Genomic DNA, 56,045 nt, shown 5'->3' with positions numbered 1-56,045 from the left:
AGCAACGCGCTCCCAGCGTCTGACGTCGAGACGACCGGGGCGCGGCGCGCACCTGACCGGCACGCCGTGGCGTGGGTCGTCGGGCTTACCGGTCCCCGGATGCTGCTCCGCCCGCGAACCCACCCCAGGGGGCCGGCTCCGGCCCCGTGCGGTAGTAGTCGTCCCGGGAGTGGAACTCCACAGGCAGCGAGCCGGGCAGCGTGACCCGGGTGTCCCCGGCGAGCAGGCCGGGGCCGGCCCGCAGCAGCAGCACGTCGCGCTCCTGGGCCGAGAGGTCGACAAGCTGGGGGCGGGTGAGCCGGAACATGGCCACCGCCCGGCGGACCTGCCGGGCCAACTCCACCACCGCGGCGGATGCTCCGCCCAGGGCCAACGCCGGCTGCTGGATGGTGCGCAACGCGTCGCAGACGATCAACAACTGCGTCGGCGCGCCCTGCTCGACGGCGGGCAACTCCAACCGGGACGGCCACTGCCAGCGGATCTGCCCGCTCATCAGGCCGTTCAGTCGAGCGGGTGGCCGTGCCCGGGGCGCGTCATCGACGACGAGCGACAGTTGCGCGCCGCTGCCCACCCAGCAGATCCGTTGGTCGGTGACGGTCACCGAGACCGGCCCGGGCAACTGCCAGCGGTGCCGCGCCTCGCTCGGCCCGAGCAGGTAGCCCGCGACAAGCAGTTGGTGCCGCCCGAGCACCCGCTCACCGGGCGCGGGGCACAGGTTGTAACGGCGATCCAGGGCCGGCCCCACGTCGTCGTCCGCAGCGTCGAACCGGTGGGGACCGATGAAGAAGGGGGACGTGTCGGGGTGCATCGTCACGACCTTCCGGTCAGCTGGCTTGTGGATGAAGCCTGTCGGACCGGAGGCCCGCTGTCATGACGCCTGTTAGGGGGTCGTCCGGTCGTGTGTCGCCTGTGACCGGTAGATGCCGATCTCCTCCGGGCGAACGAGTCCGTCCTCGATCGCCCGGGCGAGTAATGCCGCCTTTGTGGCGGCTGGCCGCCCCGCCCGGGTGTATTTGATCCGCGCACGGTCGACGTACTGCTTCACCGTGTGCTCGCTGATCTGCATCCGGCGGGCCACCGACGCCTTCGACATCGACTGGAACCAGAGCAGCAGCGCCTCACGCTCCTTGTCGGACAGCATGGGCCGGTCCGGTCGTGGGTCGCCGACCATCGCCCCGGCCAGCGCGGGCGGGACGTACGGGCGGTCGCTCGCGGCGGCCAGTACGGTCGCCACGCAGTGCTCCCGACCCTCGTGCTTGGCCAGGAAGGCCACCGCCCCGGCGTCCAGCGCGGCGAGCATGGTCTGCGGGTCGGTGTGCTCCGAATAGACCACCACCCGCCGCCCGGTGGCGCTCAACTCGGCCAGCTTGTCCAGTGCCATCCGGCCGTGCAGCCGCAGGTCGAGCAGGACGACGTCGGCGTCCGGTGCCGCCTGCAGCACCTCGTCCGGGTCGTCCCCGGTGGCCAGTACGGTCAGCCTCGGCTCGCTGGCGAGCCAGGCACGCACACCCTCGACGACCACCGGGTGATCATCGACGATCGCCACCCTGATCGGCTGGTCACCGGTCACCGCCGCCACTGGGTCTGCGCCCATCTGATGCTTCCGTCCCGTTCGTAGAGGTGCTCTACCTGCCCGTCGTCGTGCTCCCCGGAGGGTGGGCCGGTGCCGTCCGGCCCCTCCCGGTCCGGTGTGACCAGGCTGACCACCACCTCCTCCGGGCCGGAGACCACGGTCAGCCGGGCCCAGCCCCGGGCGTCGGCGAGGACGCCGGTGAGCGGCTCGGCCAGCCGACGTCGGATCTCCACCGGCAGCGGCGGCGGCGTGCCGATGGTGACCAGGTCGATCGGCAGGCCGTTGCGTTCGGCGAGGTCGGCGGCCGCCCGCAACTCGTGCAGCAGCGGGTCGGGCACGTCGTCGGACTCGGCGATCAGTCGACGCAGCCGGGCGGCGGCCAACACGCAGCGGCGCTGGACCTCCGGGTCGTCCGGGTCGACCTGGCCGGCGGCCAACTCCCCGAGCACGTGCCCGGCTGCCGAGCTGACCAGGGCGAGCCGGTCCCGGCGTTCCCGAAGGCCACGTTCGGCGGCAGCGCGCTCCGCCGCCATCGCGTGGGCGGCAGTGGAGACGGCGGCCCGCTCGCGAGCCAGGCTCACGATCGTCGCGCTGCCCACGAACACCGCCACCGGGAGTGAGAACGTGCCGTAGACGTACATCACGTAGCGGGCCACGTCGGCCGGGTCGGGGCCGTGCCCGAGCACCGTGACCAGCGCGATTGTCGCGTGGGTGCTCAGCAGCACGATCAGCCCGACGACCCGGTGACCCCACAGCGCCAGCACGAAGAACCAGCCGAGCGTGCCCCACACCCAGTTGGCCGCGGTGAACAACTGTTCCTCGCCGACCGCGGCGAACACCGCCACGTCGACGGTCAGCAGCAGCCCGGCCAGCAGCCACGGCGGCAGCGGCGAGCCGCGCAGCAGTCGCACCCCGGCGACCGCGCCGGCCACCGCGACAAGCGCCCAGCCACCGAGCACCACCGTCGGCGCGGTGAACTGCGCCCGGGCGGCCAACACCGCCGGCAGCCCGATCGCGACGTGCCAGGCCAGTGCGATGGCCACGGCGACGATCCGGGCACCCCGGTCGGACGCGTGCGCCACCGCGGCCGGCGCGGCGAGCCCCGCCGTGGACGCCGGCTCCCGGGGGACGGGCACGCCGATCCGGTCTGGTGCCTCCGTCGTGACGGTGTGGGGCGCCGAAGCGCCGAGATCAGCCGACACCGGGCCACTCCAGTCGGATCCGGGTGCCGGCCCCGACCGCCGACCGCACGTCGGCCCGCCCGCCGACAGTTGCCATCCGGCCGTGGATCGACTCGCGCAACCCGTACCGATGAGGTGGGACGGTGGCCGGGTCGAAGCCGGGGCCGTCGTCGGCGACCTCGACCACGACGCCGACCGCGTGCCGGGTCAGCCGCAGCGTGACCCGCGCGCCCGGCGCGTGCCGGACCACGTTGGACAGCGCCGCGTAGGTGCTCTCGCCGATCGCGTCGGCCACCCCGGCGGGAACCGCGCACGGCACCAGGGCCAGCTCCGCCGACAGCTCGGGCAGTCGGCCCGCCACCGCCCGCAACCGACAGTCGAGCGGCACCGGGCCGTCGCCGGCCACCGGGCCGACGTCGGTGAGCGCGACGAGGGTACGCAGGTCGGCGCCGCACCTGTCGCGAAAGGTGGCCGAGGACCCGGTCACCGCACCGAGCCCCACCATCGTGAGGGTGCCGAGCACCGTGTCGTGCAGGTCGCGGTTCTGCTGGCGTTCGGCGTCGCGGGCGGCCCGCGCGACGAGTGCCTGCCGGGTCAGCCGCTGATGCTCGGCGAACGCGCGGTCGGCGCGGCCGATGCGTCGGCGCATCACCGCCGTCATCATCGCCGTGCAGGCGGTCTGCACCAGCAGGGTGGTCGCGTGCGCCCGCGCCTCGGTGGGGTTGCCGGCCGCCTGCGCGCCCGTCGCGTACGTGACGGTGACGAGCAGCCCGGCCGGAATCGACCAGCGCGCCGGGGCGGTGGCCTGTGCGTTGATCACCGTGGTGCTGGCCAGCACGGCGATCCAACTGCCCTCGCCGGGCAGCACCCCGGGTGCGACAAGCACGGGGATGAGGAGACAGGCCAACGCGGTGACCGCGACGTCGGCGGCGACCAGCCACGCCGTGATCCCGTGGCGCATCGCGCGGTACGCATACCAGATCGACCAACCGGTGAGCGCTGCCACGCCCGGCAGCAGCACTGCCGGGTCGACCGGCGGGGCCTGCACCGACAGGGCCACCGCCGCACCGATCACACCGCAGGTCAGGCGCAGCAGTGCCGGGATCGTGGTGAAGATGAGGACGAGCGCACCACCGGCGGGATTGTCCAGCGTAGGCGGCGGCACGGCGGGAGCGGCAACGGCCGGCATCGGAGGTGTCCTTCCGACAACGACCCGGAAGGGGTCCGCGCGGCAGAGATCGACATCGGAGAATAGCATGGGTGATGCCGAGCGTAACCCAATGTGCGCACGGTGTCGCTAATGTGTCACGGTGGGCTGCGCGGTTGGAGCAGGTCCCACCGGGCCCGCTGCTCGGCGCCGCTCGACCGGTGCATGATCCACTCGGGTTCATGAAAGTCGGGGTGTCCCGGGTGGTCTGACGCCGCGACTTTCGTGAACCCGAGTCGATCACCGGGTTTGGTGCCGGGACCGCGCGGGCGGAACCGGGCGCGCCCGTCGTTCGTCCCATCCTCGGATGGAGAGGTGGTGAGCCGGATGCGCTCGGGTCGAACGGCACTGGCGGTGGCACTGCTCGGCGTGGCGCTGAGTGGCTGCGGTGGCACGGGCAGCGGTGGCACGGGCAGCGGTGGCACGGGCAGCGGTCCGGGCGGGACAAAGGATCCCGGCCCGGCCCAGATCGTCGACGCGTGGAGCTCCTGCGCCAAGGCCGCGCCGCAGGCCGGCGCGATCCTGTCGGTGCCGAACACGGGGGCGCCGACACCGGCCGGTGTCGAACCGAAGATCGGCCGCATCGACCCCGACTTCACCCCGGTCGCCGCCGTGCTCTGCGGGCGGACCATCACTCCGGGCCCCAACGGAGGACAGGAGCAGGTCGCCACCGAGCAGCGCGCCGAGCAGATCGCGCCGCTGCTCACCGCGCTACGCCTGCCCGACCAGGAATCGGACGCGGGCATCGCCTGCACACTCGACATGGTCGTCCCGCCGTGGTTGGCCCTGCTCGACGACCGGGGGCGCTGGCTGCGGCCGTACGTGCCGACGGACTCCTGCGGTAAACCACGCGCCGAGGTGCTGACGGCGCTCGCCGAGCTGCCGATGACCACCGTGGACAGCCGTACCATCGGGCAGGTCGAAGCCCCGGAGGCCGAGGCCGCCGGATGCTCGCAACGGTGGACGGACATGGTGGCGGTGGAGACCACCATCGGCCGCGCCGGGCCGCCCGCGCCGCCCACGTCGGCGGCCGTCGAGCCGCTGCGACTCTGCGTCTACCAGGTGCCCGCGACACAGCGGGGCAGCGGCAAACCGGCGGGTGATTTCGTGTACGGCGGACCGCTCCCGGCCGAGCGCCAGGCGGGCGTGCTCCGGGCGTTCGCCAACCGTCGGGCGGTGGCCGACTGTGCCACGCCGGCCTCCCGCTTCGCGGTGCTGCGGCCGCTGGACGGCACCGGCGGCCCCGACCGGTACGTGGAACTCGACGGCTGCCGACGCTTCCTGGTCGCGCCACCGAGCGGCGGAGCGCAGCTCGGCCAGGGCGACGACGCGCTGGCCGCCCTGCTGGGGCCGGTCTGAGCCGCTGACCGGGGGACCACCGCGCGGGGCGAGGTATGCGGGGCGAGGTGTGCGGGGCGAGACTTCGGGTACGGCCGAGGGGACCCGACGAGAGGACTCCCCGATGCCGAGCACCACGATGTCGATGCTGGAGACGTACCCGAAGTCGATCAACCTGGACCGCGCGAAGCTGGCGGCGACGATCGACGCCCTCAACGACTGCGCCCAGGCCTGCACCGCGTGCGCGGACGCCTGCCTCAGCGAGGACATGGTCGCCGACCTGACCAAGTGCATCCGGACAGATCTGGACTGTGCGGACATCTGCGCCACCACGGCCCGGGTGTTGTCCCGACACACCGGTTACGACGCGAACCTCAGCCGAAGCCTGCTGGAGACGTGCGCCACGGCGTGCAGGTCGTGTGGGGACGAGTGCGCCCGGCACGCCGACCAGCACGAGCACTGCCGGATCTGCGCGGACGCCTGCCGGGCCTGCGAGCGGGCCTGTCGGGACCTGCTGGCCACGATGAGCTGACCCGCCGCCCTACTTCGACAGGGCCCGCTCCAGCTCCGCCTTCGACATCGACGAGCGCCCCTTGATGCCGCGCTGCTTCGCCTCGTTGTACAGCTGCTCCTTGGTGCGACCCTGCGCGCCGCTGTGGGAGCGCTTACCGCCACGGTACGCGGACGACACGTCGTTGCGCGACGACCGGCTCGACGTGCGGGCCTCGCCCGAGCGGGCCCGTTCCTTGTTCACCGTACGAGCGGCGATCTCCTTGGCCCGCCCGGCGGAGGCGCCGCGCTCCTGCGCGCTCTCCTTGATGTGCTCGTACTGCCGTTCCCTCTTCGGGCTCGATCCTGCTGGCATCGGTGCCTCCCGCAGTCGCTGTGGACTCGGCTCGTTCTCTTCGCCACGATGCCCCGTCGCCACCAGGATCAAACAGGTGCGCTCGCCGTACCCAGGTCCCGGTCGCGCTGACGGGGTTGCTCGCGCTGACAGAGAAAATCTCTGCGCGAAGCGCTAGATATTCTTGCCGGCGTGAGCTAACGTTCCTGAGGTCAAAGACGGAGCAAGTAAAGACGCCGACGTGCCGCCCCACCCGAGGGCGAAGGAGCCGGGCCAGGAAGCTTTTGGGCCCGCTCGGTTCTGTCGCAGTTGGTTTCACGCACGAGAAGTTGCGGGTGAGGCCGAGGCTCGTTCAGGGCTTCACCCGAGGTAAGCAGGGTTCGTCGCCGTGTCGGGGCCATGAAGTCGCGTGGGGCTCGGACACCGACGGACAGCACGAGGAATGGCAGAGGAAATCAGAGGCAAGGGAGGGCACTACACCGTTGGATCGCCCGCTGCCAGCCGCAGTCGTGGGCTGGGCGCGGACACCGCAGTATCCATCGAGCGAGAGGTGGTCTCCGGTCACGCTTATGCGATCCTCGCACCCGATGCCGTCGTCGACGGCCGGTGCGGACAAGACAAGCCGACGTTCCGTCGGCAGATGGTGTTCCTGACCCACAACCCTTGGGCCCCGGTGCTTCCGAGCACCGGGGCCCTCGTGATGGAGGTTTCATGACCCAATCCGACGACATGCTCGACGACGAGGACTACCCCGCCTACACCATGGGCCGTGCCGCCGAGATCCTCGGCTGCTCACAGGACTTCCTCCGTCGGCTCGGCGACGCCAAACTGATCGACCCGCAGCGCTCCAGTGGCGGGCACCGCCGCTACTCCCGCTATCAGCTGCGCCTGGCCGCGCGAGCCCGGGAGATGTGCGACCAGGGCACCGACATCGCCTCGGCCTGCCGGATCATCATTCTCGAGGACCAACTCGAAGAGGCCCTTCGACGCAACGAGCGCTACCAGCAGGGCTGAACTCACCCCACGCGTCGGCCCCCCACGGGTGACGCCGACCGCCACACGGTCCCTCCCGCCAGGGCAGGGACCGTTCGTCGTCTACGGGGGTGGACCTCGTTGGCATCAGGAGGATCCGCCGTGCGAAACCCAGTTCGTACCCCATGGTTTCCTCCACGCGGTCGGCTCGCCCAGACGGAGGTACGTCGGTGTCGGACGCTGTGGCTCGATCATGGACGCGTCAGAGCCGTTGGACGATTTGGATCGGGTTGCCGTCCGGGTCGGCCGTCCACGCGATCAGCAGGTGGTCGAGCCACCGGTGCGGTGCGGCCAGGGCGGGGGCGCCGTTCGCCGTGAGGTCGGCGTACGCGCCGGCGGTGTCGTCGGTCCAGAGGATTATCGCCGCTCGCTGCCCCTGGGGTACGGGGTCGAGCCCGTGATCGTCTCGGGTGGAGGTCACCGAGGCGATACCGATCTTGTAGCCATCGAGCACGAGATCGATGTGGATCGGCTCACCCTCGACCGGCACCCGGAAGGTCTCGGTGAAGCCGAGGCCGGTGTAGAACTCGGCGGCGCGTGGCACGTCCTCGCTGAACAGAACCACCTGAGGGCTGCGGAACATCGACACGGCGCGACCTTATCAACGCGGGAGCCCCGCGTCGGGGCGGCACAGCGGCGCGGGACTCGGGTGGACCGCTACTGTCCCAGGATCCTGAAGACTCCGGCCACAATTCCAGAGACAATCCAGGAGCCGGCGGCCTTCAGTTTGTCCAACAGGCCCGTCGACGCTCTCGTGGCGATCACGGCCTCAGTCTCGGCGCTCTGCTGAGTGGTCACGGTGATATTGGCGACACCGGACCCGACGTTGATCGTCGTCTGGTGAACGGGCAACCCGTCGGAGACATACGAGTGGGTCGTCGTGGTTGGGGTGGACGTCGAGCGCCGATCGACGGGCCGGACAACGGCAGCCGGCATCGCGGCACTCGGCGTGGTCGCCCGTCGGGGAGTTGGAGCCGGAGCGGGCGTGGGGGCCGGGGCGACTGCGGCGCCTTTGCGGCGCCGGGGTTTGGGGGGTTTCGGGGTGGCCTGCCGCGTCGGGTCAGGGTCGTCTTCCTCCGTGGCGTCCTCGTTGGTGACCCGCGAGATGGTCGACAGCACGAACGCGTCGAACCCAGGCGCGCTCACCCGCTCCAACATGGCGAGCCAGAGCTTTGCCATCCACCGTGACCGATCAGGGGTGCGTTCGCGAGTGTTCGTCACCGGGACGAAGGGGATCCGTTGGGCGCGGTCCCCGATCATTTTTTCCATTTCCTCGCGCAGCGCCGCGCTTCGCTGGGCCAGGTCTTCGGGGTAATCGCGGGGGGTGAACTTGTCGGCACGGGTGAGCACAACGACGGCACGGTCCCACAGGTCTTTGCCGAATTGCTTCGTGAGCGCCCCGATCGCGTCGTATTCGCTGCGCTCGACCCGGGTGTCATCGAGCTTCGTGACGAACAGGACAAGGTCGATTTCGCCGGCCTCCTGCTCGATCAGCGCCAGATAGCGCTCGTCGTTGGACCGGTCCCACCCGGCGTCACCGAACCCGGGCGTGTCAATGAGGATCATCGCCGACTCGCGATACTTGGCGTCGTACCGCTCGATCTTGGCGGTCGTCGGTCGGTATTTTCCCGTCTCGGCGACCGAGGCGCCGACAACCGAGTTGATGATGCTCGACTTGCCCACGCCGGTCCGGCCCACCACCAGGATCCGGGTCGCGCGCTGCTTGGGGGGTTTTGGGCTCACCAGACTCCTGTCTGTGCAACGGGATCCCTACTGATGGTGAGGGTCCCACACCCCGTCAAGCCCGACAGGCCGATCTTGGACGCCAACCGATGCGCTGAATGCCGCACCGTCCGAGACGTCGTACCGCCCTGCTCTTGCCAGGTCGTTCATGCTTGGCGTCAGGTTCCGGCTCTCCGACCACGAGCGGGTGAGGACTTGGGCGTCGTGCAGGCCACCTATCGAGCGATGCTGCGCGACGATGTCGCTCCCGCCCTACGCGCCCTCGGCTGCACGGGGTCGGGCTCGCGGTACACCCTGCCGGACCCGGAGTCCTGGGCACTGCTGGGCTTTCAGTCCTCGCGGTTCAACACCAGAGAGCACCTGACGTTCACGGTCAACCTCTGCGCCGTACCACGGATCGTCTGGGAGTCCCGCAGGCGTGAGCAGAGCCAGCTACCCCTGAAGCCCTCGCCGGGCACCTACTACGGTGACTTCGTGTGGTCCTGGCGGCTCGGCCACCTGATGCCGGTGGACCAGGACGTCTGGTGGGACCTGAACGAGGATGTCGAGGCCACGGACGTCGCGAGCGAGGTCGTCACCGCCATCGAGGCGTACGGCCTTCCCGCTTTCCGCGAACACCTTCGAACAGGTACGGCGGGCCGGCCCCGGAGAGCCCTAGGCTGACGCGATGTCGGCCGAGCACCACGTGATTGACCTCGTCGAGAACGACCCCCAGCCTGCCCGCCTTACGGCCAGCCGGCCGTGGAACGTACGGCTGGTGGCCGCCTTCGCGGTCGGCGTCGTGCTCGGCGGTGCCGGTGTCGGCGTGTTGCGTTCCTCGCGGGTGGAGCGGCAACGCAACGCGGCAGTCTCCCTTGTGGCCTTTCCGGTATCCAGCGGCAGTTTGGGCGCGGACACCGACGTCGTCCAGATGGACGGGCAACTGGCGGTCATCAACGCCGGCCCCGCGCCCATCACGGTAAAGTCGGCCACCGGTCAACGACCTGGGGTCCAGGTCCAGGACACCGGCCAGTCTCGACTGGTACGCCCCGGCGGCACCACCTGGATCAGTGTCAAGCTGCGCATCGAGTGCGCACTCGCCTTCGGGAGCGAGCCGCTGTCGATACGGTTTTCCGTCGAGACCGCCGACCGGCAGGTCAGAGAGGTCAGCTATCCCGTGGCGGTAGCGGGAAGCGCCTGGCACCAGGGGGCCGAGCGTCCCTGCACGATCCTCGCCGATCTCGCAAGGCGCCACGGCCAGCGCTGACACCGCCGAGATCGGTCAGGAAGGCCCCGGCCGAAGATCCACGCAACTTCGGTGAAGTTGCTGTCTCCGCGACGTTCGAGGGGCCACTTTCCCTGTTCTTGCTCGGATCTTGACCGGCGCGACGCGAGGAAGCCGCACTGGGCGGCAAGACGTCGCCCCTACTGGGCGAGCGCGTCAGTCGCGGCCTGGGCGATGAACGGGTGAGCCGTGACCTCGGACAGGGCATCTTGCCAATGGCCGAGCGGGATGTGGACGTCGTGATGGTGCCGCCGAAGACTCTTGCTGCACCCCCGCCGCGGAGAAGGAGCCCGCCACCGCCGGTGCTGCCGCAGTTGCTGATGCCAGGACCCGCCCCCGCTCTAGATCGTGGGTTCCGCTGCTCGTTCACCTGCGCCAGCAGCGTCAGTGCTCAGAGAAGCTGGGGTCGTGGGCATTGACGACCCGCACCGTGCCTTCGGATGCGAGTTCGGCGAGCCTGCGGATCGTCGCGAGTCGGTCGTCTTCGTTGTGCTGGCTGGCGCGTGCGAACGCTTCGAGCGCGGGGGTCGCTTCACCGGTGAGTTGGGCACGGTGGTGGATCGCGTCCCCGACGTGCAGGATCGGCTGGGCGCCGTCCGTGCTGTCGACGAGAACCCCGGAGTGTCCTGGCGAGTGTCCCACCAGGCCGACGAGTCGGATCGACTCGGGCAATCCAGCCAGTCGATAGCTGGCGAACCCGTGCCAGTCCTCCGTGCGCGTCGGTGACGGCGCCCAGACAACACCGTGCGCCCATTGCGACGCGACAAGTCCCGCATCGCCATCAGCAACGATGGCGCGGCAGCCGTCCGACGCGTGCACACGCACCCACGGGAAGTCCGCCAAGCCGTCGACGTGGTCACGATGATGGTGGGTAAGGATCACGTCGGTGAGATTCCGCGGGTCCAGCCCAAGGGCCGAAATGCGAGACCGCAGGGTTTCGGCCGGATCGAGCACCGGTCCGGTCTGCGCCAGCCACCACTCCCCAAGACGGGCTTCCGGCACCTTGATGCCCTCGTGCCCAATACCTGTGTCGACGGCGATCAGTCGCCTCCCGTCCTCGATCAGCAGGACGCGGCAGATGAAGTGTGACGAGCCGTAGACGGCCGTGCCACCCGGGGCGTTGAGTGTTCCGCAGTCGAGTTCGTGGACACGCATGGTCGGAAGGGTAGAAGTTCGTGTCGGCTCGAAGTCAACGACAATGACTCCATGCGAACCGACGTCTTACGGATCGGCGCAGCCGCAGAACGACTCGGCGTCACCACCCACCTCCTCCGTCACTGGGAGGCCGAGGGCGTCATCGAACCGCCTCGAACCGCCGGCGGCGCACGCCTGTACGACAACCAACTGCTCGATGCCTTGGCGATCGCCATCAGGTGCCAAGAGGCAGGCATGCGCCTGGACAAGATCGCGCAACTTCTGAACGGCGACCGGCGCCAGCGCATCGAACTGATTTCCGATCAACGCGACGCCATAAACCGCCAGCGAGACCGGCTGACGCGCACGGCATCGTTCCTCGACCACGTTCTCGAGTGCTCCCACCCTGTGGTCCGCGACTGCCCTGCGTGCCACGACTTCCTGACAACAACGACATGATCCACAACAGTTGACCGAGCTGACCTGCCCCTCGAAGCGGTGATCAAGATCGGTCAGCGCGACTGTTGCCGCTGGTAGATGTGGTGCGCCCGGCAGGATTCGAACCTGCGGCCTTGGGATTAGAAGTTGAATCGAATACGGGTTAGCCCGTGATCGTGAGTTGCAAGGGGTGGCTATCTGTCCAGGTAGACACCCCTTTGCATGCCGATCTGTGCTCGGCGGTGTTGGAGTGTCCGAGCGCGTCCGGGCTCACATTGGGCTCACGTCAGAGTGTGCTTGGGGCGAGGTGAAGAGCCTGCCCGGCGCACAGGCACTTCTTCCTTCCCAACGGTTCGGGTGGGGCTATTCGTGGTGCTCGCGCACTTCGGTTGTTACGTGACAGCCTGGACGGACGTAGCAAGCGTCAGCGCTGTGGCTTGCGATGGCTGACATCAAGACCGCAACCCGCAGGAACTGCGCGAATAAGGCCAACCAGTATTGGCTACTCTATGTCCCCATATCGTAGGGAACTCTTTGCTCTTAGATTCACCTCAGTCGTAGTCAGGCCTAGGCCCAATGCCGCGTAGCGTACGTTGATCATGTGGGTGTGTGGGGCTGGAGTCGGTAGATATGAATGGTGGCTGGCCTGTCGTGGCGATCACGCACCAACAGGCCGTCGACAGGCTGATGGCCACCGGCGTGTCACGGGCGGACGCGGAATATGTCGTCGGCTGGTACGCCGCTCCCAGCGATGCCTCCACGACGGTCGTCGACACCGTCGAGCAGGTGACCGGTCGCCCGGCGCGCACGTTCGCACAGTGGGCGGCCGAGCACGCAGAACGCTTCCACGCGCCCCAGGTTATGCCCGGCTAGGCCCAATGCCAGGGGGATGAGCGTTGTCACTGGTCATGCTGAGGGTTTCGGAATGACGGTGATGGCGTATTCGACTTTGGTGGATGCTGGTTGTTGAGCGTGCTCGACCGGCACCCACAGATCGATCCTGAAGCCCGGCTGCACGGTGGTCACAGCCGGGTCCGTGGACCCCGGTCACGCAGGCGTCGTCGTATCTCACTGACCAAGGCCCCGTGCGCGGAGCGCCGTCGGCTGAGAGTGTGGCCGGGAAGGTTGAGCTCGACGGGGGAGGGCCGATGACGAAGCATGCTGTCCGGGCGGCGCGGATGTTCGACGGCGAGCGGCTCGTGGACGGCGGGGTGCTGATCCTGCTGGACGACGAGCGCATCGCCGACGTGCGCCGAGGTTGGGCCGAGGCGCCGGTGCGCGAGGAGCCGGACGGCACTGTGCTATCCGGCCTGGTCGACGCGCACGTGCACCTGTGCGCCGATGCCGGACCCGACGCACTCGGCCGGCTCGCCGAGCGTTCCGAGACGGACCTCGACGCGGTCGTCGAGGCGTCGCTGCGCACGCACCTGGCGGCCGGCGTCACGACCGTACGGGACCTGGGAGACTGGCGCGGCGCCGTGCTCCGGTGGCGGGAATGGGCGGTACGGAATGACCTGCCGACGGTGGTGGGGTCGGGTGCGCCGATCACCAGCGTCGGGGACACTGCTGGTCCATGGGGGCGAGGCGAGCGGCGTCGACGGGATCCGCGAGGCCGTGCGGTTGCGGGCGGCGGGTGGCGCCGACCTGGTGAAGGTCATGGCCAGCGGCGGGGTGTTCACCCCCCGGCACCGACGTCACCCGCCCGCAGTTCACCGACCAGGAGCTGACCGTCGCGGTGAAGCGGGCGCAGGAGCTGGGCCTGCCGGTGACCGCGCACGCACACGCGCACGCGCTGAATGCGGTCGAGCAGGCGCTGCGCGTCGGTGTCGACGGCATCGAGCACTGCACGTGCGTGACCGCGGCCGGTGCCCACGTCTCCGGCGAGATCGCGGACCGCCTGGCCGCGTCCGGGGTGGCGGTCTGTGCGACGCTCGGGACCGACCCGGCCGTGGTCACGCCGCCGGAGGTGGTGGCGATGGCAGCCCGGGCGGGGCTCAGTGAGGCCGCGCTGCGCGAGGGCGCCGCCACCCTGCACCGGGCCGGGGACCGCCTGGTGGCCGGGTCGGACGCGGGCCTCGGCCCGGCGAAGCCGCACGGGATCCTGCCGGAGACGCTCGTCGAGTACGTCGCGTGCGGCATCCCCGCCACCGCCGCCCTTGCCGCAGCCACCTCGGTCGGCGCCGAGGTGTGTGGCCTGGGGCGGCGCAAGGGCCGCGTCGGCCCCGGATTCGACGCCGACCTGCTGGTCGTGGACGGTGACCCGACGACCGACATCACGGTACTGCGCCGCCCGCTCGCCGTGTACCGCGCCGGCAACCCGGTGAGCAGATGATCGGTCCCACCCGAATCATCACTCGATCGGCGGGACGGGGACCGGAAGGGCTTCCGATCCGAAACAGGTTTTGTCCGTGCCCTCAATGCCATGGATAACTTCCTATGAGAGTCCGTCAGTTGGTGCGGCCCTTCGCTAGCGATCGGTTCGCCCTCTCCGATTGAAGATCGACAATCAGGTGTCTGTACCGCGACCTGGAGCTGCGATGTCTCGCCCGGAGCGACCCATCGACCCTTCCCCGGGCCTTCGCCGAGGAACGGCCACAAGCCTCTGGCGTGGAGACAAGGAGCCCTGATCCCACCCTCGCGTCAGGACGGTCGCAGCGGCCCCACCGTCGGCGACGGCTCCTCGCGGCTGATCTGAACGGTATTGGGCCTGATGCTAGTGAGGTCCGACCTGTGAATAGTAAGTGCTTCGCGGCTTTCATAATAAAGAAGAGCAATTTCAAGACATAGGCACTTGTGTTAGTCTCCTTGGGTTCGTCGCTCCCGGTATCGCTAATTCGGAATTCCCATCGGCCTGGTCTGGTATTACCTCCGGGTCGGTGTTCGGGTTGGGGAAATGTCGTCCTGAATGGTGCATAGGGAAGGAGAGAACCTCGATGTATCGGACCCGCCCGCTGCTCGGCCGTCTGTTCTCCGGCGTTCTCGCCCTCGGGATCGTCACGACGCTGGCCGTACCCCAGGCGGTCGCGGACCCGCCGAACGGCGGCGAATCCCTCCGCCTGCTGGCGAAGGCCGCGCCGGATGAGTGCTTCGCCGGTATCGGAGTTCCCTACCCGCCCGGTCCGCCGTGCGCCGAGGGCCAGCCCAAGGTGAACCAGGCGTACGTCTGGGGGCTGGCCCAGACCGGCCGGCGGCTCTGGTTCGGCACCGGCGCGAACGTCCTCTGCCTCAAGCCGGAGGGCTACAACGTCCGAGAGCCGATCCTCAACGACGACTACGCCTGCGAGTACGGCGACAGTCAACCGGCACAGCAGAACCCGCAACTGCCCGCCACCCTCGGGGATCACCGTCCACCGCAGGTGTTCACGTACGACCTGTCAACCGACGATCTGCGCGAACGCACCGCCGACATCGTCGGCGCGTCGGAGGCGGACGCCGATCTGCTGCGGTCCACGGCCGGACTCCGCGCCGCCGCCGCACACCACGGCGTCGTGCTGCTGGGCGGACCCAGTGTTGTCGACGGGGTGAACCTCTTCGCGTTCGACTCGTTCAGCGGGCGGTACCTCGGTTCGGCCAATCTCACGGCGTACCAGAACATCCGCCACTTCACGGTCGCGGCCGGCGAGCTCTATGCCGGCGTGGGTCTGGGCGTCAATGGCGGCGAGTCGGGCCAGGTACTGCGCTGGACCGGCAACCGGGCGGCCCCGTTCACCTTCGTCGAGGTCGGTGACCTGCCGACCCAGGTCGCCGACATCACCGCGCACCACGGCCGGATCTACGTCACGACCTGGCCGAAGGCCATCGTCGACGGCTCCGCCGCCGCTCCGGTCGTGGACACCAGTGGTCTTGCCAGCGTGTGGATGAGCCCGCCGCTGGCCACCGGAGCGCCCGGTCTGACCGTGGACGACGCGCACGGCTGGACCCAGGTGTGGACGGTCGGGGAGTACGAACCCGACCCGGTGGTGGCCCAGGCGTACGCGCTCGGCGGCCTCGCCTCCTTCGACGGTCACCTGTACTGGGGCACGATGCACGTGCCGTTGCAGGCCACCGCCCTGCACCTGGCTACGTACCCGCCGCGAAGCCCGGCGCAGGTCCAGGCGACCGTGCAGAACACGCAGCGGGCGCTGGGCGTCTTCCGGGGCCGGGCGTTCGGCACCGCCTTCGAGCAGGTCGAGACGTTGTACGGCGAATCCGAACTGCCTGCTTTCGATCCGACCGCGAACGGTGGTACCGGAGCCTGGGCGTCCACGCCGACCGGCCAGACCCCGAGGTACGGCGAATCCGGCTTCGGTGACCCGTTCAACCTGTACGCCTGGAAGATGGCGGTCGCCGGTGACCGGCTCTACATCGGCACCATGGACTTCGCCTACATCTCGCTCGACGGGGAGATGCCCACCCCCGATCCGGGCAGCGCCGAGGCGACACCGCCCACCTTCGGGGCAGACCTCTGGGCGTTCGACTCCGCCGACGAGGCCGCCCGACCGGTCGACACCACCGGTCTCGGCAACCCACTCAACCAGGGGGTCCGCACGATGATCCCGTACGGCTCGACCCTCTACGTCGGCACGGCGAACCCGATGAATCTTCGTGCCGACCCGACCCCGGGAGTGCCGAAGGGTGGCTGGGAACTGATCGAACTGACCCGCCCCTGACGACTCGCCGGCGTGGACTGACCCACCGCCGGCTGTCGAACACGACCGGGGCGGTGATCGTCACCGTATCGGGAGCGTCGTGGACGGCTCCACCAACAGCGGCCGTGATCTCTTGCAGCGTCATCGGAAGCACGGGATGAACCTATCGTGGCGGGCAGAGGTCGCGCCCGATCCATTGGTCGGTGTTGCTGACATCAGCCTGGTCTTTTGTGGTGCGCCCGGCAGGATTCGAACCTGCGGCCTTGGGATTAGAAGTCCCCTGCTCTATCCGCTGAGCTACGGGCGCGTGTGGCGTGGATGTCGCGCCCAGAGGGTACCGCCGCCCTGCTGCCCGGTGGCGAAAAGGGTGCCCGCGTCCACGTCGCCGAGCAGGGTCTCACGTCGACCCCACGGCCGGCATCTGGGTTCCCACGGACCGGCGTGGCCTCGGACCGTACCTTTGGCTGGTGCTGCTGGATCCCGACGCCGAGAACGACGTCGCCTACGAGCTGTGCCAGGTCGTCGGTCGCGCCATCCTGCCGTACCGGTCGGACGACGACTTCGGCACCGCGTTCTTCTTCCAGGGCGGCGACGACCCGGTGGGGGAGTCGCTGCTGACGGCGGCCGACCTGGTCGGCGCGTCGGGTGGTGAGCTGGGGCTGCGGGCGAGCGTCACCGAGCCGGCGGGGGTCGCGCCGGCCGCCGTCTCCGTGGGCGAGATCGTGCCCGGCTGGGCGCAGTTTCCGGGCGACGGGGTCGCGGTGTTGCCGACCGCCGGCCTGCACCGGTACGCCGGCGACGGCGGCTGGCGGTGGCGGGTCCAGCCGGTACCGGCGGGGATCGCCGCCGGGCCCGAGGTGGTCGCCCGCCTCACCGCCGACGCCGGTTCCGCTTTCGTGCTGGCCCATGGGGTACGCGAAGACGGGTCGCGCCCGCTGGAGGTCGCGGTCGAGCGGGTGGTCCGCGACGGGGACGCCGTGCGGATCACCACCGAACTGCCGCCGGGGTACGTCGGCGCGCCGATCTTCGTCGTCCAGCCCGACGCGACTGGGGAGCTGTCGCCGTACTGCCTGGGCCTGGTCCTACCCGGCGTCGGCGAGCACCCGGTAGCGACCTTCGACCGGATCCGAGCCGTCCTTCCGGCGACGCCCGGCGACGTCTGAGCGCGCCCGGCGACGCCCTCCGGGATGGTCAGCCGCCGGCTGTCGCCGCACCCGCCGTGTCGGTCGCGGAACGTCGGCTCTCCGGTAGGCCAGCCTCGACAACTGTCGAGCCGCCGCCGGTCGAGGCCCCGGCAACCGTTGGCACGTCGGCTGGTGCGACTTCGGGCGGAACCCCTTCGGTGGTGGCAGCCCGTGCGGCCGGCACCGCGCCTGCCGGGGCTGTGCCGGCCGGCGCGGAATCGGCGCTGAGGGTATCGACCGCCGCGGGATCGGCGCTGGCCGGGGCGGTGGGGCCGGCGGCGAGGAACGCCTCGGCCCAGCGGCCGACCTCGTCGAAGACCTTCTTGCGTACGGCGGGGCCGGAGAGCGTGAGGTCGTGCATCCCACCGTCGAAGCGAGCCAGGGTGACGTGGCGGCCCAGGCGGGGTGCGTAACGGACCATGTGCTCGACGTCCAGCACGGCGTCGGCCAGGGTCGCGTTGTCGTGCCACCTGGTGCCCCGGAAGGAGCGGGTCGAGCAGGCCAACAGCACCGGCACCTGGATGTCCAGACCGGCGCGTAGCCGGCGTTGACCGGTGCGGATCGCGTTCAGCCAGCCGGCCCGAACGGGGAACCCGGCCAGCGGCTTCCACGCCAGGTCGTACGTCCACTCGCCGCGGTGGTCGGAGTGGAGGCTCTCGCCGTACACCGTGCGCAGCCCGAGCGGCAGGATGCGGTGCGGCGCCCTGCGGCCCAGCCGGGAGACGGCGGCCGCGAGGGGTCGGCGCACCGCCCAGGGGGCGTTCAGGTCGAAGAACGGGCTGTTGAGCACGAGACCGTCGACGGTGCCGGTGTCGCGGCGGGCGTCCGCCCAGAGCGAGATGATCAGGCCGCCGGTGGAGTGGCCCATCGTCAGGAGGGTGTCGTGCCCGTCGTCCTGACGAATGATCGCGGCGGCGGCGTCCAGCTCGGGGAAGTAGTCGCTGATGTCGCGGCAGAAGTTCGGGGTCTGACCCGGAAGCAGGCTGCGACCATATTTGCGTAGGTCGAGCGCGTAGAAATCCCAGCCGCGCTCGGCGAAGAAGTCGGCCAGGTGGGTCTGGAAGAAGTAGTCGACGAACCCGTGCACGTAGAGCACGGCCCGCCCGGTGGGACGCGCGGCCCGCCGCCGGACCAGGGTCGCGACGACGGGACCTTCGCCGTCGGTGCCCAGGTCGATCGTCTGCCGCTCGTACGGCGGCCCCAACACGTCCGGTTCCACGAACGCGACGCTACGCCGGCAACCTACCCAGCGGTAGCCCATGGTCTTGGTCCTCGTCCTCGGCCCCTGGTCCGGGGTCCTCGGTCCGCCCCGCCAGTCCTGGCCCCGCCCCTGCCCTGCCCCTGCCCTGCCCCTGCCCTGCCCCTGCCCTGCCCCTGCCCCGCTCTTGTCCCGCGATCTTGCACTTTCTGTCGCGGCATAAGGTGCAGTAGCCCGCATGTCGGGGACAGAAAGTGCAAGATCGCGAGGGCTGAGCCAGGTCGGGCCAGGCCGGTCGGGCCAGGCCGGTCGGTCCAGGCCGGTCGGTCCAGGCCGGTCGGGCCAGGCCAGTCAGGTCAGGCCAGTCGGGTCGGACCGGGCCAGGTCGGACCGGGCCAGGTCGGACCGGGCCAGGTCGGGGTAGGCGGCGCGGGCGCGTGGGTCAGGCTGTTTCCGCGTCCGCTCGTGCGGGGTCCTGGTCGTCGGTGGGGTCCAGGTCGGCCTGGGGCTGCGGGATGTCGCGCAGGTGCTTGTTGTGCCGGGGCTCCTGGCGGGTCTTGGCGTCGTTGAGCCGGCGGCGCAGGTCGTCGCGGACGTCGTTGAGCGCGGCGTGCAGGTCCTCCTCCGCGGAGGTGGTGACGATCTTCTGCCGGCCAGCGATCCAGCATTCGAGGGTGACCTTCTGGCCACGCGCTTCGCGATCCTTCACCGACACCTCCAGCTCGGTGGCGTCGGCGTGGAAACCGGCCAGCCGGGCGTCGAGGGTGGCGAACTGCTCGGCGATCCAGTTGCGGTCGCCCTGCGAGAACCCGGCGCCCACCCGCAGGCACTCGGCGACGGTGGCCGGGTTCGCCGCGGCGCTCATCGGCGGGCCTCGGAAGCGATCGCGGAGCCGATTCTGGTGATCATCATGACGCTGACCTCTCGTCGACGTGGAGCTGTCGGTGGTGCGTTGATCAAGTACATACCCAATCTGGTCGGCCTCGGAAACCGCCGACGCCCAGCCGGGCGGGTCGGCCGTACCACATCGAGGCGTGATCAGGGCGTTGTCCACAGGTGGGTTCGTTGTCCACAGGTTCGGGGGTGGGTGCTGGCGGTGCTCACGCGCAGCGCCGAGGCTCGGTGTCGAGTCGACTCGCGTTGGCAGGCCCCGATCCCCTGGAGGGACGATGTTCGACACGTACGTAACAATTGTCGGCAATGTGCTGACTTCACCCGAGTGGCGGCGCACCACCCAGAGCAACACGCTGGTGGCCAACTTCAAGGTCGCCTCCACCGCCCGCCGACTCGACCGGGACAGCGGCCGGTGGGTCGACGGCAACTCGCTCCGCGTTCGCGTCAACTGCTGGCGCAAGCTCGCCGAAGGCGTGGCGGCCTCCGTGATGGTGGGTGATCCGGTGGTGGTCTGCGGTCGGCTCTACACCCGCGACTGGACCGACGACGCCGGCAACCACCGCACCCTCTACGAGCTGGAGGCGGTCGCCGTCGGCCACGACCTGTCCCGGGGGCGGGCCCGTTTCCTGCGCAACCGGCCGAGCATGACGACCAGCACCGTGGAGGACGCGGAGGCCGAGAGCCGGGTGCACGGCGAGCCCACCGAGCCGGTGCCGGCGGGGGACGAACCCGTGCTGCCCGACGACCGGCCGCTCGACGACGACTTCGAGCTGCCCGACTACGGCGCACTGCGTACCAGCCCGTTCATCGAGGAGCCGGTTGGCGACGCTGTCTCCCCGGCCGGCGGGGTTCCCCTTTCCGGCGGAGTCTCCCCGGCCGGCGGAGTCTCCCCGGCCGGCGGAGTCTCCCCGGCCGGCGGAGCCTCCATGGCCAGTGGGGTTTCCCCGGCGAGTGGGCAGATCGGGCAGGCCATTGTTCCGCCGGATCTCGACGACGAGTTGGCGCTCTCGCCCGAGGCGACCGACGACAGCACCGACCGCGACCTGGACGACGAGTTGGGGCCCGCGCCGGACGAGGGGCAGCCGGAGCCGACGCAGTCCGGTCGGGGACGGCGCGGTCGGGGCCGGGTTCCGCAGCCAGCCTGACCGATCGGTTCGGCGATCGCGCCGGTTCGGCGATCGCGCCGGTTCGGCGATCGCGCCGGTTCGGCGATCGCTGATCGGGCGGCGGCCGAGCGGTACGAGGTCCTGTGCTGGTCGCCGGTGCTGAGGCGGCACGGCACAGGTGGCCTGGCACGACGGGGGTGGGGTGGCGTCGCGACCAGCGTCGTCACCCCGCGTGCCAGCAGCGGCGGAGTCGGGGGACAGTGGTGGCTGCGGCCTTCCATGAGGCCCTGACTGCCGGAGCACCGTGGGTCGGCCTGGTTCCCGGGACGCTCGTCTAGGCTGGCCGGCCGGGGGGGTGGTGCGGGTGCGACGGACAACGCCGGTGGCGAATGCGGTGGGCTTGCTGGCCGGGTACGCGCTGGACCGGCTGCTCGGTGATCCGCGCCGCTGGCATCCGGTGGCTGGCTTCGGGCAGGCCGCTGGTGCGTTGGAGCGCCGCCTCTACCGGCCGGACCGGACGGCGGGAGCGACGTTCACCGCGCTGGCCGTGGGCGGGCCGGTGCTGCTCGGGGCGGTCGCCGCAGCGGCTACCCGGCACCGGCCGGTGACCCGGGCGGTGCTGGTGGCCGCCGGCACGTGGACCGTGCTGGGCGGTCGTACGCTGCGCCACGAAGCCACAGTCATGGGCCGTACGCTGCGTGCCGGTGACCTGCCCTCCGCCCGCCGACGCCTCGGCCACCTCTGCGGGCGGGACCCGTCGACGTTGGGCGAGCTGGAGTTGGCCCGCGCCACCGTCGAGTCGGTCGCCGAGAACACCTCCGACGCGGTCGTCGCCCCGCTGGTCTGGGGCGCGATAGCCGGCCTGCCCGGCCTGCTGGGCTACCGGGCGGCGAACACCCTGGACGCCATGGTCGGCCACCGGTCGGCGCGGTACGCCCGGTTCGGCACGCCGGCCGCGCGGCTGGACGACCTGCTCAACCTGGTGCCGTCGAGGGTGACCGGGCTGCTCACCATCGCCGTCGCGCCGGTCGCCAACGGGGATCGGCACCGGGCCTGGCGGGTGTGGCGGCGTGACCGCAACGACCATCCGAGCCCCAACGCTGGCCAGTGCGAGGCGGCGATGGCCGGCGCGCTCGGCGTCCGCCTCGGCGGCCGCAACGTCTACTACGGGCGCTCCGAGGTACGGCCGTTCCTCGGCGACGGCCCCCGCCCGGAGGCACGGCACCTCAAGCGGGCCGCCCGGATCTCCGGCGCGGTCGGGCTGGCCGCGGTCGGGCTGGCCGCCGCCTACCCGGTGACCCTGGGCCGCTTGGTCGGTGCCCTTGGTCGCCGTGGGCTCGGTGCCGTGGGTCGCCGTGGGCTCGGTGCCGTGGGTCGCCGTGGGCTCGGTGCTGTTGGTCGCGGTGGGTCTGCTGCCGTGGATCGTGGGGCCGGCGCTGTTGGGCGTCGTGGGTCTGCTGCCGTGGATCGTGGGGCCGGCGCTGTTGGGCGTCGTGGGTCCGCTGCCGTGGATCGTGGGCTCGGCGCAGGTGAACGGGTGCGGCGGGGGAACGGGCGGTGAGCGGCGGGCTGCTGGTCGCCGGCACGACCTCCGACGCCGGCAAGAGCGTGCTCACCGCTGGCATCTGCCGCTGGCTGCACCGACAGGGCGTGAAGGTGGCGCCGTACAAGGCGCAGAACATGTCGAACAACTCGGCGGTGGTCGTCGGGCCGGACGGGCGTGGCGGCGAGATCGGGCGGGCGCAGGCCATGCAGGCCGCTGCCTGCGGGCTCGCACCCGACCTGCGGTTCAACCCGGTGCTCCTCAAGCCGGGCAGTGACCTGGCCAGTCAGGTGGTCCTGCTCGGCGAAGCGGTCGACACGATCACCGCGGGCACGTTCCGGCACCTGCGACCCCGGCTCGCCGAGACCGCGTACGCGGCGCTCGCCGAGTTGCGTGACACGTACGACGTGGTGATCTGCGAGGGCGCCGGCAGCCCGGCGGAGATCAACCTGCGGGCCGGCGACTACGTCAACATGGGGCTGGCCCGGCACGCCAACCTGCCCACCATCGTGGTCGGCGACATCGACCGGGGTGGCGTCTTCGCCTCGATGTTCGGCACCGTGGCCCTGCTCGACCCGGCCGACCAGGCGCTGATCGCCGGCTTCGTGATCAACAAGTTCCGGGGTGACCTCGGGTTGCTCCAGCCGGGGCTGGACATGCTGCGTCACGTCACGGGTCGTCCCACGTACGGGGTGCTGCCCTGGGCACTGGACCTGTGGCTCGACGCGGAGGACTCCCTCGCCTACGGCCGGGTGCTCGGCCGCCCCGCCGCCCCGCACGGCACCGAGTGGTTGGACGTGGCCGTCGTCCGCCTGCCCCGGATCAGCAACGCCACAGATGTGGAGGCGCTGGCCACCGAGCCGGGCGTTCGCGTACGCCTCACCATCGAACCGGCCGAGTTGGCCGCCGCCGACCTGGTCGTCCTGCCCGGCTCCAAGTCCACAGTCGCCGACCTCGCCTGGCTGCGCGAGACGGGCCTCGCCGACGCGGTGGCCACCCACGTGGCGGCCGGTAAACCACTGCTCGGCCTCTGCGGCGGTTTCCAGATGCTCGGCCGCGCCATCCACGACACGGTGGAGAGCCGGCGGGGCAGCGTACCGGGGCTCGGCCTGCTGCCCATCGAGATCACCTTCGATCCCCGCAAGACCGTCCGGCAGTCGGTGGGCACCGCCCACGGTGGCGTCGCGGTGCGCGGCTACGAGATCCACCACGGGTACGTCTCGCAGGCCGACCCCGGTCTGAGCCCGCTGTTGACCGGCGACGACGGTGCGAGCGAGGGAGCCGTGCTCGGCGCGGTGCACGGCACGCACTGGCACGGGGCGTTCGAGTCCGACGGGTTCCGCCGGTGGTTTCTGACCGAGGCGGCTCGTCTGGCCGGCCGCACCGGGTTCCGGGTCGCGCCGACGACCAGCTTCGCCGCCGCTCGGGAACGTTCCCTCGACCTGCTCGGCGACCTGGTCGAGGAACACCTGGACACCGACGCCCTCTGGCGTCTCATCGAAGCCGGCCCACCCGCCGGCCTGCCGTTCATCCCACCCGGCCCCCCACCGTCCTGACCCTCGTGGCCGGTCCAGCGCCGCGCCCGGCCCACCTTCCTAGCCGGGCACCGTCCCATGCGGAGCGTGCGGGCAGGGCAGCGAGGCGTCTTCTTGAGCCGCCCGCGTGTCGGGGACCCGCCGGGGATCACTACCTCCCGCATGATCGTGCTCGATCCTTGTTGTAGTGGCCTCGTCCGCGCAAGGAGGGGCCTATTTCCTGGATCGAGCGCGATCTTGAGGCGGGCGGCCCCCGGCCGCCCGCCCGGCCGGGCCGGGTGGCGGCGGGGTGGCGGCGGCGGGGTGGCGGCGGGGCGGGGTGGGATCAGGGGCGGATGTCGGCGGGGTTGTCGGTTGTGGGGAGGCCGGCGGCCAGCCAGGCGTCGACGCCGCCGATCATGTCGGTGGCCCGGCGCAGACCGAGGGTTTGCAGGCTGGCCGCGGCGAGGCTGGAACTGTAGCCCTGCCGGCACACCAGCACGATCTCCCGGTCGTACCCGGTGGCTTCCGGGATCCGCCAGGCGCTGGCCGGATCGAGCCGCCATTCCAGCACGGTCCGGTCGATGACGACCGCGCCTGGCAGGTCGCCCTGTTCACGGCGCTGCAGGTCGGTACGGGTATCGACAAGCAGCGCGCCGCCGCGGACCGCCTCGACGGTCTGCTGCGGAGTCAGTCGGTGCAGCCCGGCGCGGGCCTGTTCGAGGAGGGCGTCGATGCCGGGGCTCATCACGTCTCGGAGCACCACCCGATCATGCCGATTCGGCAGCACGACGGGCGGCGAACGGGCTGCCCGTCACCCGTCACCGCCCCAATTCCCTCGGACGTGACGGTGCCGGCCGGGGCGGTCAGCCGGACGGGTCAGCGTGGCCCACGTTGACCGCGGTAGCCGGGCGATCGACTCGGTTCTGCTGATGTCGCGGTGTCCCGCTGGCAGGGATAGCGCGACATCAATGATCTGGAGTCGATCACGCCTGGACTGCGGTCGGCGGCATACTTTGGTCATGCCCGTGGCGGTCGTCGAGGCGTACGCCGAACTGGCTCGTCGGGTGTTCGCGGGCCCGGCGCGGTTGGGGCGGACCCGGCTGGTGGCGGTCGACGGGCCTAGCGGCGCGGGTAAGAGCCGGTTCGCCGCGCACCTCGCGGATGCCCTGGCGGCGCTGCTCGACGGTGACCGGCCCCCGGTGGTGCACACCGACGACCTGCTCGACGGTTGGGACGACCAGCTCAGCTTCTGGGCACGCCTCGACGAGTGGGTGCTCACCCCGCTGCGGGAGGGGAAGCCCGGCTCCTATCGGCGCTACAGTTGGGTGCGGCGACGCTTCCTGGCCCGGCCGGTGCCGGTGCCGGTGATGCCGGTGCTGGTGGTGGAGGGGGTCAGCGCCGCCCGCGCGGTCGTCCGGCCGGAGTTGACCCTGGGGGTGTTCGTCACCGCGCCCGCGTCGTTGCGGCTGGCCCGCGCGGTCGCGCGGGACGGGCCGGAGATCCTGCCCGAGCTGCGTCGCTGGCACGCCGGGGAACGGGCGCACTTCGCCGCCGACGACACGGCCGCCCGCGTGGACCTGCTGGTCGATGGCGCACCCACGCTGCCGTACGACGCGGACCGGTACTACGTGCGCATCCGCTGAGCGTGCCCGGGCAGTGGACGAGCGTCACCGGCTCCGGCACGATGCGTGCAGGGAGCGACGCGAGCAAGCATGACGACGCGAGCAGCACGACGCGAGCAAGTAAGACGCGAGCAGCACGACGCGAGCAAGTACGACGCGAGCAAGTAAGAGGCGAGAAGAACGACGCGAGCAGCACGACGCGGGAACGACGACGCCAGAAGCACGACGCGACAGCGCTCAGGGCGCGCGGCGAACGGGGGACTCATCATGTCGGCATCGGACGCGCCCGCGCGGCGCCGGATCACGCTCACCGGCATCAGCTCGCGGGCCTGGGAGCATCCGGCCGACCGGGGTGCGCTTGTCGCGCTGCGGGAGCTGCGCGGTTTCGACGACGTGGTGCGGTCGTTCTTCGGGATGTGGAACGAGCGCGGGTTCCGGCTGTCCGTGCTGGCCTCCGGCATCCGCGTCGACCACCGGCAGTATCCGGCGGTGTGGCAGCGCTACACCGAGGCCGGGGCGGCGCTCGACGTGGCCGACCTGCCCGAGCTGTACGTGACCCAGTCGCCGTGGCTGGGCGCCGAGGCGGTCGGGCTGGAGCGGCCGTTCATCGTGTTGAACTCGGCCTGCGTACAGCAGCTCGACGAGGACGAGCTGCGCTGCCTGCTCGGCCACGAGTTGGGGCACGTGGGCAGTGGGCACGCGGTCTACAAGACCATGCTCATGATCCTCACCCGGTGGGCGGCCAACCTGAGCTGGTTGCCGGTCGGCGCGATCGCGCTGCGGGCCATCATCGCGGCGATGCTGGAGTGGTGGCGCAAGGCGGAGCTGTCCGCCGACCGGGCCGGTCTGCTCGCCGGGCAGGACCCGGCCGCCGCGTTGCGGCTGCTGATGAAGCTCGCCGGCGGGGGTGACCTGTCGCAGATCGACACGACCGCGTTCCTGGAGCAGGCCGCCGAGTACGTCGGCGGCGGCGACCTGCGCGACAGCCTGCACAAGATCCGGATGACGGCGTGGAGCACCCACCCCACTCCGGTGGCGCGGGCGGCGCAACTGCGCCAGTGGGTCGACTCCGGGGCGTACGGGCAGGTGCTGGCCGGGGACTATCCGCGCCGGGACGACGACAGCTCGACAAGCATCTCGGAGGAGATCAAGGCGGCTGCCGACTCGTACCGGGAGGAGTTCAGCCGCTCCACGGACCCGCTGGTCGGGTTGCTGCGCCGCCTCGGCGACGGCGCGAGCGACGTCGGCGAGTGGGTCGGCGGCACCGCCGGTCGGGCCCGCTCCTGGATGGATGCCGCCACCGAGGCCGCCGGCCGCGCACAGCGTGCCGGCCGGTCCGCCCCCGGTGCTCGGGCGGGCGCCGGCCCGGCGGGCGGCGGTGACGGTACGGGCTCCGCCGGCACGCCCCGGTAAGGCCGGCATACGATGCCGGTCATGACCTCACCGATCATGTCCGAGTCCGAGGTGCGGGCCGCAGTCGAGCGGGAGATGCCCGGCGTTCGGGCCGACCTGGAACGCCTCGTCCGCATCCCCGGCATCGCCTTCGATGGCTTCGACCACTCGCACGTGGAACGCTCCGCCGAGGCGGTCGCCGAGTTGCTGCGCGGGTGCGGCCTGGACGTCGACATCGTGCGTTCCGGCGGCCAGCCGGCGGTCATCGGCCGTCGGGCGGCCCCGCCCGGTGCGCCCACCGTGCTGCTCTACGCCCACCACGACGTCCAGCCGGTCGGCGACCTGTCGCTCTGGGAGTCCGATCCGTTCGAGCCGGTGGAACGCGACGGTCGGCTCTACGCCCGGGGTGCGGCCGACGACAAGGCCGGCGTCATGGCGCACGTCGCGGCGCTGCGGGCGTACGGGGACGCACTGCCGGTGGGCGTGGTGCTCTTCATCGAGGGTGAGGAGGAGTACGGCTCCGACTCGCTGGAGCAGCTGCTGATCGAGCACCGCGACGAGATCACCTCGGACGTCATCGTGATCGCCGACTCCGGCAACTGGGACATCGGCGTACCGGCGTTGACCACCTCGCTGCGGGGCATCGTCAACTGCTTCGTTGAGGTGCGCACGCTGGACCACGCGGTGCACAGCGGCATGTTCGGCGGTGCCGTGCCGGACGCGCTCACCGCGCTGGTCCGACTGCTGGCGACGCTGCACGACGACGCCGGCGACGTGGCGGTGGCCGGGCTGGTCGGCCGGGAGGGCGCCACCGTCGACTACCCGGAGGACCGGGTCCGCGCCGAGGCCGGGCTGGCCGACGGCGTGCGGTTCATCGGCACCGGCCGGATCACCGACCGACTCTGGACCAAGCCGGCGCTGGCGGTCCTCGGCATCGACGCCCCGGCCACCGGTGAGGCGCCGAACGCGCTGGTCCCGGCCGCGAAGGCGAAGCTGAGCATCCGGCTCGCCCCGGGCGACGACCCCAAGCGGGCGTACGCGGCGGTGCGCGCCCACCTGGAGCAGCACGCGCCGTGGGGTGCCCAGGTGACGGTCAGCTTCGAGCACGACGGCTTTCCGTGCGTCATCGACGCGTCCGGGCCGATGTTCGACGCCGCCCGCTCGGCCTTCCGGGCCGCGTGGGACGGCACCGACCCGGTGGACATCGGCGTCGGCGGCTCGATTCCGTTCATCGCCACCTTCCAGGAGATGTTCCCGAAGGCGGCGATCCTGGTGACCGGGGTGGAGGACCCGCACGCCCGCGCCCACGGCCCGAACGAGAGTCTGCACCTGGGAGAGTTCGCCAAGGTCTGCCTCGCCGAGGCGCTGCTGCTGGGCAAGGTGGCCGCGGCGGGGCGCTGAGGAATCTCGACGGCGATTTCGACCCTGATCTGCGAGTTTACGGCGTGTCGGATCGTTCGTTGTTATAGCCTTTCGAACATGAGTACGAACGAGGTGATGGCCCGGTTGGGGGCCGCTGTCAGCGCACTGGGAGATGTCGACGTCTCCGCGTGGTCCGACGACACGCTCAACGAGCAGCTCGGTGAGCTCTCCGCCGCTCTGGTCGCCCTCGACTCGGTGCTCTCCCGGGTCGCCGGCGAGGTCCGTGCCCGGGGGATGCGCATCGAGGAGCCCGTCAGCGCCTGAGGCCTGTTCTCATGAGACAGGCCCTGATCCGTCGTCCGCTCAAGCGGGCGGCACTCTGCCGACACCGCCCGGGCACGGCAATGCCCGGGCGGTGTCGGAGGGGACTGGCAGGATGGGCGGCGTGCGGTTCCTCGACCTGGCAGCCACGTCCGCGGCCGTCGGCGCCACCAGCGGCCGGCGGGCAAAAGTGGAGCTGCTCGCTGACGCGCTGCGCCGGCTCGATCCGACCGAGGTCGAGCCCGGCGCCGGCTACCTTGCTGGTGAGCTGCGCCAACGACAGACCGGGGTGGGCTATGCGAGCCTCCGGGACCTGCCGCCACCGGCCGCCGAGCCGACGCTGACCGTGGCCGCCGTCGACGCGGCCATCGAGCAGATCGCCGCGGTGCACGGCACGGGCTCGCAGACTCGGCGTCGGGCGTTGCTCGGTGCCCTCTACGCGGCGGCGACCACCGACGAGCAGCGTCTGCTCACCGGTCTGTTCAGCGGCGAGCTACGGCAGGGTGCCCAGGCCGGGCTGCTCGCCGACGCGGTGGCGCGGGCCGCCGACGTGCCGGTGGCGACGGTCCGGCGGGCGCTGTTGCTCGCCGGTGACCTGCGCGCCGTGGCGGTCGCGGCGCTGGCCGGAGGAGCGGCCGAGTTGGCCGGGTTCGGGCTGCAGGTTGGCCGGCCGCTGGCGCCGATGCTCGCGCAGAGCGCACCCTCGGTCGACGAGGCACTCGCCGCGACGGGCACGCCAGCGGTGGTCGATGTGAAACTCGACGGCATCCGCATCCAGGTGCACCGCTCCGGCGCCGACATCGCCGTCTTCACCCGCAGCCTCGACGAGATCACCGGGCGGGTGCCCGAGGTGGTCGCCGCGGTCCGTGCCCTGCCCGGCCGCGAGCTGGTGCTCGACGGCGAGGCGATCGGCCTCGACGAGACGGGGCGTCCACTGCCGTTCCAGCAGACGTCGAGCCGGGCCGCCCGACGCACCACCCCGAGCAGCACCGGGCGCACACCTGTCGCTCCGGCGGTGCTCGCGGCGGCCGCCAGCGCGGGCGCGACGGTGCTCACTCCGTACTTCTTCGATCTGCTGCACCTCGACGGCCAGGATCTGATCGACCGGCCCGGTCGGGAGCGGTGGGCCGCCCTGGCCGGTGCGGTGGACGCGTCGCTGCTGGTCGGGCGCATGGAGGTCGACGGCCCGGAGCAGGCCGCCACCGCGTTCGCCGCCGCGCTCGACGCGGGGCAGGAGGGCGTGGTGGTCAAGGCACCGGACGCCCCCTACGACGCCGGCCGGCGCGGTGCCGCCTGGGTCAAGGTCAAGCCCCGGCACACCCTCGACCTGGTGGTGCTCGCCGTCGAGTGGGGCAGTGGCCGGCGCAAGGGCTGGCTGTCCAACCTGCACCTGGGTGCGCGCGACCCGCGGACGGGTGGCTTCGTCATGCTCGGCAAGACGTTCAAGGGGCTCACCGACGAGCTGCTGCGCTGGCAGACCGAGCGGTTCCTCGACCTCGCCGTGGAGCGCGGCGACTGGGTGGTGCGGGTCCGCCCCGAGCAGGTGGTGGAGATCGCCTTCGACGGGGTGCAGACCAGCTCGCGTTATCCCGGGGGGATGGCGCTGCGGTTCGCCCGGGTGGTGCGCTATCGCGACGACAAGTCCGCCGCCGAGGCGGACACCATCGACGCGGTCCGCGCCATCCACGCCGGCCGGGTCACCGGCTGACGGCTGGTTCACCAGCTGACGGCTGGTTCACCGGCTGACGCCTGGCTCACCGGCTGGCGGCGCGGCCAGCGCCGGTCACCTGCCGGACAACGACCGGGCGTAGTTGACCTGGTTGTTGACGTGCTGCACCTGGCCCTGGTCGCTGACCGGGATCCGGGCCACGTACTGCTGATGGCCGTTGGTGACGGTGACCTGCACGGTGCCGTGGTGCCGGGTCTCCTTGACCAGCAGGAAGAGCAGGCTGAAGAAGGCCAGGCAGAAGAAGCCGACGATCGCGCAGACCAGCGCCCAGGTCGCCACCTTCTCCTCGCGTTGCCAGTAGTCGGCCACGTGCCAGGTGGCACCGGCCAACGGCAGCACCCCGGCGGGCGTGCGGATGACCGGCGGGCACACCGCGATCTCGGCGATCTGCACCGCGACCACCTCCGGCCCGGCGGGACCGGCCGGTGCCGGGTGCGCCGACACCGGTGGGTACGGCCCGGACACCGGCCACGCCCCGCCGGGCGGCGTCGAGTGCGGCGCGGGCGGGCCGGAGAGTGGCGGCGCCGAGAACGATGCCGGCGGCGAGAACGATGCTGGTGGCGTCGAGAACGGCGGTGCCGGAGGCGCCGAGAACGACGCCGTCTGCGCCGGGAACGGTGCCGGTGACGCCGAGAACGGCGATGCTGGTGACGCCGGGAACGGCGGTGCCGGAGGCGGTGTGGCCTGCGGCGGCGCGCTCGGGAAGGGTGCCGTCGGCGGGGTGATCGGCAGCGCGCCGGTGGCGGAGGTGGCGCTCCACGGATCGATCGGCGGTTGCGGCTGGGTCGGCGGCTCGGGCACCGCGGCCGTGGGATCCGAACTCACCGAGACCTCCAACGCGGGATCGACACGTGGCGCAGGCTACCGGCTGCCCTGTCGTCCCGCATGCCCCGGAGAGTCTGTTTGGGACACACGCCCCAAGTCAGGCGGACGCGCTCGGCGTCGGCTCGGCCGCCCGGTCCAGCGGAGCCGGGGTGACGCCGATCCCGGCGGCGCGGCGGGCCTCCCGGCGCGCCACCCAGCCGTAGCCGAACAGGGACATCACCGCGAAGAGCCACCACTGCACGACGTAGCCGAAGTTCTGCCAGTTGTTGGCGTGCCCGACAGGCACCGCCTTGAACACCGGGTCGGCCGCCGGGGTCTGCTCGTCGAGCAGCAGGTAGGCGCCGTAGACCGGGTAGGGCAACTCGCCGGCCAGCCGCGACACACCGATCCGCCGGATCTCCAGCCGCCCGTCACGCCGGGCCACCGCGCCGGCACCACTCTCGGTCTCGTGCACCCGACCGACCACCGTCACGTCGCCGGTCGGCACGGCGGGCACCGACGGCTGGGCGGTCGCCCCACCCGGAGCCGGCGGGATCCAGCCCCGGTCCACGAGCAGCGCCGTGCCGTCCGCGAGCACCAGCGGGGTGAGCACCTCGAAGCCGACCCGGCTGTCCACCGTCCGGCCACGGACCAGCACCGTGTTCGTCGGGTCGTACCGGCCGGTGACGGTGACCCGGGTCCAGACCTTGTCCTCGGCGGGGGCGGGGCCGACCGTGCCCGCGCCGCCGGTGGGGGCACGCAGCGCGTCGGCCAGCGGCGTCGGGGCCATCCGCTGACCCGCGTCGATCCGCTCGTTGACCTCGGTACGACCCCGGTAGCGGTCCAGCTGCCAGTTGCCGAGGAACACCATGACGGCGGCGGCGACCAGGGTCAGCGCGAGAGCGCCCAGCCAGCGTGGGCTCAGCAGGAACCGGTACACAGCACGAGGCTACTCGTATGACCGGCGCCACTGACCTGGACCGGGGCGGGAGCGGGCCCGGGGTGTGCCGCCGGCCCCGGTTGGCGGTGCTCGCGCCTCCGGCCGGGCGGGTATCGTCACGCCGACGGATCGGCCCCGGTCGTCCCCGTCGCGTACCCGCCGCCGCTCGCGAGGAGTCGATGATGACCGTCGTGCCGCGCCTGGTGCTCAGCGCGCCGTCCTCCGGGCACGGGAAGAACGCGCTGGCGATCGGGCTGCTCGCCGCCCTGGCCGAGCGTGGGGTCGACGTCGCCGGGTTCAAGCTCGGGCCGGACCACGTCGACGCCGCCTACCTCGGCCTCGCCTCCGGTCGGCCCGGCCGGGTGATCGATCCCCGGCTGGTCGGCACCGACCGGCTCGCCCCGCTGGTGGCGCACGGCGCGGCCGGTGCCGGGCTCGCCGTGGTGCAGGGCAGCATGGGGCTGTACGACTCGGTCGGTGGCCGCCCCGAGCAGGAGTCGACGGCCGCCGCGGCCGCCGCGCTGCGCAGCCCGGTGGTGCTCGTTGTCGACGTGGCCGCGATGGGTCAGTCGGTGGCGGCCCTGGTGCACGGTTTCCGCTCGTACGACGAGCAGTTGTGGCTTGGCGGGGTGATCCTCAACCGGGTGGCGTCCTCGCGGCACGAGGGCATGCTGCGCGAGGCGTTGGACGACGTGGGCGTGCCGGTCTACGGCGCGCTGCGTCGACAGGACCTGCCGGCGGTGCTGCCGTCGCGGCGGCACGGGGTGGCGCCGGTGGTCGACGGGTCCGCCGACGCCGTCCGAGCGGTTCGCCGGCTGGGCGAGGCCGTCGCCGCCACGGTGGATCTGGAACGGCTCCTCGGGTTGGCCCGCTCGGCCCCGCCGCTGCCGGCACCGGCCTGGTCTGCCGAGGAGGCCCTCGGCGGGTTCACCGCCCCGGCGGAGCGCCCGCTGGTGGCGTTGGCCGGTGGGCCGGGCGGCAGTTTCAGTCACGCGGAGACCGCCGAGCTGCTGCGGGCCGCCGGTGCCGAGGTCGTCACCGTCGATCCGCTGCTCGACGAGGCGCTGCCGGTGGGCACCCGCGCGCTTGTCGTCGGCGGTGCGTTGCCCGAGGCGTACGCCGAGCAGTTGTCGGCCAACCGGCGGCTCTGCATCGCGGTGGCCGAGTTGGCGCGGACCGGGCGTCCGGTGATCGCCGAGGGCACCGGGTTGCTCTGGCTGGCCCGAGAGTTGGACGGCCTGCCGATGTGCGGGGTCCTCGACGCGGTAGGTGTCAGCCGGGACGGCCTGGTGGCCGGCTACCGGGAGGCGACCGCGCAGACCGACAGCGTCGTGGCCGTCAGCGGCACGGTGCTGGTCGGGCACAAGGCACACCGTGCGGTGCTCACCCCTCGCGCCGGTCAGCGCGCGGCGTGGAGCTGGGAGGGCGGCACGCCGGAGGGGTTCGTCTGGCGCAACGTGCACGCCTCGCAGCTCACCCTGCACTGGGCCGGTCATCCGGTCACGGCTGCCCGGCTGGTCGCCGCGGCGGCGGCCGACCCGACGGCCGAGGTGGTGACCGCGCAGCCCGGCGGCGTGCCGGCGTGATCGCTCGGCTGGCGGCGCGCCACCGGCGCCGGGTCAGCCGACGATCGCGTCCGATGGCGGGGTGAACTGGCGGGTCGGTGTGCCCTTCAGGCCGTCGCGGAGGGTCTCCGCGACCGCCTTGATCGGGATCTGGGACTGCCCGTCACCCACGGCGTTGAACGGGTTGTCCGGGTCGGAGATGAAGCTCGCCGCGGCCAGTTCCGGGGTGTAGCCGACGAACCAGGCGGACCGGGTGCTGTCGGTGGTACCGGTCTTGCCGGCCACCGGCCGTCCGACCGTGCCCCGCACGCTGTCGGCGGTGGACCAGCCGCCGCAGCTGCCGCGCGCCGGGGTGTCCCCGGTCGGGCAGCGGGCGGCGTCGGTGGCCGCCCGAGCGGCGTCCGCGCTGACCACCTGCCGGCAGCGGGGCTTGGCCACCTCACGGTGCAGGCCGCTCGGCGTGGCGTACGTGGCGGGTGTGCCGTCCCGGTTCATGATTGCCTGCACCGGGATCGCCTCGCAGTAGCGCCCGTCGGCCGCGATGGCGGCGTAGGCGTTCGCCATCTCCAGCGGGGTGGCGTCGGAGACGCCGAGCGTGAACGCGCCCCACTTCTTCGCCTTGGTCGGGGACGCCTGTTCCCGGTCGACGTCGGTGCGCCACCGCAGCCCGAGCTGTTCGGCCAGCCGGACCGCCCGGTCCGCGCCGACCTGCTCCTCCAACCACACGAAGTACGTGTTGACGGATTTGCCGAAGCCGGACCACATGGTCTGTTGCCCGGTCATGGCGCCGCTGGCGTTGGATGGCGCCCAACCGTCGTAGACGGCCGACTTGTAGCGGTGGGGGGCGTTGAACGAGGTGGAGAGCGTCATCCCCGAGTCCAACGCGGCAAGCATCGGGAACATCTTGAACGTCGACCCGGCCTGGTAGCCCGCCAGGCTGCCGCCGCCGAGCAGCGGCGCCACCGTGTTCGGGTAGTTGGCCTTCACCTTCGGCCCGGCCTCGGGGTTGGAACTCTGCGGGTTCTCGCTCAGGTCCAGCGAGTACGTCCGGTTCACCGCCATCGCCTTCACCCGGCCGGTGCCCGGCTCGGAGACCACGATCCCGTTGGCGAACGGGCTGCCGGTGGCCTCCTTGCTGCCGACGTTCTTCTCCGCCGCCGCCTGGATCTTCGGGTCGAGGCTGAGCACGATCCGGTAGCCGCCCCGGCGCAGCTTGTCCATCCGTTGCAGCGGGTCCGCGCCGAAGGCGGGTTGGGCACTCCACCAGTTCTTCAGGTAGTCGCAGGCGAAGCCCCAACTGTTGTACTTCTCCGCGACCGCGACACAGTCGTGCGGTGGGTTCGTGAGCTTCAGCCGGATCGGCTCGGCCTTGGCGGCGGCGGCCGAGTCGGGGGAGAGGTAACCGAGCTGGCTCATCCGGTCCAGCACGTAGTCACGCCGGCCGGTGGCCTCCTTCTGGTCGGAGTCGGCCGGGTCGTACTCCGAGGGGGACTTGACCAGCCCGGCGAGGGTGGCGGCCTCGACCGGGGTGAGGTCCTTCGGGGTCTTGGAGAAGAAGATCTCGCTTGCCGCGTAGATGCCGTACGCCCGGTGCCCGAAGTACGCGGAGTTGAGGTAGCGCTCCAGGATCTGCTCCTTGCTCAGCTCCTTCTCCAGGTCCAGCGCCATCCGCATCTCCTTGACCTTGCGCAGGCTGGTCTGCTGGGTGGCTTCCTGGACCTCCTTGGGCGTGGTCGCGCTGTCCCGCAGGGCCATCCGGACGTACTGCATGGTCAGGGTCGACGCACCCTGGGAGCCGCCGGAGCGGGCGTTGGACACGAAGGCGCGGGCCACGCCCTTCGGGTCGACGCCGTGGTGCTGGTAGAAGCGGGAGTCCTCGGCGGCGACGATCGCCTGCTGGATGTTCGGCGACATGTCCGACAGCTTGGTGTACTGCCGGTACTCCTCGTAGAACATGGTCAGCACGGTCTTGCCGTCCGGGCCGTAGACGTAGGAGGTTTCGGCGGGCAGGGCCTTGGTCAGCAGCCTGGTCTTCTGCTCCACGGCGTGCGCGGTGGCCTTCGCGCCGAGCCCGCTGAGGGCGACCAGCGGATACGCGGCGGCGGCGATCACGATTCCGGCGATCAGTCCGGCGCGAAGGAGAGGGACGAGTCGACCAGCGGCAGCAAGGGGTCGGTTACTCACATGACTAAGTTATGACATTTCCGATTCGTACCTGAGAAGAACTCTTAAACCGGCGAGTGGTGACGCGGCTTACGCCGGGATCGACTGTCCCACCGGCCGCCTTCCCGGCAGGATCGCGGACATGCCCGTGCCGATCGCCGCCTCCGAGCCCGACCTCGCGCACCACGGCGACGCGGAGGTCGGCGACGGGCTGATCGACCTCGCTGTCAACGTCCGGCAGGCACCGCCTCCCGCCTGGTTGGCCGGCCCGATCGCCGCCACCCTGACCGACCTGGCCCGCTATCCGGACCCGCTACCAGCCCGGGCGGCCGTCGCCGCCCGACACCGCCGTCACCCGAACGAGGTGCTGCTCACCGCCGGCGCGGCCGAGGGCTTCGTGCTGATCGCCCAGGCGCTGCGCGGCGTGCGCCGGCCCGTGGTGGTGCACCCCCAGTTCACCGAGCCGGAGGCGGCGCTACGGGCCGCCGGGCACCCGGTCGAGCGGGTGCTGCTGGACGCCGCCGACGACTTCCGACTCGACCCGTCCCGGGTGCCCGCCGACGCCGACCTGGTGATGATCGGTAACCCCACGAACCCGACCTCGGTGCTGCACCCCGCGCGGACGGTGGCCGCGCTGGCCCGCCCCGGCCGGGTGCTGGTGGTCGACGAGGCGTTCGCCGACACCACGATCACCCCCGGGCACCACGGCGAACCGGAGTCCCTGGCCGAGCGACGTGACCTGCCCGGTCTGCTCGTGCTGCGCAGCCTCACCAAGACGTGGGGCCTGGCCGGCCTCCGGATCGGCTACCTGCTCGGCGCCGCGGACCTGCTGGCCCGGCTGGCCGCCGTACAGCCGCTCTGGGCCGTCTCCACACCCGCGCTGGCCGCCGCGTCGGCCTGCGCCACCGACGTCGCGGTCCAGGCCGAGCGCGCCATCGCCGCCGACCTCGCCGCCGACCGCGACCACCTGGTCGCCCGCCTCGCCGACCTGCCCGGTGTACGCGTCGTCGGCCGTCCCGCCAGCGCGTTCGTCCTGCTGCACCTGCCGGGCGCGACAGCGATCCGGGCCGCCCTGCGTGAGCGCGGCTGGGCGGTGCGCCGGGGCGACACCTTCCCCGGCCTCGGCCCGGACTGGTTGCGGGTGGCGGTACGCGACCGCACCACCACAGACGCGTTCATCGAGGCGCTGCGCGAGACCATGGAGGCATGATGCTGGAGACCACGATCGCGGCGATCCACCCGGCCGACGAGGCGGCCATGGTCGCCGCCCGTGAGCTGCACGGCCGGCTGACCAAGCCGGCGGGCTCGCTGGGCGCGTTGGAAGAGCTGTCGGTACGCCTCGCCGGCCTCGCCGGGGCCTGCCCACCACCGTTGCCCGAGCCGGCCGCCGTGGCGATCTTCGCGGGCGACCACGGGGTGCACGCCCAGGGGGTGAGCCCCTGGCCGCAGGAGGTCACCGCGCAGATGATCGGCAACTTCCTGGCCGGCGGCGCGGTGGTCAACGCGTTCGCCCGGCAGGCCGGCGCGTCGGTCACCGTGGTCGACGTCGGGGTGGCCACACCGCTGCCCGTCGACCCGGCTGCTGCTCTCTCCCCGGCCGCCCTGGACCCGGCTGCTCTCTCCCCGGCCGCTGTCGATCCGGCGGTGCTCGACCCCGCGGTGCTCGACCCCGCGGTGCCCCGGCTGGTTGCCGCGTCGGTCCGTCGGGGCACCCGCGACTTCACGGTGACCGCCGCGCTGACCCGCGACGAGGCGCTGGCAGCGGTACAGACCGGCATCCGGATCGCCGACGAGCTGATCGACGCCGGAGCCGGCATCCTGCTCACCGGTGACATGGGCATCGGCAACACCACCCCGGCCGCCGCGCTGATCGCCGCGTTCACCGGTGCCGACCCGCTCGACGCCACCGGTCGGGGCACCGGCATCGACGACCCGACCTACGCGCACAAGGTCGCCGTGGTGCGCGCCGCGCTGACCCGGCACACACCCGACCCGGCCGACCCGCTGGGGGTGCTGGCCGCCGTCGGTGGCCTGGAGCACGCCGCGCTGGCCGGGCTGATCCTGGGTGCCGCGGCCCGCCGCACGCCGGTGCTGCTGGACGGCGTGATCGCGGTGTCGGCCGCGCTCGCCGCCGCGGCGTTCGCCCCGGACGCGGTCTGCGCCATGGTCGCCGGGCACCGTTCGGCCGAGCCGGGTGCCACGGTGGCGCTGCGGCACCTCGGCCTCGACCCGCTCATCGACCTGGGGCTGCGCCTCGGCGAGGGCACCGGCGCGCTGTTGGCGCTGCCCGTGGTCAGCGGCGCGGTGCGGGTGCTGCACGAGGTGGCCACGTTCGATGCCGCCGGGGTGGCCGAGAAGTGACCACGCGCGGCGAGCGAACCCTCCGCCTCGGAGGTGTGGCGTGACCTCTAATCCGTACCCCCTCGGTTTGCGGCTCGGTGGGCGGCGGGTGGTCGTGGTGGGCGGCGGCGCGGTCGCCACCCGCCGGGTGCCCGCGCTGCTGGACGCCGGCGCGGACGTCCTGCTGGTGGCACCGGAGCTGACCCCGGCGCTGAGCGCCCAGGTCGACGCGGGTCGGCTGCACTGGGTGCCGCGCCGGTTCGCCGTCGAGGACCTGGATGGTGCCTGGCTGGTCCACGTGGCGATCGACGACCCCATCGCGGCGGCCTCGGTGAGCGCCCTGGCCGCCGAGCGGCGGATCTTCTGCGTCCGGGCCGACGACCGGACGGCCGCCACCGCCTGGACCCCGGCGGTGACCCGGCACGGCCCGGTCACCGTCGCGGTGCTCGGTGGCGGCGACCCCCGCCGGGCGATGACCGTCCGCGACGCGATCCGCGACCTCCTCGCGGTCCGCCTGGCACCGGAGAGGCTCGCCCCGACGCAGAGCGGGTCCGACGCTGCTGCCGGTGCTGCCGGTGCTGCCGGTGCTGCCGCTGCTGCCGGTGCTGCCGGTGGGACCGGGGCTGCCGGGCGGCAGGTTGGGCGGGTGGCGCTGGTGGGGGCGGGGCCGGGGGACCCGGAGTTGATCACCGTGAAGGGTTGGCGGCTGCTCACCGAGGCGGACGTGGTGGTCGCCGACCGGTTGGTGCCCGGCCTGCTCCTCGACGAGCTGCGCCCGGACGTCGAGCTGGTGGACGCCTCGAAGATCCCCTACGGGCCGTCCCGGGCCCAGGAGGAGATCAACCAGATTCTGGTCGACCGTGCTCTGACCGGCGCGTTCGTGGTGCGGCTCAAGGGCGGCGACCCGTACGTCTTCGGGCGGGGCGGTGAGGAGTTGCTGGCCTGCGCGAAGGCCGGTGTGCCGGTGACCGTGGTGCCCGGGGTGACCAGCTCGATCGCCGCTCCCTCCGCGGCCGGGATTCCGGTCACCCATCGGGGGGTGGCGCACGAGTTCACAGTGGTCTCCGGGCACGTGGCACCCGACTCACCGGCCTCGCTGGTGCGCTGGGACGCTCTGGCCGGCCTGCGCGGCACCCTGGTGATCCTGATGGGGCTGAAGAACCTCGCCGCCATCAGCGAGACCCTGATCGCCCACGGTCGGCCGCCGCAGACGCCGGCCGCCGTGGTACAGGAGGGTACGACGGGTGCCCAGCGGGTGCTGCGATCCACGCTCGGCGCGGTGGCCGCCGACGCGCTCGCCGCCGATGTGCGCCCGCCGGCCGTCGTCGTGCTGGGAGACGTGGTGGGGGCACTCGACGGGTGACCGGCGGGCCGACTTCGGCGCTACTCCCGCGAGGCGCTTGATCGACACGGCTTTCAGGAGACCGGGGTGTCCGCGCGCCTGGGATAGCCCGCCTTCCTGAAATCCGAGTCGATCATCGCCTCGCGGGTGCCGGCTTGACCGGAGATGGCGGGTACGGACCGGGCGAGCGGGGTGTCGGTGGTTGTCGACACAATGTCGCGCATGCTCACCGTGAAGGACCCGCACGAGACGTGGCGAACGGACCTGCTCACACCCGTCGCGCTGCGGTGCGCCGGCCCCGGCCTGACCACCACCATCGAGGATCTCCCGTCGCCATGGCGCGACGCTCCGGTCCGGACACTGAGGTGCACGGACGCGGACGGCTCCTGGGCCGTCCTGGTCACGGTGGTCCGTGGCTACCCGCAACAGCATCGCGACTCGCTCGTCGGCAACGAGTTCGGCCGTGACCCGCACACCGCCTACGACCTGGACTCGCCGGGAAACCTGGTGTACGAGCTGCAGGTGACCGAGGACGACGGGGCCGACGAGCACGAGCTGCTGGAGTTCCGGCTCTTCGGCGACCCGCAGGCGGTCGGGGCGGAGGTGCTGCGCTGGGCGGGAAAGAAGGCAGCGTACTCGGTCAGCCCGTCGGTGGAGCGGGCCGCGACACGGCAGCGCCGGGCCCGTCGACAGTTCGACAACCGCCAGGCCAGTGCGGCATCGCCGCAGGTCCGGATCGACGCGGTGGCGGACGAGGCCGCCGCCGACCTCGACGCCATCGACACGTCCGCGTTGTGCTGGCACTTCCCGCGCGGAAACACCGGCGCCTACCTGCGGTCGGCGGTGGTCGCACTGGCCGGCTACGGCGAGCAACGGCCACACCTGCGGGGCCGGTGGCTCACCGCACGGGTCGAGGGCGAGGAGCTGGTCATCGGCATCGACGACCTGATCCCGGCCAACCAGCGGCACCGCTGGGACAACGCCCGCTGGCTGTGGGACCGGCGACAGGCGACCACTCCGGCCGGGCTTCGCTGGCAGGTCGACCGGGTCGAGCAGGCCGCCCCGGCGGTCGCGGCCGTCCATCGTGGCGCGCTGGCCGAGGCGCTGGCCGACGCCGGGGTGCAGACGGATCCGGAGCTCGACGCGTTGCTGACCGGTGTGCCGTACCGGCTCTCCGACGCCGAACTCACCCCGACCTGGGTGGCGACCCTGTACCGCGGCCTCGCCGACCTCGCGCCCTGGCGGCTGGACGCGGCTTACCGGGGGTGGCGCGACGGCCGGCAGGCACTGGGGTTGCCGGTCCGGGATCCGGTTGTCCTGTTCGGCCTCGGCGGCGTCGGCGCGGTCCGCAAACCGAAGCTCGCGCTCGACCACACCGGCGACGCCCCGCTGCTGTGCCTGGTCCACACCGGCAGCAGCGCGGTGCTGCCGTACGCGCACTGGACGGTGCCCACCGACCTCGGTGCCCTCCTGTACGGGTGGCAACCGAGCCTGCCGTACCCGCACTGACCGACGGGGCCGGAGCGTAAGCGCTCCGGCCCCGTCACACGTGCGGTCGAACTACTGCTTGAGCATGTTGTCCAGCAGCAGGGCGCAGCGGATCAGACCGAGGTGGCTGTACGCCTGCGGGTGGTTGCCCAGCCCACGCTCGGCCAGCGGGTCGTACTGCTCGGGGAGCAGCCCGGTCGGCCCGGCGGTGAGCACCATCTGCGCGAACAGCTCCTCGGCGTCGGTGCGGCGGCCGGTGCGCAGGTACGCCTCGATCAGCCACGCCGTGCAGATGTGGAAGCCGCCCTCACGGCCGGGCAGGCCGTCGTCCCAGTGGTAGCGGTAGACGACCGGGCCGCTGCGCAGGTCCGCCTCGATGCGCAGGACTGTGGACAGGAAGCGCGGGTCGTTACCCGGGAGCAGGCCGGAGAGCCCGATCCAGAGTGACGAGGCGTCCATGTCCTCGTCCCCGTACGCGACGCTGTACGCCTCGACGTCGGAGTGCCAGCCCTGCTCCAGCACGTTGGCGCCGATCCGGTCGCGCAGGTCCTTCCACTCCGGCCGGTCCTGGCCGCCGTGCTCGCGCATGACGTGCAGCGCCCGGTCGACTGTCATCCAGCACATCACCTTGGAGAAGACGTGGTGCCGTGGTGGCAGCCGCGCCTCCCAGATGCCGTGGTCGGGTTCGTGCCAACGGCGACGGACCGCCTCGACCATGTTCTCCAGGACCCGCCACTCGTCCTCGCGGACCGAGCCGCGCGCGTCGGCGACGGCCGCGATCAGGTCGGCGATCGGGCCGAAGACGTCCAGTTGGAGTTGGTGGTTGGCGAGGTTGCCGACCCGGACCGGCCGGGAGCCGGCGTAGCCGGGCAGCGTGTCGATGACCGCCTCGGCGCCCAGCTCGTACCCGTCGATGGTGTAGAGCGGGTGCAGTCGCTCCGGGTGGCCGCCGGTGCGCTCGATGCAGCCGTCCACCCAGCGCAGCAGCGCCTCGGCCTCCTCGACGGAGCCCAGGTCGACTAGTGCGCGGGCGGTCAGCGCGGCGTCGCGCAGCCAGCAGTAGCGGTAGTCCCAGTTGCGGACGCCGCCCAGCTCCTCGGGGAGCGAGGTGGTCGCCGCGGCCAGGATCGAGCCGGTTGCCTCGTGGCAGAGCCCGCGCAGGGTGAGGGCGCTGCGCGCGACCAGGTCACGGGCGGTGGACGGCAGCCGCAGCGAGGCCACCCAGTCCTTCCACGGCTGCTCGGCCGCGGCCTGCCGTTCGTGGATCGGCACCCGGTGGTGCTCCAGGCTGTGCGTGCCGAAGCGCAGCTCCAGCACGACCTGCCCACCGGCGGCGGAGAGGTCGACGACCGCCTTGGCGGTCTCGTACCCACCGTCGTTGCCGACCTCCCACTCCACGCCTGGGGCGTAGAGCGCGACCGGCTCGTTGGAACCGAGCACCAGCAGGCCGTCACCGAGTGGCTGCAACTGCACGGCTACCTGACCGAACTCGGGCCTCGGCGCGAACTCCACCCGGGCCTTGCCACTGCCGGTGAGCACCCGGACCAGTGTCGAGTCGCCGGTGATGACCGCGGGGCTGTCGTCAGGTGTGGTCTCCCGGGCCGGCTTGTCCAGCCAGTCGGTGACGGTGAGCCCGGACCACCGGGTCTCCACGGTCATCGTGCCGGAGCGGTAGCGCTGGCCCAGCGGGATGCCGCCGCGTTCCGGGGCGACACTGAAGTGACCGGCCGGGCTGCCACCCACCAGGTCGGCGAAGATCGCCGCCGAGTCGGGCTTGGGGTGGCAGAGCCAGCTCACCTTGGCCTCGGGGGTGAGCAGAGCGACGGTACGACCGTTGGCCAGCATGGAGTGCCGCTCGATCGGCACGGCCCGCTCGCCGAACAGCCAGTGCCGCCGGGTCTCCAGCAGCAGCGCCAACGCCCGCGCGGCCTCCAGCGGTTCGGCAACCCGGTAGCTGGCCTTGGTGTCCCCGGGGCCGATCTTGATGCCGAGGTCGGGACCGTGCAGGTGGCCGAACGCGTTCTCGTCGGTGATGTCGTCGCCGATGAACAGCACCGCGCTGGAGGCGAGCTGGGTCCGTAGTTGGTCGAGCGCGGTGCCCTTGTGGGTGGCCACGACGGAGAGCTCGATGACCTCCTTGCCCTGGGTCACCGTGACGCCGTCGAAGGTGGCCGGGCCGTTGCGGACCGCCTCGATGGCCGCTGCGGCGACCTCCGGGTCGACCCCCCGGGTGTGCACGGCGACGCTTGCCGGCTTGCGCTCCAGCCGGATGCCCGGGTGCGCGGAGGCGATGTCGCGCAGCGCGTTGCGTACCTGCTGGCGCACCGCGACCAGCTCGGGGGAGAGCCGCTCGACGAAGCCGATGTCGAACTCGGAGCCGTGGCTGCCGACGAGGTGCACCTCGCTGGGCAGCCGGGACAGCGCGGCCAGGTCGCGCAGTGCCCGGCCGGAGACGACCGCCACGGTCGTCTGCGGCAGCGCGGCGAGCGCGCGGACCGCGGCCACCGACTCGGGCAGTGGTACGGCTGTGCTGGGGTCCTCCACGATCGGCGCCAGTGTGCCGTCGTAGTCGCAGGCGACGAGGAGTTGGGGGACCCGGGCGATCCGGCCGATGGCGGAGCGCAGCTCGGGGTCCATCACCCCGGTGGCCGTGGCCGCTCCATCGTTGACTGTCGTGTTCACTCGGCCTCCGCCTCGGGAACTCCGAGTTCGGAGAGGAAAGACTTGGCCCAGTGGCCCACGTCGTGGGTACGCAGGTGACGTTGCATTGTCCGCATCCGGCGGCGTGCCTCGGTTTTCTCCACGTGCACTGCCCGGAGCAGGGCGTCCTTGACCGCGTCCGGGTCGTGCGGGTTACACAGGAAAGCCTGGCGCAGCTCCGTTGCGGCGCCGGCGAACTCACTGAGCACGAGCGCGCCACCCTGGTCGGCGCGCGACGCCACGTACTCCTTCGCGACCAGGTTCATGCCGTCTCGTAACGGTGTCACCATCATCACGTCGGCAGCAACGTACATTGCCGCCAGCTCACTGCGACTGTACGACTGATGCAGGTAATGCACTGCCGGCACGCCGACCCTGCCGAATTCGCCATTAATCCGGCCAACCTCGCGCTCGACCTTGACCCGAAGTGCCTGGTAGTGCTCGACGCGCTCGCGGCTGGGTGTGGCCACCTGCACCATAACCGCGTCGGGAACTGTCAACTTTCCGTCAGCAAGCAATTCGCGGAAGGCCTTGAGGCGCAACTCGATGCCCTTGGTGTAATCGAGCCGGTCCACGCCCAGGATGATCGTCTTCGGGTCGCCCAACTCGGCGCGGATCTGCTTGGCCCGGGCCTGGACCGCCGGGTCGGCGGCCATCCGCTCCATCTCCTGGGTGTCGATCGAGATGGGGAAGGCGCCCGCCTTCACCTGCCGACCGTCGACCTGGATCATCTGCCCCTCGTAGCGCAGCCCGAGCAGGTGCCGGGCCAGCCGGACGAAGTTCTGCGCGGCCAGCCGTTGCTGGAAACCGACCAGGTCGGCGCCGAGCAGGCCGCGCAGGATCTCGGTGCGGAACGGCATCTGCATGAACAGCTCGATCGGCGGGAACGGGATGTGCAGGAAGAACCCGATCCGCAGGTCCGGGCGCAGCTCACGGAGCATCGCCGGGACCAACTGAAGCTGGTAGTCCTGCACCCAGACCGTCGCGCCCTCGGCCGCGACGTCCGCCGCGGCCTCCGCGAACCGGGCGTTGACCAGGCGGTACGCCTCCCGCCAGCGGCGCTTGTAGGCCGGCGTCTCGACCGCGTCGTGATAGAGCGGCCAGATCGTCGCGTTGGACTGGCCCTCGTAGTAGCGCTCCAACTCCTCGGCGCTGAGCGGGACCGGGTGCAGCCGGATCCCCTCCAGGTCGAACGGCTCGGGGGCAGCCCCGGTGCCACCGGCCCAGCCGACCCAGGTGCCCTGGTGTTCGGCGAGCACCGGGTGCAGTGCGGTGACCAGCCCGCCAGGGCTGCGTCGCCACTGCCGGCCCTCGGGTGTGCTCACCTCGTCGACCGGCAGACGGTTCGCCACTACGACAAAGGAGCTACGGACGGTCACGATCGGCCACCTCCGGGTACTGACGGGTCCACCGCGAATGAGCGTACTGAGCGTAGCTGCGGCGTCTTGTGCCTCGTGCCGGAGTCTCCTACCCGCCCCGTACGCGCCGAAATCCCCAGGGTGATCTTGTCGACAGCCCGTCGATCAGAGGTCGATGATCGGCCACTCCTTGGGCAGCACCTCGCCGAGCAACTCCCGCCGATCCGTCATGATCGGCACGAGGGGGTGGGCGGCGGCGTCCATCGCCAGCTGGGCCAGGTCCGTGTGCCCGGCCATTCGGCGTGACCATCCGCCGAGAAACGAGCACATGTTCGGCTCGACCGGGGTTACGCGGATGTGCGGCAACGCGGCGAGCACTTCGAGCATTTCCCACTGGCCGGGAGTGGCCTCCTGGTGCGCACGGACGAGGCAGAGCGCCGGCACCAGCACGTGCACGCCATAGTCGGCGGCCTCCGCGATGCGGTGACCGACATCCCGTTCCGACGACGAATAGGCCAGCAGGGCTGTCGCGTCCAGCGCCAAGCCGTAGCCCGTCACCGGGTGGCTCTCGCACGTGCCGCCAAGACCTCTGCCTGGAGCCGGGCCGCCTGTTCGCGTAGTTCGGGGGTGATGCTCGCCCGCAACTGCTCCATCTCGGCGTGTACCCGCGCTATGCCCTCGTCGGTGATCTCGAAACCGGCCCGCCGGAGGATCTCCCGCGTCTTCTCCCCGGCCACCCTCCGTCGCAGAGACTCAGCGACATAGGCGGAGGCGTTCGGCTCCTCGGCCAGTCTTTCCGCAAGATCGTCGGGCAGGCTGATGGTGATCTTCTTGGTCATACCGAAACCGTAATTTGCCTTACCGGCTCCGGCAAGGAGGCGCGCCCGCGTACTCCTGGGGCGGGGTGATGTGGGCGAAGCGCGGCGTACCTGTCAGGATTGACGATGGCGTGCGCGTGGCCGGCTCCCGGCCGGCGGCGGCGTGCGGATCGCACAGCCCGCGCCGCGCCGCCGATCAGGCGACAGCAAATCGACGGAGGTAGCCCGCACCGTGGCCCAGTACATCTACGTCCTGGAAAAGGCACGCAAGGCGCACGGCGACAAGGTCGTGCTCGACAACGTGACGTTGAGCTTCCTGCCGGGAGCCAAGATCGGTGTGCTCGGTCCGAACGGCGCCGGTAAGTCCAGCCTCCTCAAGATCATGGCAGGGCTGGACAAGCCGAGCAACGGCGAGGCCCGACTCATGCCCGGCTACACCGTCGGCATGCTCGCCCAGGAGCCCCCGCTCAACGACGCCAAGACCGTGCTCGGCAACGTCGAGGAGGCGGTCGCCGAGACCAAGGCCAAGCTGGAGCGATTCAACAAGATCGCCGAGCAGATGGCGACCGACTACTCCGACGAGCTGATGGAGGAGATGGGCAAGCTCCAGGAGGAGCTGGACCACCTCGACGCCTGGGACGTCGACTCCAAGCTCGAACTGGCCATGGACGCCCTGCGCTGCCCGCCGCCGGACGCCGACGTGACCCAGCTCTCCGGTGGTGAGCGCCGCCGGGTCGCGCTGTGCAAGCTCCTGCTGGAGGCACCCGACCTGCTGCTGCTCGACGAGCCCACCAACCACCTGGACGCGGAGAGCGTCTCCTGGCTGGAGCAGCACCTGGCCAAGTACGCCGGCACCGTCATGGCGATCACCCACGACCGGTACTTCCTCGACAACGTGGCCGGCTGGATCCTGGAGCTGGACCGTGGCCGGGCCATCGGCTACGAGGGCAACTACTCCACCTACCTGGAGAAGAAGGCCGCCCGGCTGGCCGTCGAGGGTCGCCGCGACGCCAAGATGAAGAAGCGCCTCACCGAGGAGTTGGAGTGGGTCCGCTCCAACGCCAAGGCCCGGCAGACCAAGTCCAAGGCCCGTCTGGACCGGTACGACGAGATGGCCAACGAGGCGGAGAAGACGCGCAAGCTCGACTTCGAGGAGATCCAGATCCCGCCGGGCCCGCGGCTGGGCAGCACGGTGATCGAGGCGGTCGACCTCAGCAAGGGCTTCGGCGACCGGCTGTTGATCGACAACCTGTCGTTCTCGCTGCCGCGTAACGGCATCGTCGGCATCATCGGCCCCAACGGCGTCGGCAAGACCACGCTGTTCAAGACCATCGTCGGGCTGGAGCAGCCGACCGGCGGCCAGGTCCGGGTCGGCGAGACGGTCTCGCTGTCGTACGTCGACCAGAACCGCGAGGGCCTCAACGGCGACAAGACCGTCTGGGAGGTCGTCTCCGACGGGCTGGACTACCTGATGGTGGGCAAGGTCGAGATGCCGTCGCGGGCGTACATCGCCGCGTTCGGCTTCAAGGGACCGGACCAGCAGAAGCCGACGAAGGTCCTCTCCGGCGGTGAGCGCAACCGGCTCAACCTGGCGCTGACCCTGAAGATCGGCGGCAACGTCATCCTGCTCGACGAGCCGACGAACGACCTGGACGTGGAGACGCTGTCCAGCCTGGAGAACGCGCTGCTGGAGTTCCCCGGCTGCGCCGTGGTCATCTCGCACGACCGGATGTTCCTGGACCGGGTCGCCACGCACATCCTGGCCTGGGAGGGCGACGACCAGGACCCGTCCCGGTGGTTCTGGTTCGAGGGCAACTTCGAGGCGTACGAGAAGAACAAGATCGATCGCCTCGGCGCGGAGGCTGCCCGGCCGCACCGGGTGACCTACCGCAAGCTGACCCGCGACTGACCGGCCGAGAAGGTGTCTGACCGGTTCGTCTACCACTGCACACTGCGCTGGTCCGACCTGGACGCGTACGGCCACATCAACAACTCGCGCTTCCTCACCCTGTACGAGGAGGCGCGGGTGGCGTTGATGTTCGCCGGTGGTCGGGCGTGGGGGGTCGGCTCGTTCGCCAACGGGGTGGTGATCCGCCGCCACGAGGTCGACTACCTGCGTCCGGTCGACTACGCGCTGGGTCGGGCCACCGCGGAGGCCGCGCCCACGGTGCGGATCGAGCTGTGGGTGGAGGAGATCCGGCACGCCTGGTTCACCGTCGCCTACGAGCTGTACGACGGCGAGGTGCTGGCCAGTCGGGCCCGCTCGGTGCTGGTGCCGTTCGACCTGACCCGCCAGGTGCCCCGGCGGATCACCGCGGAGGAACGGGACTTCCTGCGCACGTACGCACCGCAGGGCGGCCTGGAATGAGCCGGCCGGGCACGGCCGAGCCGGGACGGACGGCGACGCACGGTGTGGCCGGTGTGGCGGACGCCGGTGCCTTCCTGGCCCGGCTGGTCCGGCTGGAACCGACCGCACCGGTCCGGCTGCGGCCGGCCGGTGTGCCCGGTCGGGTCGCCCTCTGGGCCCGTCTGCCGTGGCAGGTCCTGGTGGTCCGGACGGTGGCCGGCGGGCCGGCCGACGGCAGCGCCGGGGACGTGACGGTGGCCGCCGCGGAGTTGCTCGCCGAGCTGGAACGCGGTGGCACCGCCCTGCCGGTACGCCGGGACGCGCAGTGGCGGTGGCCGCTGCCCCCGGCGGGTAGCCGGGCGGTGGAGGCGCTGCCCGTCGTCGAGGTGCGGCGGATCGCGGACGCGGCGGCGGGCACCCTGCGCACGGCCACCGAACAGGGCGTGGCGGGCCGTGCGGTGGGCCAGCGGGCGCTGCGGGACGCGCTGCTCGACCACGTGGCGGTGCTCGTCACGCCGGACGGGCCGCCCGCCCGGCCGGTCGAGGTGTCGCAGCGGCTGGTGCAGGGGGTGGTCCGGATGGGCTTCCTCGGTGCCGCCGGCCGCCCGGGCGTCGGCCGCGACGAAGCCGCCGTCGAGGTCCGGGTGGCCGGACGGTGGGTCGGCCTGGCGGGACCATACGGAGCGGCATGGTTGCAGACGGCCACGGATCTTGCGGTGACGCCCCTCACACCTCGTCCGAACGGATGACCCCAGCTCATTCTTCTGGGCAGGGGCGGTCGTTGGGGGGGTGCTACAAGTCGGCTGTCCGGGTACCGTCCATGCTCGGATCCAACGCACCGTAGGCGACTGGATCCGCTGGGGAGTGAGGTGCGACGAGCGATGCCGTGGTGGTCATGGCGCCCCGGTCCCGCCGACGGCGGCGAACCGGAAACCCGAAGCGGGATCACAGTGGAGAGCGCGGTCCGAGTCGGGCCGCCCAGCCCTCGCCAGCCGGGCGACGACTGCCCGGCCAGCGAGCGACCAGTGCTGAGCGAGATGCTGGCCACCGTCGAGCCGGTGAGTCTGCGCCGCGTCTGCGACGCACTCGACCTGCTCGACGTGCGCTATCTGGCCGATGGCGACGGCAACCTGCTGGCCATGTGGGAGCGGCACGCCGTGCTGGTCACCCTCGAAGGGCCGGAGGACGAGATCCTGGTCATGCGGGCACGCCCGCACGCCACGGTCCCGCCGGACTGGGCCGACCGGGCCTATCGGGTGGTCAACGAGTGGAACCACACCCGCCGGTTCTGCAAGGCGTACATCGGCGACCCGACCGAGCGCGGGCAACTACCGATCTACGCCGAGCTCCAGGTGCCGCTCGGTGCCGGCACCCACGACGCGCTGTTGGTCGAGATGCTCGACTGCGGCGCGGCGGTCGCCACCAGCTTCGTGGACTGGCTGCACGACGAGGGCGCGCTGCTCTGACGCCGCGGGTGGTGCGGCCGGGTCAGACGCCGTCGGCCGGGTCGTCCATGACGTTGACCATGAAGTACGCGGCCCGCTCCAGGTAGTCCCAGAGTGTCGCGGCGATCTCCGGTTCGAGGTCGAGCTGGTCCACGGCGCGGCGCATGTTGCGGAGCCAGGCGTCCCGCTCGGCGGCGCCGATCCGGAAGGGCGCGTGCCGCATCCGCAGCCGCGGGTGGCCACGCTGGGCGGAGTAGGTGTTCGGCCCACCCCAGTACTGCATCAGGAACAGGGTCATCCGCTCCGCGGCCGGCCCCAGGTCGTCCTCCGGGTACATCGGTCGCAGCAGGGGATCGGTGGCGATGCCGGCGTAGAACTCGTCGACCAGCCTGCGGAAGGTGGGCTCGCCGCCGACCGCTTCGAAGAGGGTCGTCGAAGCACCGGGACGCTCGGATTCGCCTGCGGGGTTCACCGTTCCATCCTGCCAGGTGCGTCGTGCGCCAGCCCGACCCGCTCGGCGTGCGTCGGATCACGCCGGGCCGATGCGTCCCGCTGGCGGGCGCTCAGCCCGCGCGCGGGGGCGGACGGGCGTGCCCCGGGCGCTCAGCCCGCGCAGGGCGGACGGGTGTGCCCCGGGTCAGGTGACCGCGTGCCGGCGGTGTCCCTCGCCACTACGCGGCTCGGGAGGGCCCGAGCCCGCGCCGCCGGTGTCGTCCGGATCGTCGGGCGGCGCGGCATTGGCCGCCGTGGCTGCCGCGATCGCGTCGTCGATCGTCTGCCGGTCCGGCCACGACAGCGCGGCCACCGCCATCAGCACCACGCCGACCGCGCTCCACACCCCGACCACGAAGGGGATGTTGTCGAAGCGATCGGCGATCAGCCCGGTGGCCAGCACCGCGAAACCCTGGATGACCTGGACGCCGGTCGCCATCACCCCGAAGGCGCGGGCTCGGAAGCCGTTGGGCAGCGCCTGGACGAAGAGCCCGTTGGCCATCGGCAGCATGCCGGCGACCGCGAAACCACAGAGAGCGGCCAGCAGTGCCACCGCCAGCGGTGGCGGATCGAACAACGTCGGCACCAGCATCAGTGGGGCGAGCACCGCGAGCGGGCGCATCAGCTTCAGCCGGCGGGCCGGCCCGAACAGGCGGCTCACCAGCAACCCGCCGAGGATGAAGCCGACCGGGCCGGCCACCATGATCACCGCCTGGGCCGTGCTCGCGCTCATGCCGCCGCCGCCCTCCTCGTTGGCCCAGCCGACGGCCAGCCCCTCGGGGAGGATCGAGAAGAGCATCGCGCTGAACACCAGCACCGCGATCGCCCGCAGCACAGGTGTGCCGAACACGATGGCGAAACCCTGGCGGGTCTCCTGCAGCAGGTGGCTGCGGTGTGCCGGGTTCGGCACCGCCGGGCGGTCGCGCACGCCGAAGCGGACCAGCAGCGCCGAGACGCCGAACGTGACCGCGTTGAACAGGAGCGCGACCTGCGGGTCGATCGAGGCGACGGCGGCGCCGAGCACGTACCCGACGATCTGGGCCGCCTGCCCCACGCTGGCGTTCAGCGACAGCCCGAGCACCAGCCGGTCTCCGGCGAGCATCTGCGGCATCAACGCCGACTTGGCCGCCTGGCTTGGCGGGTTGGCCAGCGTGGCGGCGAAGATGAGCACCAGCACCGCCTGGTACGGCAACAGCGGGATGGCGATGAGCAGCATCAGCGCCATCCGGATGAGGTCACACGCCACCATCACCCGCCGGTACGGGTACCGCTCCGCGAGTGCGGCGAGCACCGGACCACCGAGCAACCAGGGCAGGAAACTGACCGCGAAGGCAACCGCGGAGAGCCCCACCGAATGGGTCGTCTGGTAGACGAGCAGGGTGACGGCGGCCTTCGCGACGTAATCACCGACCCAGGAGAGAGCGCCCGCCGTGAAAACGGCGCGGAACTCCTGCTGGGCGAACACTTCGCGAAAAGTGGCGGGGCCTTCCGCGGAAGGTCGCTCGTCGGGCACCGTCGCCTCCATCGGCCTCCGAATCGGCCGCTCGTGGCAGCCCGGTCGGAAGCGCTCGTCAGATCTACGGATCAGCGAGGTTGTGATCACGCTTTGGCGGGAACGCGTTCTCCGGATTCTGCCCGATCGTCTGACAACTATCTAGGCCGAACGGGTCATTCGTCGCTTCCCCGACTGAACGAACGGACGATACCTGAGGGGCCGGCTGGCTCGCGACCCCTGAATCCGAGGACGGTGCCGGGTGGGTCAGGTGGCACCGCCCTGACCAGTCTCACCGTCGGGCAACGGCCGGGGCGGCAGCCCGGGATACATGCGGGCCGCCGCGATCTGCGCGGTGATCCCCGAGTTCTCCAGTGCCTCCGCCAGCCGCCGACGCAACTCCCGGCCCACCGCGAACTGCCCGTCCGCGGTCGTCTTCACCACCGTCCGGATGACCGCACCGTCGACAGTCACCTGCTCGACACCCAGCACCTCCGGCGCCTCGACGATCTCCGGCGACAGCTCCGGGTCCACCGCGATCGAGGCGGCGGCGGTGCGCAGGACGGCGGTCGCCTCCTCGGTGCTGTTGAACCCGATCGGCAGGTCCACCACCACGAGGGCCCAGCCCTGGCTCTTGTTGCCCACCCGGATGATCTCGCCGTTGCGGATGTACCAGAGCACCCCGCGACCGTCGCGCACGGTGGTGACCCGGAGCCCGACCGACTCGACCACGCCCATCGCCTCGCCCAGGTCGACGTTGTCGCCCACGCCGTACTGATCCTCGATCAGCATGAACAGACCGGCGATCAGGTCCTTGACCAGGCTCTGCGCGCCGAAGCCCAGCGCGACGCCGGCGATCCCCGCGCTGGCCAGCAGCGGAGCCAGGTCGAAGCTGAACTCGCGCAGGATCATCAGCAGTGCGATGCCGAAGACGAACGCGGTGGTCAGGCTGCGCAACACCGAGCCGATCGCCTCGGCCCGCTGCCGTCGTCGCTCGGGCACGAACTCGGTCGGGTCGACCGCGGCGCTGGGCACCCGCTCACGCAGCGGCCGCAGCATGGTCGGCACCGCACCGTCGGTCGTCGTACGGACCAAGCGGTTGAGCGTGCGGTGCACCGCCCAGCGGGCCACCATCGCCAGCGCCACGATCAGCAGCACCCGCAGCGGCTTGAGCAGGATCCAGTAACTGCCCTCGGCGAACCAGGCCGACCTGGTCATTCGGTACAGGAATTCGCAGGAGGAACTGCCCTGGCAGTTCACCGACCCGACGGTGGACAGGGCAAGGGGCGTCACGCTGGCGGCACTCACCCTGTCTTCGTACCGCAAGGAGCCGGAGGGTCCGCGTCCGACCCACCGGCTGGGGTGACCGCCCGACCGGACGCTGGCGAGCAGTGACGATCGCTTCGTTGTAACCCGGGGGGTGTCTCCGCCTCCGGGCACCACGATGCCCCTGACGGGCGGCTGGGGAGTCGAGGCTCAGAATCAGTCGAAGTGACCCGCGTCCCGGGGTCGGCTGGTGGCGAGGGCCCGCTTCACCCAGCCCAGAAAACGGGCGTACATCTCGACGGGGTCCGGTGCGGTCCAGTACAGCTCGGTCAGGTCCCGGCCCGCCTCGGTCAGGCAATCCGCCATGTCGACCCCGAGCAACCTCGGCGCGGCGGAGTATTCGGCCACCAGTTCGGCTTTGGCCCTCTCGCACGGCCAGGGGTGCACGCAGTTGGCGCAGAACCAGAAGGGCCGGACCGGACCGTGTCTTTGGCGGCTCACCGCTGAACCCCCCGATACCTGACCGGCGACCAGCGGCTCAGCCGGCGCAATGGAGGGTGCTGGTTGTTGAGGACCGAGTTCACCGACCCGAAGACCACCCCCGGTGCCCGGGTCGCCTGCTCCAGGTCGCCCATGATCCGTGCGATGGCGGCCAAGCGACTGCGCGCGTCGAACAACTGCCGCCGGGACAGCCGAAGTGTTGTCTCCAGGTCGCGCACCCGTTCGTGAAGGTGCTCAAGCTCGGCTTCTGGTTCCACTGCAACCTCCGGGGATCGGGTCCGGTTGAGCAACCTAGGGCTCGCTCACCGCCAGCGACCGCTCAGTTTGTGGGTTTGCCCACAAACCTTACGAGATGCAGAGTACGCATCGATGAGGAAGGCCACAAGAGGTTCGCCCACAAACCTGCAAGGATGGAGGCATGGAACCGCGACGCACTGCCGTCCAAGCGCCCATCCAGCTCCGGATCGCTGACGACATTCGGATGCAGATCGAGCGCGGGGAGATAGCGCCGGGTGACTCCCTGCCAACATTGGCGGAGATCTGTGAGCAGTGGTCATGCGGCATGAACTCAGCCCGTGGCGCTATGAACCTGTTGAAGGCGCAAGGCTTGGTCGATGCCGGACGGGGCAAGGCTCCCCGGGTGCGCGTTCCGGTACGGAAGGTCGTTCGGTCATCGGACCGGCACCAGGTTGAGAAGGATCTCGCCATCCGGCCTGAATCCGAGCGAGCCGTCATCGGCGAAGCCGAGACGAACCTCAACATGTCGATCGCAGAGCAGAAGTTCAGCGCTCACTATGACGTGATCGATGCAAGTCCGGAGTTGGCGGAGATCTTCAAGGTCCCGAGTGGCGAGCCGCTGCTGCGGCGACGGTACGAGGCGCATGACAGTCAGACGGGACACCTCCTGTCCTACAGCGTGTCCCACCTTCCGGTGGCGCTGGTCCGCGACAACCCAGCGATCTTGGACGACAACAACGAGCCCTGGCCGGGAGGCACGCAACACCAGCTTCTGACCGTGGGTGTCGAGATAACCCGGATGGTTGATGAGGTAACCGCAAGGATGCCGACGACGGTAGAAGCGCAGGCATGGGGACTGGCTGAGGGCATCCCGCTTCTGTTCTGCCGTCGCATCTCCTACGACCTGGACGGGCGCGTTGTGGAGATCTCCGATGCCGACTATCCGGCAGACCGAACCGAGTTTCGCTTCGGCACGGAACTCAAGCCCTGGCCGAAGAAGCGCCAAGCCGGCAGCGGAACCGACAGGGGAAACTAGGGGAGACCGGAATGTCGAACGCTTCAAGCCAGGCAGATCAAGAGTTCTTGCAACGCGCCATCGAGATATCGAGGCGCGCGCTCGAAGACGAGGGTAAGACGCCGTTCGGATCGATAGTAGTGCTGGCCGGCGAGATCGTCGGCGAGGGAACGAGCAGTGTCGTCGAGCTTCGCGACCCTACCGCCCACGCCGAGGTTATGGCCTTGCGGGACGCGGGATCCCGGACGGGAACGCACCTATTCACCGGTGGAACGATGTATGCCAGCAGCGAACCTTGCCCCATGTGCCTTGTAGCTTGTTACTGGGCAAGGCTTGATCGAGTGATCTTCGGCGCGACAAGCCACGACGTCGCCACTTATGGGTTCGAGGATCTGCAGCTATATCGCGAGTTGACCTATCCGGCTCCCCGACGCTCTATCCGGGAAGAGGTAATACCGGGCCAGATGCGAGAGCAAGCGGTTTCGGTATTGCGTTCTTGGGCGGACAAGCTGCCTACGCCAGTAGATCCCAAATACTGACGCACTCCAGATAGTGCCGGATGGGCTGCCCATGGTCGTCGTGTTGCCTGGACGGCGATATGGATTCTTGGGGTCGGTTGGAGGGGAAGCTCTCGATCCTTGCCCAGGATCGCGGCCATGACGTGACTGATACTCAGCACCGAAGGTAGCTCGGCTGCCGCCGAGGCACCGGCGATCCGCTCCAGTATGGAGACCCGGTCGAGTGAACGGACCCCGCGCTCGACCTGTGACAGCCAAGCCTCGGATTGCCCAATCATCTCGGCGAACTCACGTTGAGGAAGTCCGCGCTTCTGCCGACGTGTGGCTATAGGTCGACCTGCTCATTGCTGCGGTCAGCCATCAACTTGACTCGACACCCTTACTGGGTCCAACTTTCAAGAACTCAACCCGTACGTCCTGCGTATACAGCTCGCGCTCTTTGAGGAATCGAATCACGTGAGGCTGCCGCTCGTGCGCATCGAATGCCTCTCGGTCCGCGTAGCACTCGTAGAAGACCCGAGCGAGCGGTTCCCCCTCGACAGAGTGCGTGGCGTAGATCAGAGTCCCGGGCTCGTGGGCACGGATTCCGGCCCCGGTTTCAGCTACAAGAGCGTCAAACGCCTGTGCGCTCTGGTCGTCTTTCAGATCGAATCGCACCACTAGTGCGAACACGCAACCAACCCCCTGGTTAGAGCTGAGAGTTACGACTCATGTACGCAACTCAAGCCGTACTCATGTGCGGCACCCGTATTCTATTGCGGATTTCCTTCCGGTGGTAGGCGGTGCCTGGCGGGGTATCTGGGCAAGTAGTGTGTCTAGTCCCACCTGATGCTTGACGGATCCGTCCCAGGACATGCTTGACGTTTGGCCTAGGGCCTGTGTCGAAGTCGGTTACAGCCACTCGTTGATCGCGGCGATGTGAACGGTGGCTTCGTAGCGGACGGCGAGTTTGTCGAAGCGGGTG

The 56,045-nt window shown here is 71.0% G+C and carries 54 protein-coding genes, 1 tRNA gene and 3 pseudogenes (1 of these 58 running past the window's edge); 31 read left to right on the top strand and 27 right to left on the bottom strand.

Annotation, left to right across the window (positions count from 1 at the left end; genetic code table 11):
* Positions 1-23, top strand: the end of a protein-coding gene (locus tag ACGFIQ_RS10520) for a lysophospholipid acyltransferase family protein (RefSeq protein WP_393242338.1). Its footprint begins 730 nt before the window's first position; 23 of the gene's 753 nt are visible here — the last part of the coding sequence; its start codon lies off the left edge, out of view; it ends in the stop codon at positions 21-23.
* A 62-nt stretch (positions 24-85) separates the two neighbouring features.
* On the opposite strand, the gene ACGFIQ_RS10515 is transcribed toward ACGFIQ_RS10520, so the two are convergent.
* The 4 genes from ACGFIQ_RS10515 to ACGFIQ_RS10500 form a co-directional block, all read right to left on the bottom strand.
* On the bottom strand, positions 86-808 hold the full coding sequence (locus ACGFIQ_RS10515; protein WP_393242335.1) for a hypothetical protein: 723 nt from the start codon (positions 806-808) through the stop codon (positions 86-88).
* Between the two features lie 72 nt (positions 809-880).
* Positions 881-1,594 (bottom strand): response regulator, encoded by a 714-nt coding sequence (locus ACGFIQ_RS10510; RefSeq protein ID WP_393242332.1) that lies wholly within the window; start codon positions 1,592-1,594, stop codon positions 881-883.
* Positions 1,567-2,775, bottom strand: a complete 1,209-nt coding sequence (locus ACGFIQ_RS10505; RefSeq protein ID WP_393242329.1) for a hypothetical protein — start codon at positions 2,773-2,775, stop codon at positions 1,567-1,569. Before ACGFIQ_RS10505 ends, ACGFIQ_RS10510 begins: the two co-directional genes overlap by 28 nt.
* Positions 2,765-3,943, bottom strand: a complete 1,179-nt coding sequence (locus ACGFIQ_RS10500) for a sensor histidine kinase (RefSeq protein WP_393242327.1) — start codon at positions 3,941-3,943, stop codon at positions 2,765-2,767. Before ACGFIQ_RS10500 ends, ACGFIQ_RS10505 begins: the two co-directional genes overlap by 11 nt.
* Positions 3,944-4,279: 336 nt before the next feature.
* Between ACGFIQ_RS10500 and ACGFIQ_RS10495 the strand changes: the two genes are divergently transcribed.
* Together ACGFIQ_RS10495 and ACGFIQ_RS10490 are read left to right on the top strand one after the other, a co-directional pair.
* Entirely contained in the window at positions 4,280-5,320 is a 1,041-nt protein-coding gene (locus ACGFIQ_RS10495; RefSeq protein ID WP_393242324.1) for a hypothetical protein, read from the top strand.
* 103 nt (positions 5,321-5,423) lie between these two features.
* The gene (locus ACGFIQ_RS10490) at positions 5,424-5,831 is read left to right on the top strand and encodes a four-helix bundle copper-binding protein (protein ID WP_357525350.1); all 408 of its coding nucleotides are present in this window, start codon (positions 5,424-5,426) and stop codon (positions 5,829-5,831) included.
* 9 nt (positions 5,832-5,840) lie between these two features.
* Here the strand turns inward: ACGFIQ_RS10490 and ACGFIQ_RS10485 are convergent, their stop codons facing one another.
* Positions 5,841-6,164 carry a plasmid stabilization protein gene (locus tag ACGFIQ_RS10485; RefSeq protein ID WP_393242321.1) on the bottom strand — a complete coding sequence of 108 codons (324 nt, stop codon included), beginning with the start codon at positions 6,162-6,164 and terminating at the stop codon, positions 5,841-5,843.
* A 690-nt stretch (positions 6,165-6,854) separates the two neighbouring features.
* On the opposite strand from ACGFIQ_RS10485, the gene ACGFIQ_RS10480 reads away from it, so the two are divergent.
* Positions 6,855-7,157 carry a MerR family transcriptional regulator gene (locus tag ACGFIQ_RS10480; protein WP_357067091.1) on the top strand — a complete coding sequence of 101 codons (303 nt, stop codon included), beginning with the start codon at positions 6,855-6,857 and terminating at the stop codon, positions 7,155-7,157.
* A gap of 220 nt (positions 7,158-7,377) precedes the next feature.
* Here ACGFIQ_RS10480 and ACGFIQ_RS10475 read toward each other — a convergent pair whose 3' ends face one another.
* Together ACGFIQ_RS10475 and ACGFIQ_RS10470 are read right to left on the bottom strand one after the other, a co-directional pair.
* Positions 7,378-7,758 (bottom strand): VOC family protein, encoded by a 381-nt coding sequence (locus tag ACGFIQ_RS10475; protein WP_393243168.1) that lies wholly within the window; start codon positions 7,756-7,758, stop codon positions 7,378-7,380.
* Positions 7,759-7,832: 74 nt separating this feature from the next.
* Positions 7,833-8,918 carry a GTPase gene (locus ACGFIQ_RS10470; protein WP_393242318.1) on the bottom strand — a complete coding sequence of 362 codons (1,086 nt, stop codon included), beginning with the start codon at positions 8,916-8,918 and terminating at the stop codon, positions 7,833-7,835.
* Positions 8,919-9,122: 204 nt separating this feature from the next.
* Here ACGFIQ_RS10470 and ACGFIQ_RS10465 point away from each other — a divergent pair, with 204 nt between their 5' ends.
* Positions 9,123-9,581 (top strand): DUF4304 domain-containing protein, encoded by a 459-nt coding sequence (locus ACGFIQ_RS10465; RefSeq protein ID WP_393243166.1) that lies wholly within the window; start codon positions 9,123-9,125, stop codon positions 9,579-9,581.
* A 4-nt stretch (positions 9,582-9,585) separates the two neighbouring features.
* Positions 9,586-10,164 (top strand): hypothetical protein, encoded by a 579-nt coding sequence (locus ACGFIQ_RS10460; protein WP_393242315.1) that lies wholly within the window; start codon positions 9,586-9,588, stop codon positions 10,162-10,164.
* A 402-nt stretch (positions 10,165-10,566) separates the two neighbouring features.
* Here the strand turns inward: ACGFIQ_RS10460 and ACGFIQ_RS10455 are convergent, their stop codons facing one another.
* Entirely contained in the window at positions 10,567-11,337 is a 771-nt protein-coding gene (locus ACGFIQ_RS10455) for an MBL fold metallo-hydrolase (RefSeq protein ID WP_393242312.1), read from the bottom strand.
* 51 nt (positions 11,338-11,388) lie between these two features.
* Here ACGFIQ_RS10455 and ACGFIQ_RS10450 point away from each other — a divergent pair, with 51 nt between their 5' ends.
* From ACGFIQ_RS10450 to ACGFIQ_RS10430, 5 genes are all read left to right on the top strand, one after another.
* Positions 11,389-11,775 (top strand): MerR family transcriptional regulator, encoded by a 387-nt coding sequence (locus tag ACGFIQ_RS10450; protein WP_393242309.1) that lies wholly within the window; start codon positions 11,389-11,391, stop codon positions 11,773-11,775.
* Between the two features lie 630 nt (positions 11,776-12,405).
* The gene (locus ACGFIQ_RS10445; protein ID WP_393243216.1) at positions 12,406-12,627 is read left to right on the top strand and encodes a hypothetical protein; all 222 of its coding nucleotides are present in this window, start codon (positions 12,406-12,408) and stop codon (positions 12,625-12,627) included.
* 275 nt (positions 12,628-12,902) lie between these two features.
* Complete coding sequence (locus tag ACGFIQ_RS10440; RefSeq protein WP_393242306.1) at positions 12,903-13,481, top strand: amidohydrolase family protein; 579 nt, start codon at positions 12,903-12,905, stop codon at positions 13,479-13,481.
* Between the two features lie 8 nt (positions 13,482-13,489).
* Complete coding sequence (locus ACGFIQ_RS10435; protein WP_393242303.1) at positions 13,490-14,086, top strand: amidohydrolase family protein; 597 nt, start codon at positions 13,490-13,492, stop codon at positions 14,084-14,086.
* 601 nt (positions 14,087-14,687) lie between these two features.
* Positions 14,688-16,403 (top strand): hypothetical protein, encoded by a 1,716-nt coding sequence (locus tag ACGFIQ_RS10430; protein WP_393242300.1) that lies wholly within the window; start codon positions 14,688-14,690, stop codon positions 16,401-16,403.
* A gap of 210 nt (positions 16,404-16,613) precedes the next feature.
* Here the strand turns inward: ACGFIQ_RS10430 and ACGFIQ_RS10425 are convergent.
* Positions 16,614-16,689 (bottom strand) — tRNA-Arg (locus ACGFIQ_RS10425).
* Between the two features lie 160 nt (positions 16,690-16,849).
* Here ACGFIQ_RS10425 and ACGFIQ_RS10420 point away from each other — a divergent pair.
* The gene (locus ACGFIQ_RS10420; RefSeq protein WP_393242297.1) at positions 16,850-17,545 is read left to right on the top strand and encodes a hypothetical protein; all 696 of its coding nucleotides are present in this window, start codon (positions 16,850-16,852) and stop codon (positions 17,543-17,545) included.
* A gap of 214 nt (positions 17,546-17,759) precedes the next feature.
* Here ACGFIQ_RS10420 and ACGFIQ_RS10415 read toward each other — a convergent pair.
* Both ACGFIQ_RS10415 and ACGFIQ_RS10410 read right to left on the bottom strand, forming a co-directional pair.
* Positions 17,760-18,785 (bottom strand): annotated as a pseudogene (locus ACGFIQ_RS10415) (alpha/beta hydrolase); the annotation flags it as partial.
* A 421-nt stretch (positions 18,786-19,206) separates the two neighbouring features.
* The gene (locus ACGFIQ_RS10410; RefSeq protein WP_393242294.1) at positions 19,207-19,629 is read right to left on the bottom strand and encodes an HPF/RaiA family ribosome-associated protein; all 423 of its coding nucleotides are present in this window, start codon (positions 19,627-19,629) and stop codon (positions 19,207-19,209) included.
* A gap of 304 nt (positions 19,630-19,933) precedes the next feature.
* On the opposite strand from ACGFIQ_RS10410, the gene ACGFIQ_RS10405 reads away from it, so the two are divergent.
* From ACGFIQ_RS10405 to ACGFIQ_RS10395, 3 genes and pseudogenes are all read left to right on the top strand, one after another.
* Positions 19,934-20,803 (top strand): single-stranded DNA-binding protein, encoded by an 870-nt coding sequence (locus ACGFIQ_RS10405; protein ID WP_393242291.1) that lies wholly within the window; start codon positions 19,934-19,936, stop codon positions 20,801-20,803.
* Positions 20,804-21,146: 343 nt separating this feature from the next.
* Positions 21,147-22,127: pseudogene (locus tag ACGFIQ_RS10400) on the top strand (cobalamin biosynthesis protein); the annotation flags it as partial.
* Between the two features lie 194 nt (positions 22,128-22,321).
* Entirely contained in the window at positions 22,322-23,863 is a 1,542-nt protein-coding gene (locus ACGFIQ_RS10395) for a cobyric acid synthase (RefSeq protein ID WP_393242288.1), read from the top strand.
* Positions 23,864-24,167: 304 nt separating this feature from the next.
* Here ACGFIQ_RS10395 and ACGFIQ_RS10390 read toward each other — a convergent pair whose 3' ends face one another.
* Positions 24,168-24,569: a rhodanese-like domain-containing protein gene (locus ACGFIQ_RS10390; protein WP_393243164.1), complete on the bottom strand. Its 402-nt coding sequence runs from the start codon at positions 24,567-24,569 to the stop codon at positions 24,168-24,170.
* 274 nt (positions 24,570-24,843) lie between these two features.
* Between ACGFIQ_RS10390 and ACGFIQ_RS10385 the strand changes: the two genes are divergently transcribed.
* The 5 genes from ACGFIQ_RS10385 to ACGFIQ_RS10365 all read left to right on the top strand — a co-directional run bounded on the left by ACGFIQ_RS10385 (position 24,844) and on the right by ACGFIQ_RS10365 (position 30,229).
* Complete coding sequence (locus ACGFIQ_RS10385; protein WP_393242285.1) at positions 24,844-25,467, top strand: uridine kinase; 624 nt, start codon at positions 24,844-24,846, stop codon at positions 25,465-25,467.
* A gap of 246 nt (positions 25,468-25,713) precedes the next feature.
* A complete protein-coding gene (locus ACGFIQ_RS10380; protein WP_393242282.1) occupies positions 25,714-26,859 on the top strand; it encodes a M48 family metallopeptidase in 1,146 nt (381 codons plus the stop codon).
* A 36-nt stretch (positions 26,860-26,895) separates the two neighbouring features.
* A complete protein-coding gene (locus ACGFIQ_RS10375; protein ID WP_393243162.1) occupies positions 26,896-28,239 on the top strand; it encodes a dipeptidase in 1,344 nt (447 codons plus the stop codon).
* A gap of 78 nt (positions 28,240-28,317) precedes the next feature.
* Positions 28,318-28,524, top strand: coding sequence for a hypothetical protein (locus tag ACGFIQ_RS10370; RefSeq protein WP_357067117.1), 207 nt, complete (start codon positions 28,318-28,320; stop codon positions 28,522-28,524).
* 112 nt (positions 28,525-28,636) lie between these two features.
* A complete protein-coding gene (locus tag ACGFIQ_RS10365) occupies positions 28,637-30,229 on the top strand; it encodes an ATP-dependent DNA ligase (protein WP_393242278.1) in 1,593 nt (530 codons plus the stop codon).
* 75 nt (positions 30,230-30,304) lie between these two features.
* Here ACGFIQ_RS10365 and ACGFIQ_RS10360 read toward each other — a convergent pair whose 3' ends face one another.
* Together ACGFIQ_RS10360 and ACGFIQ_RS10355 are read right to left on the bottom strand one after the other, a co-directional pair.
* A complete protein-coding gene (locus ACGFIQ_RS10360) occupies positions 30,305-31,075 on the bottom strand; it encodes a hypothetical protein (RefSeq protein WP_393242275.1) in 771 nt (256 codons plus the stop codon).
* Positions 31,076-31,172: 97 nt separating this feature from the next.
* Positions 31,173-31,994, bottom strand: coding sequence for an SURF1 family protein (locus ACGFIQ_RS10355; RefSeq protein ID WP_393242272.1), 822 nt, complete (start codon positions 31,992-31,994; stop codon positions 31,173-31,175).
* Between the two features lie 182 nt (positions 31,995-32,176).
* On the opposite strand from ACGFIQ_RS10355, the gene ACGFIQ_RS10350 reads away from it, so the two are divergent.
* Positions 32,177-33,580: a cobyrinate a,c-diamide synthase gene (locus ACGFIQ_RS10350; RefSeq protein WP_393242269.1), complete on the top strand. Its 1,404-nt coding sequence runs from the start codon at positions 32,177-32,179 to the stop codon at positions 33,578-33,580.
* A gap of 33 nt (positions 33,581-33,613) precedes the next feature.
* Here ACGFIQ_RS10350 and ACGFIQ_RS10345 read toward each other — a convergent pair whose 3' ends face one another.
* Complete coding sequence (locus tag ACGFIQ_RS10345; RefSeq protein ID WP_393242266.1) at positions 33,614-35,743, bottom strand: transglycosylase domain-containing protein; 2,130 nt, start codon at positions 35,741-35,743, stop codon at positions 33,614-33,616.
* A gap of 121 nt (positions 35,744-35,864) precedes the next feature.
* Here ACGFIQ_RS10345 and cobC point away from each other — a divergent pair, with 121 nt between their 5' ends.
* The 3 genes from cobC to cobA are packed head-to-tail and all read left to right on the top strand — an operon-like array spanning position 35,865 to position 39,425.
* Positions 35,865-36,932 carry an Rv2231c family pyridoxal phosphate-dependent protein CobC gene (gene cobC / locus ACGFIQ_RS10340; RefSeq protein ID WP_393242263.1) on the top strand — a complete coding sequence of 356 codons (1,068 nt, stop codon included), beginning with the start codon at positions 35,865-35,867 and terminating at the stop codon, positions 36,930-36,932.
* On the top strand, positions 36,932-38,083 hold the full coding sequence (locus tag ACGFIQ_RS10335) for a nicotinate-nucleotide--dimethylbenzimidazole phosphoribosyltransferase (RefSeq protein ID WP_393243160.1): 1,152 nt from the start codon (positions 36,932-36,934) through the stop codon (positions 38,081-38,083). Before cobC ends, ACGFIQ_RS10335 begins: the two co-directional genes overlap by 1 nt.
* A gap of 40 nt (positions 38,084-38,123) precedes the next feature.
* Positions 38,124-39,425, top strand: coding sequence for a uroporphyrinogen-III C-methyltransferase (gene cobA / locus ACGFIQ_RS10330; RefSeq protein ID WP_393242260.1), 1,302 nt, complete (start codon positions 38,124-38,126; stop codon positions 39,423-39,425).
* A 53-nt stretch (positions 39,426-39,478) separates the two neighbouring features.
* Here the strand turns inward: cobA and ACGFIQ_RS10325 are convergent, their stop codons facing one another.
* On the bottom strand, positions 39,479-39,628 hold the full coding sequence (locus ACGFIQ_RS10325) for a hypothetical protein (RefSeq protein ID WP_393242257.1): 150 nt from the start codon (positions 39,626-39,628) through the stop codon (positions 39,479-39,481).
* On the opposite strand from ACGFIQ_RS10325, the gene ACGFIQ_RS10320 reads away from it, so the two are divergent.
* Positions 39,627-40,913, top strand: coding sequence for a hypothetical protein (locus ACGFIQ_RS10320; protein ID WP_393242254.1), 1,287 nt, complete (start codon positions 39,627-39,629; stop codon positions 40,911-40,913). The genes ACGFIQ_RS10325 and ACGFIQ_RS10320 overlap by 2 nt on opposite strands.
* Positions 40,914-40,964: 51 nt before the next feature.
* On the opposite strand, the gene otsB is transcribed toward ACGFIQ_RS10320, so the two are convergent.
* The 4 genes from otsB to ACGFIQ_RS10300 form a co-directional block, all read right to left on the bottom strand.
* A complete protein-coding gene (otsB, locus tag ACGFIQ_RS10315; RefSeq protein WP_393243158.1) occupies positions 40,965-43,529 on the bottom strand; it encodes a trehalose-phosphatase in 2,565 nt (854 codons plus the stop codon).
* 41 nt (positions 43,530-43,570) lie between these two features.
* Positions 43,571-44,971 (bottom strand): trehalose-6-phosphate synthase, encoded by a 1,401-nt coding sequence (locus tag ACGFIQ_RS10310; protein ID WP_393242251.1) that lies wholly within the window; start codon positions 44,969-44,971, stop codon positions 43,571-43,573.
* Between the two features lie 144 nt (positions 44,972-45,115).
* Complete coding sequence (locus tag ACGFIQ_RS10305; RefSeq protein WP_393242248.1) at positions 45,116-45,508, bottom strand: hypothetical protein; 393 nt, start codon at positions 45,506-45,508, stop codon at positions 45,116-45,118.
* Positions 45,505-45,789 carry a hypothetical protein gene (locus ACGFIQ_RS10300; RefSeq protein ID WP_393242245.1) on the bottom strand — a complete coding sequence of 95 codons (285 nt, stop codon included), beginning with the start codon at positions 45,787-45,789 and terminating at the stop codon, positions 45,505-45,507. Before ACGFIQ_RS10300 ends, ACGFIQ_RS10305 begins: the two co-directional genes overlap by 4 nt.
* A gap of 211 nt (positions 45,790-46,000) precedes the next feature.
* Between ACGFIQ_RS10300 and ettA the strand changes: the two genes are divergently transcribed.
* From ettA to ACGFIQ_RS10280, 4 genes are all read left to right on the top strand, one after another.
* A complete protein-coding gene (ettA, locus tag ACGFIQ_RS10295) occupies positions 46,001-47,677 on the top strand; it encodes an energy-dependent translational throttle protein EttA (protein ID WP_357067136.1) in 1,677 nt (558 codons plus the stop codon).
* A gap of 12 nt (positions 47,678-47,689) precedes the next feature.
* Positions 47,690-48,136, top strand: a complete 447-nt coding sequence (locus ACGFIQ_RS10290; RefSeq protein WP_393242240.1) for an acyl-CoA thioesterase — start codon at positions 47,690-47,692, stop codon at positions 48,134-48,136.
* On the top strand, positions 48,133-48,864 hold the full coding sequence (locus ACGFIQ_RS10285) for a hypothetical protein (RefSeq protein ID WP_393242237.1): 732 nt from the start codon (positions 48,133-48,135) through the stop codon (positions 48,862-48,864). The genes ACGFIQ_RS10290 and ACGFIQ_RS10285 overlap by 4 nt, the downstream gene beginning before the upstream one ends.
* Positions 48,865-48,996: 132 nt before the next feature.
* A complete protein-coding gene (locus ACGFIQ_RS10280) occupies positions 48,997-49,581 on the top strand; it encodes a YbjN domain-containing protein (RefSeq protein WP_393242234.1) in 585 nt (194 codons plus the stop codon).
* A gap of 22 nt (positions 49,582-49,603) precedes the next feature.
* On the opposite strand, the gene ACGFIQ_RS10275 is transcribed toward ACGFIQ_RS10280, so the two are convergent.
* The 5 genes from ACGFIQ_RS10275 to ACGFIQ_RS10255 form a co-directional block, all read right to left on the bottom strand.
* The gene (locus ACGFIQ_RS10275) at positions 49,604-50,032 is read right to left on the bottom strand and encodes a globin (RefSeq protein WP_357067144.1); all 429 of its coding nucleotides are present in this window, start codon (positions 50,030-50,032) and stop codon (positions 49,604-49,606) included.
* A 165-nt stretch (positions 50,033-50,197) separates the two neighbouring features.
* A complete protein-coding gene (locus ACGFIQ_RS10270; protein ID WP_393242231.1) occupies positions 50,198-51,577 on the bottom strand; it encodes an MFS transporter in 1,380 nt (459 codons plus the stop codon).
* A gap of 234 nt (positions 51,578-51,811) precedes the next feature.
* Positions 51,812-52,804, bottom strand: coding sequence for a mechanosensitive ion channel family protein (locus ACGFIQ_RS10265; protein ID WP_393243156.1), 993 nt, complete (start codon positions 52,802-52,804; stop codon positions 51,812-51,814).
* Positions 52,805-53,026: 222 nt separating this feature from the next.
* Positions 53,027-53,311 carry a flavin reductase gene (locus ACGFIQ_RS10260; RefSeq protein ID WP_393242228.1) on the bottom strand — a complete coding sequence of 95 codons (285 nt, stop codon included), beginning with the start codon at positions 53,309-53,311 and terminating at the stop codon, positions 53,027-53,029.
* Positions 53,308-53,568: a hypothetical protein gene (locus tag ACGFIQ_RS10255; protein ID WP_393242225.1), complete on the bottom strand. Its 261-nt coding sequence runs from the start codon at positions 53,566-53,568 to the stop codon at positions 53,308-53,310. Before ACGFIQ_RS10255 ends, ACGFIQ_RS10260 begins: the two co-directional genes overlap by 4 nt.
* A gap of 161 nt (positions 53,569-53,729) precedes the next feature.
* Here ACGFIQ_RS10255 and ACGFIQ_RS10250 point away from each other — a divergent pair, with 161 nt between their 5' ends.
* Positions 53,730-54,584, top strand: coding sequence for a GntR family transcriptional regulator (locus ACGFIQ_RS10250; RefSeq protein ID WP_393242222.1), 855 nt, complete (start codon positions 53,730-53,732; stop codon positions 54,582-54,584).
* An 11-nt stretch (positions 54,585-54,595) separates the two neighbouring features.
* A complete protein-coding gene (locus tag ACGFIQ_RS10245; RefSeq protein WP_393242219.1) occupies positions 54,596-55,102 on the top strand; it encodes a nucleoside deaminase in 507 nt (168 codons plus the stop codon).
* A gap of 179 nt (positions 55,103-55,281) precedes the next feature.
* Here the strand turns inward: ACGFIQ_RS10245 and ACGFIQ_RS10240 are convergent.
* Together ACGFIQ_RS10240 and ACGFIQ_RS10235 are read right to left on the bottom strand one after the other, a co-directional pair.
* Positions 55,282-55,410 (bottom strand): annotated as a pseudogene (locus ACGFIQ_RS10240) (helix-turn-helix domain-containing protein); the annotation flags it as partial.
* A gap of 31 nt (positions 55,411-55,441) precedes the next feature.
* Positions 55,442-55,738 (bottom strand): putative quinol monooxygenase, encoded by a 297-nt coding sequence (locus tag ACGFIQ_RS10235; RefSeq protein WP_393243154.1) that lies wholly within the window; start codon positions 55,736-55,738, stop codon positions 55,442-55,444.
* Positions 55,739-56,045: the final 307 nt, after the last annotated feature.

Source organism: Micromonospora sp. NPDC048898 (assembly GCF_043198035.1).
Classification (GTDB): Bacteria; Actinomycetota; Actinomycetes; order Mycobacteriales; family Micromonosporaceae; genus Micromonospora.
The sequence above is the reverse complement of the archived record's forward strand: the minus strand, read 5'-3'. Positions and strand labels throughout refer to the sequence as shown.

Coding starts and splice junctions, on each gene's coding strand:
- ACGFIQ_RS10270 (WP_393242231.1), bottom strand. CDS start 51,577: ATGGAGGCGACGGTGCCCGACGAGCGACCTTCCGCGGAAGGCCCCGCC.
- ACGFIQ_RS10380 (WP_393242282.1), top strand. CDS start 25,714: ATGTCGGCATCGGACGCGCCCGCGCGGCGCCGGATCACGCTCACCGGC.
- ACGFIQ_RS10335 (WP_393243160.1), top strand. CDS start 36,932: ATGCTGGAGACCACGATCGCGGCGATCCACCCGGCCGACGAGGCGGCC.
- cobC (WP_393242263.1), top strand. CDS start 35,865: ATGCCCGTGCCGATCGCCGCCTCCGAGCCCGACCTCGCGCACCACGGC.
- ACGFIQ_RS10430 (WP_393242300.1), top strand. CDS start 14,688: ATGTATCGGACCCGCCCGCTGCTCGGCCGTCTGTTCTCCGGCGTTCTC.
- ACGFIQ_RS10385 (WP_393242285.1), top strand. CDS start 24,844: ATGCCCGTGGCGGTCGTCGAGGCGTACGCCGAACTGGCTCGTCGGGTG.
- ACGFIQ_RS10450 (WP_393242309.1), top strand. CDS start 11,389: ATGCGAACCGACGTCTTACGGATCGGCGCAGCCGCAGAACGACTCGGC.
- ACGFIQ_RS10460 (WP_393242315.1), top strand. CDS start 9,586: ATGTCGGCCGAGCACCACGTGATTGACCTCGTCGAGAACGACCCCCAG.
- ACGFIQ_RS10250 (WP_393242222.1), top strand. CDS start 53,730: ATGGAACCGCGACGCACTGCCGTCCAAGCGCCCATCCAGCTCCGGATC.
- ACGFIQ_RS10350 (WP_393242269.1), top strand. CDS start 32,177: ATGACCGTCGTGCCGCGCCTGGTGCTCAGCGCGCCGTCCTCCGGGCAC.
- ACGFIQ_RS10405 (WP_393242291.1), top strand. CDS start 19,934: ATGTTCGACACGTACGTAACAATTGTCGGCAATGTGCTGACTTCACCC.
- ACGFIQ_RS10370 (WP_357067117.1), top strand. CDS start 28,318: ATGAGTACGAACGAGGTGATGGCCCGGTTGGGGGCCGCTGTCAGCGCA.
- ACGFIQ_RS10440 (WP_393242306.1), top strand. CDS start 12,903: ATGACGAAGCATGCTGTCCGGGCGGCGCGGATGTTCGACGGCGAGCGG.
- otsB (WP_393243158.1), bottom strand. CDS start 43,529: ATGGACCCCGAGCTGCGCTCCGCCATCGGCCGGATCGCCCGGGTCCCC.
- ACGFIQ_RS10490 (WP_357525350.1), top strand. CDS start 5,424: ATGCCGAGCACCACGATGTCGATGCTGGAGACGTACCCGAAGTCGATC.
- ACGFIQ_RS10280 (WP_393242234.1), top strand. CDS start 48,997: ATGCCGTGGTGGTCATGGCGCCCCGGTCCCGCCGACGGCGGCGAACCG.
- ACGFIQ_RS10480 (WP_357067091.1), top strand. CDS start 6,855: ATGACCCAATCCGACGACATGCTCGACGACGAGGACTACCCCGCCTAC.
- ACGFIQ_RS10410 (WP_393242294.1), bottom strand. CDS start 19,629: ATGAGCGCCGCGGCGAACCCGGCCACCGTCGCCGAGTGCCTGCGGGTG.
- ACGFIQ_RS10325 (WP_393242257.1), bottom strand. CDS start 39,628: ATGCGCGACATTGTGTCGACAACCACCGACACCCCGCTCGCCCGGTCC.
- ACGFIQ_RS10300 (WP_393242245.1), bottom strand. CDS start 45,789: ATGACCAAGAAGATCACCATCAGCCTGCCCGACGATCTTGCGGAAAGA.
- ACGFIQ_RS10500 (WP_393242327.1), bottom strand. CDS start 3,943: ATGCCGGCCGTTGCCGCTCCCGCCGTGCCGCCGCCTACGCTGGACAAT.
- ACGFIQ_RS10485 (WP_393242321.1), bottom strand. CDS start 6,164: ATGCCAGCAGGATCGAGCCCGAAGAGGGAACGGCAGTACGAGCACATC.
- ACGFIQ_RS10510 (WP_393242332.1), bottom strand. CDS start 1,594: ATGGGCGCAGACCCAGTGGCGGCGGTGACCGGTGACCAGCCGATCAGG.
- ACGFIQ_RS10245 (WP_393242219.1), top strand. CDS start 54,596: ATGTCGAACGCTTCAAGCCAGGCAGATCAAGAGTTCTTGCAACGCGCC.
- ACGFIQ_RS10515 (WP_393242335.1), bottom strand. CDS start 808: ATGCACCCCGACACGTCCCCCTTCTTCATCGGTCCCCACCGGTTCGAC.
- ACGFIQ_RS10320 (WP_393242254.1), top strand. CDS start 39,627: ATGCTCACCGTGAAGGACCCGCACGAGACGTGGCGAACGGACCTGCTC.
- ACGFIQ_RS10375 (WP_393243162.1), top strand. CDS start 26,896: ATGTCCGAGTCCGAGGTGCGGGCCGCAGTCGAGCGGGAGATGCCCGGC.
- ACGFIQ_RS10365 (WP_393242278.1), top strand. CDS start 28,637: ATGGGCGGCGTGCGGTTCCTCGACCTGGCAGCCACGTCCGCGGCCGTC.
- ACGFIQ_RS10390 (WP_393243164.1), bottom strand. CDS start 24,569: ATGAGCCCCGGCATCGACGCCCTCCTCGAACAGGCCCGCGCCGGGCTG.
- ACGFIQ_RS10455 (WP_393242312.1), bottom strand. CDS start 11,337: ATGCGTGTCCACGAACTCGACTGCGGAACACTCAACGCCCCGGGTGGC.
- ACGFIQ_RS10475 (WP_393243168.1), bottom strand. CDS start 7,758: ATGTTCCGCAGCCCTCAGGTGGTTCTGTTCAGCGAGGACGTGCCACGC.
- ACGFIQ_RS10285 (WP_393242237.1), top strand. CDS start 48,133: ATGAGCCGGCCGGGCACGGCCGAGCCGGGACGGACGGCGACGCACGGT.